This window comes from Cyclobacterium jeungdonense (genome assembly GCF_010994275.1).
GTDB classification, from domain to species: domain Bacteria; phylum Bacteroidota; class Bacteroidia; order Cytophagales; family Cyclobacteriaceae; genus Cyclobacterium; species Cyclobacterium jeungdonense.
Map to the genome: position 1 here is coordinate 115,343 of NZ_WMCD01000007.1, position 57,671 is coordinate 173,013.

Genomic DNA, 57,671 nt, shown 5'->3' on the forward strand with positions numbered 1-57,671 from the left:
TGCAGCTGTTCTTTCCGGTGCCGCGGCTTCCTTTTGGGGAGATTCTCCCACAGCCAGCAGATTCTTTGCTTCTTGTGGATCCTCCTTATAGTGTTCCGATTCTTCCTGAAAAAAGTTCAGGAGCGCAGTCCTTTCCTCGTCTTTGGGAAACCGACACAAAACACGGATGAAGGCTTCCTCTATGGCTTCTTCCGGGGAGCTGTGGGTTGTAATCAGGTTTTCCGCCATAACCCTGGAAGCTTCCAAAACCATAGGGTCGTTAAGCAAAGCCAGAGCTTGCAATGGAGTATTGGTTCGGTTACGGCTTACCTGACAAATATCCCGGTTGCTGCCATCAAAAATCAATAAGGAGGGTGGCGGAAGGGTTAATTTGATAAAGGTATAAATACCTCTCCGATAGAGTTTATCTCCCTTATCTTGACGATAAACGTTCAGTTCTCCCCTTCCAGAACTGGATGCTTCCCATAAACCTTCAGGCTGATAGGGTTTCACGCTGGGTCCCCCGATTTCCGGAACCAGCAGTCCACTGCTGGAGAGCATGTAATCGCGAATCAATTCAGCATGAAGGCGCAAACGGGGATAACGGGCCAGATAAACGTTATCTGGGTCCTTTTCCAGATGTTCAGGTTGAATAACAGCAGATTGCCGGTATGTAGCAGAGGTAACCAGAACTTTGATAAGTCGCTTGATATCCCAACCGTTTTCCCGAAAATCTACGGCCAGCCAATCCAGTAATTCAGGATGCGTAGGTAGTTTTCCCTGCATGCCAAAATCACCCGCCGACGGAACCAGCCCCTGACCGAAAATTTCCTGCCAAATCAAATTAACAAATACCCGCGAGGTAAGCGGATGGTCCTCTGCCAAAGCCCATTGAATCAAGCCCAATCGATTTGGGGGCAAATCGGAATCAAATGGTTTGATAACAGCAGGTGTAGCGGCAGTCAAGGGGTCACCTGTCGGTGCATCGTACACTCCCCGGTTCAGCACATGCGTGGGCCGGATGGAATCCTGCAAGTCTTTCATAATGGAAACGGCCACTTTGGCGGTGTCCGGATGATTGACAAAGGATAAAATCCCCTGGGTATCTTCTTCCTCTACCCAAATCAAAGGGGTTTTTGCCCTTACTGGAGAACCAGCTCCGCCTTCAAAACCTTTCTCCGGGGTATTATTAAAAAAAGCATACAGGCTAAAATAGTCCTGCTGAGAAACCGGGTCGTACTTATGATCGTGACACTGGGCGCATTCCATGGTTATGCCTAGCGTTACCTTACTGAAGGTATTGGTTTTGTCAAGCACATACTCTACCCGGTATTCCTCATCAATTACTCCTTCTTCTTCTGTAATTTTATGGTTGCGGTTAAAGGCGGTGGCCAGCAATTGTTCTTTGGTTGGCTCCGGAAGCAAATCACCAGCAAATTGCCAGGTCAAAAACGTGTCGTATGATAAATTTTGGTTGAAGGCATGAATAACCCAATCCCGATAGGGCCACTGGGTCCGGATGTTGTCATTTTGATAACCAAATGAATCTGCATATCGGGAAATATCCAGCCAGAGAAGTGCCATTTTTTCTCCATAAGCCGGCTTTTCCAGGTAATAATCAACCATTTCCTCCCAGGTCCGTTCCCCTCCAACGAAGCTTTTTACCTCATCGGTACTTGGAGGAAGCCCGGTGAGGTCCAAACTAAGACGTTTCAATTGGTAGGCCCTTTCTGCCTCCGGATTGGGTTGCAGTCCCATGGAACTCATATTATCAAACACAAATTTGTCGATGGGGTGCGAAGACCATCCGGGATGATTGTTTTCGGGTGGGGTATGTTTTTGGGGAGGGACAAAGGCCCAATGGGTTTCGTATTCCGCCCCTTGTTGAATCCACTTGCGGATGAGTTGTTTATCACGCTCGGAAAGCTTCAGGTTGGACTCGGGGGGAGGCATCATTTGATCTGGCTCCTCAGATGAGATTCGGCTAAAAACCATTGATTTCCTGAGACTTCCGGGTACAACGGCATGGTTTTCAGGGTTTTCTTTTAAGGCTGCGTAAGCGCCTTCTTCGTTGTCCAGCCGTAAACCTGCCTCTCTCTTATTCGCATCCGGACCATGGCAGGCAAAACAATTATCCGATAAGATGGGCCGGATATGAAAATTATAACTTACTTGTTCAGGGATTTTCTCGCTGATTTCCGCTTCCCCACAGGCGTAAACCAATACACCGGCGAAAAGTGGAAACAAAATGCCTGTAAGAAGGTAGGAATCCTTTTTTAACTTCATGGGAAGAATGAATTCATTATTCGTTCAAATTACAATCTATCCTGCAAATAACCAATTCCGTACATGTAAAATACGGCTCCTCATGTACTTTGGAAAATATTCGACAAGTGTATTAAATTCCCAGGAATTATAAAAGTGCCCTTTATTTAGAAACCTCACTCCCCCAAAGCCGAATACCTCCACCGGGAATTAGAAGAAGGGACATGCTCGGCCGCCACAATGGCTTCCATCTCTTGAAGGATACCGGGGTTTTCGTCGGCAACATCATTCATTTCCAGGGGATCAGTGGATAAGTCAAACAAGGCCCATTCCGAATTACCTTCATGAATGGATAGCCGCATTGCCTTCCAATTACCCATTCTCACCGCCATCTGTCCCCCGTAAGAAGGAAACTCCCAATACAGAAATGCATGTTCCTGCTGCTTTTCACCTTTCAGTGTCGGCAAAAAGCTGATCCCATCAGAATCAAAGGGAGCTTCAACTTCAGCAATTTCCGCCAGGGTAGGCATGACATCGTAAAATACGGAAACGTGATCCGTTTCTGTTCCTGCCTCAATTTCGGCTGGCCAGGAAGCAATCATGGGCACCCGAATACCTCCTTCGTAGAGAAATCCCTTTCCATACCCTCTTTCTTCCCTAAATTTTCCGGCACTGTTAAACCAGGGTGAATCCGTCCCTCCATTGAAGGTAGGGCCGTTATCCGAAGTGAAAATGATCAGGGTATTTTCATACACTCCCTGCTCTTTAAGTTGCTGAATAAGTGCCCCAACCTGTTCGTCCAGGTAGCTGACCATCGCTGCATAGGTAGCCCGGGGATGTTGGGTGGGAAAATAAGAATGTTCTCCCAGATAAGGTTCTTCCTCTCCAAACTTTTCCACATAATGGTCTATCCACCGTTTGGGTGCCTGCAGGGGCACGTGCGGAATAGGTGTAGCCCAATAAAGGAAAAACGGCTTTTTCCGCTTTTGGCCGACAAAATCCTGAATGCGCGAAAACATAAGCTCAGGGGCGTAATCCGTCAGGAAATAATTGTCATAACTTTCGGGATCACTTGGGTCAGCCCCTTCCGGTAGTTTGGTGTTTGGCGGAACCGTATCATTATCCAGGTAAACACGCCGGTCATTTTCCCAAAGGTGTACCGGATACAAAGTATGAGCCTGCCGCTGGCAATTGTAACCGTAGAAATAATCGAAACCCTGTTGATTGGGTACTCCTACTGTATGGGGAGCTCCCAGTCCCCATTTACCAACAATTGCCGTAGTATATCCAGCACTTTGCAATAAGGTTCCTATGGTGGTGGTGCCCTCGGCAATGGGACGCTGCCCCTCGAGGGTACTGTCTGCAAGCATGGCCCGATAGTCCCAGACCTCTCCCCTTTCCGCCCATTCATCGTTCCCCCTTACCTGTGCCCGACCACTGTGCTGCCCTGTCAGCAAAACGGCACGGGCAGGGGCACAAACTGGAGAACCCGAATAATGCTGGGTGAAAAGCATGCCGGAAGCGGCCAAGGCGTCGATATGGGGCGTCTCAATTTTTTCCTGCCCGTAACATCCCAAATCACCATAACCCAAATCATCTGCCAATATGTAAATAATATTGGGCGGAGATGCGGGACGTGACGTTTCAGAAGAACAAGCAATGGCCAGACTTACAAACAAGGTGGTGGTCAGGGAAGTAAAATTGATTTTCATCTGTTTATAATTTTTTTTCAACGGTCAGATGGAATCTCGCATGCTTGATAATCATCCCTCTGTGTGTCGATCTCGTCATGCTCGATTTTATCATCGTTTTCTGTTCGGTACGAAAATAGGGATTTTTTCAAGCTTTCAGAGGGAGGGGATTAACCCATAGTGATTTTTCTTTTTGAGCATCCAGTGCCAATCCAGAAAAAACCTGTTCCCGGTTTCCTTGATCTTCCCAAACGCGTACCAGGTAGTTGGATTTCTTGAATATTTTTGGCCGAAACCTGTTCTCCCCTACTCTTAATGAATAAACCAGTTCGCCCGAATTTTCATCTATTACCTGAACGATCGGGCGATGACACTCACTCAGGTCCAGTTCTGGCAGCGTACCTATCGATGCCTTGGCGTAATTGTCTTGTTGGGTAATCGTTACCGGCCACCCATTGTATTGCCCGTTGGGGTTCTTTTCGGGATCCACGTACCTTGGCCAGCATTCAATCCGAATATTTTTTTGGATTTTATCAAAGGTGACCATCCCATAGCCAGTAGCCCGGTCATAAATTAAAGCTGGTTCTCTCCCTGTAATATGTGGATTTGCCACTGCATGAACGGTTATTTTGTTTCCAAAACCATCTTCAAAATTACCGGTGTAATCCGGTCGTCCGGGCAATGGTGCATGTCCGGCAGGCACCTCCGGCCACCAACGCCTGGGGAAAAGGTTATTCAACGCAGGTCCGGCAAAGGCGAATCCGGCATCACCATGCTCCTCAACTCCATAATGAACCACGGATGCCAGGTGTTGATCACCTGCCACATGAAGGGCGAAGGCTTTTCGGATAATCCGTAGGGCTTCATCTCTCCCCTTTTGGGGCCAGCCGTTTGAATCCATATCCGTAGTAGGGGCATCGCCAGATACGTATTCTCCAGGTTTGGGTATAGGTAATTTGGGAACAATACTATCAATGATGCTGCCTTTGGGCAAAGTGGCCACGGTACAAAAATTGGTCTGAGATATCACTGCTTTCATTTCTGTACCCTGACTCCAATCCGAAGACCAATGTTTCAGAAATTTGAGCTGCCTTTCGCCCAGCAACTCCGCATCGATATCATAATGCGCCTTGATATCAAATTCCGGATTTTGAATGAAGCCATTGAGTACTTTGGCCTCTTCGGGCAACACATTTTTCGGAGCGGATTTAAATTTTCTATCTTCCAGAATCGCAAAGCTAACTCCTCCGTAGAGCCAATCGGTATAATAAGTCGTAATCCCTTGTTTTACCGGCGTAGGGTCGTACGGATCGGGCAAATGACCTGTTTGGGTAAGCTGCACCATATTCACCCATTCGGGAGGCATTTTATACCCTCCCTGATCCTGGGCCACATATCCCCATCCTTCGTCCGTAGGCGCTGACTTTCCGGCTTCGCCCCAGACGTTTCCGTGATACACGTCGTGGTCGTCCGGGATAAAGGCACTGGGGATGTGGCGGAAGATTTCCCGGTAGGACCAACCAAACATATACCATTTGCGCAAGTAATCCAGACTGGATTTTTTAAGCGGAGAAGTCTGGATACCAAAACCTCCGGTGCTTTCGTAAAACTGATCACCAAGAAAGACGGCCAGATCCGGTTGGTGTTTCGGTACATGAATACTGACCTCCTGATCGGGGAAGCCATAATCCGCATTACAGCTGAAAACCGCCATTTTCACCTTTTCTTCGGAAGCAGGTTCCCGGGCGATGGTACCTTCGTAAAAATAGGATTGCCTGCCTGATTTCAGCGGCAGGTCCAGTTTAACCCTGTAAGGAACGGCTTGTTCGGCATTCCAGTTTTCCTGCCGGAAATGTACCACCCGGCCAAGGGTATCCGGTTTGGCTTGTTGGAGCGAGGTCCATTGACCGTCCTTCTTTACTTGTAGGCGTACCTCCATGCCTGCTACCTGATCTACCGGCGCCAGCTGGGCGGCAAGTTTTAAAATACCACGGTGAAGCGTATACTGAGCAAAACAAATAGGTCCAAATACCTGTGTTTCATTTCCAACGATCTTGTCTCCAGAAATTTGCCAATCGGAAAAGGCGACTGAAGGCCTTTCGGTAGCATCCCCCGGAAAATGGGTAATTAAGGCAAGGTTGCCTTCCCAGTTCGCTCCGGGTTGGTTGAATGACAGAATGCCCAACAGTTTCCCATTTTCCGAATTCAAGGCTTTAAGTTGGATCTCGTTACCTGTTCCTTCCAGGTGAAGGGTAATTTCGGAGTCGAGGGAGATTTTTTGAGTACCGGTTTTTTCACCAATAAACAGGTGTCCCTGCCCGTTGATGCCTGCATCCAGCCCCTGGCCAAAAACCGCTGCAGAGCGGTAATCGGTAAATTTTCCTTTAGCTGCCATGCGAAAACCGGCATACGCTTCCTCAAGACCTTTGGCTTCTGGATTGAGCCATTCCATCTTCACCTGTAGGGAAAAGTTTCCGGATTCGGATCCTAATTGATGGGTAAGGCTATGCAAGGAACGGTTTTTGTCGGAGATCACGCAAACGGCACGTCCTTGCTGAATTTCCCAATCTTGAAGTCGGTTTCCCCAGTATTCCGGCCCCACCCATGGCATATCAGGCCATTGCTGCCAGGTACTTTGAAAAGTAGCCAAGGTTAAATTCCTATTGGATTTTGGAGCAATGGCGAAACTGGAGGATGCGCTTACGAGTAAATGGGGTGTAATGGATCCGAGTGCAATTGCTTTTACTACATGTCTTCTTTTCATCTGTTTATATTTTTTTTTCAGCGGTCAGATGGAATCTCGCATGCCCGATAATCATCCCTCTGTGTGTCGATCTCGTCATGCTCGATTTCATGTGTTTTTAGTTTGCTTTTCAAAGGTCACATGGAATCTCGCATGCTTTATAATCATCCCTCCGTGGGTCGCTTAGGTCATGCTCGATTTCATAATAATTACTCTGCCAAATTTGGGTTTATATTGGTTTCAGATTCAGGAATGGGCCATTGATCATCGATTCCCGGCCGGAAATTTTTAGTGGTGACATACCACCTGGACTGCGGGTCCAGTTTAATTGACGTGGTTGGATATCGTTCCGAATCCGGAAAGGGAGCTCCCCAAAAATCACCATTTAAAACTTCATTTCCAATTTCCCATCTAAAAATGTCCCATAATCGGGTACCTTCAAATGCCAATTCTATCCTTCGTTCTCTTCGTAAAATTTCACGAAGGACATTTGGATTCGTTTCTGTTATAGGAGGTAAATTTACTGATTCTCTTCCTCTGACCAGGTTAATTGTTTGATCCAGTAATTCCTGCGTTATGCCATTACCAGCTTCAAGTTCCGCCTCAAGATAGCTGAGTAAAACTTCAGCATAGCGAATGATCGGAATGTTTCCGCCATAGTCATTACGCAGGTTGCCACTAAACGATTCATCAAAATATTTTCTAAACCCAAATCCGGTACGGGTAGCTTGTTTGGAATAGGTTAATTGATCCACGGTTTGAGTTGAATCAGGATGGCATACATATCTCCTTCCTTGAAAAGTAGATTCATTCCAAATAAATGTGTCTTTAAAGCGCTGATCCCAGTTGGCACCCATGTCCTGCTGGATGAACTTGGATTTCTTTAAAGCGGGCAGGGTAAAATGTTTCATTTGGCGATGGGAATTTTATCCTGCTTTTTGTTTTTTTCTCATAGGCAATCAGAATTTTATAAGGACATTTTTTTGATTGATCTGGTATTCAAAACCAAGTGAGAAACTCAACCCGGTCAGTATGTCTTCCAGGCTTTCATTATTGAATAGACCCGTAACTTTTCTGTTAGCGAAGGCTTGCGTTTCGAAACGGACACCATACCAATTTTCAAGGGTTTGAAGGATCTCCTTAAATGGTTTACTTTGAAACCGGATCTTCCCTTCCTTCCATAGGGTCGTTACCATCGGATCGAATTTTTCTTTCGTTAAAGCACTAACATTGCCTTTGATAACAGAAGCCATCTCTCCAGGCACAAGAGAAAGAACCTGCTTTTCTTTGACTACATTGACCCTGCCCTCAGTAAGCGAAATTTTAACCTCTTCTTCTCTCGCATAGGTATTGAAAGCGGTACCTAAAGCGGTCATTTTTACCGTACCGGTCTTTACCATAAAAGGCTTCTCGTTGTCCGGAGCAATGGAGAAGAAAGCTTCCCCTTCCAGTTCAACTTCTCTTGTACTAATTCCGAAATCCGAATAAAAAGTAATGCTTGAAAGGGAATTGACGATCACCTTAGACTGATCCGGTAGCGTTAATTTTAATTTCTCTCCAGCCGACGTATGTTTTTGAATTTTTCTGGGTGCTACCTCAGTCAACGTTTCAACCGCTTTTGTCCGAAAAAAGGCCTCATAGAGATAAAAGGAACTAAAGGCAACCAGTAGAAATGTTGCTGCTATTCGGCCGAATCTAAGAAATAGACCAAAAATCTGTTTTCCTTCAGGCCCCTTTCGGCTTTTCAGCGTGGCTTGATGGATCCGCTCCAGCAGTTGGCGTTGCTTTAATTCTTTTACCTGACTCGACTTTCCGGATTTCCAATTCCTTTGGAGCATACCGATAAACGCATCTTCCGCGCCATCTTCTGCAAGCCATTCCATAACCTCCCTATTTTCTTCAGGTGAGGTTCGGTTATTTAAAAATCTGATTAGCTTTTCCTCTTTCAAAACGCCATTCCTTTCAAGCTATACACCTGGAACGAACCTTTTACTTAAAAACAGCACCGACAAATTCGAACAATTGTTAAAAAAATAAATTATTAATAATTAATTTTAAAAATCTGGAAAAAGGATATAAATAATTCGGAAGGTATGCTGATCAAAAGGAAATAAAAAAACCCATGATACTTAAAAAAAATGAACAATAGTGGTCCATATAGTGAAGCTTTATGGATCAATTCACCCTTTAGGAATTTCGTGGCTAAATAAATTTGGTGTTCAACCGTCCGCTTTGACAGGCTCAATCGGGAGGCTATTTCCTCTGAACTCAGTCCGTCGATTTTATTTAATACAAAAACCTTTTGCTGGGTTTTGGGTAAATTTCGAATTAGCTCTGTGGCTGCATCTTCCAGTTCTTTGTAGGTCAATTTTTAAAAAACGTTTTCCGTACTTACGCAATACTTTTCGGGAATCTCCTCTATGGTACAGTTTTTCTTTTGGTTTCTTAATTTATTAATCAGCTGATTTTTAACCGATTGGAACAAATAGGCTTTGAAATTTTTGTTTTCGTCCAGGGATTTCCGTCCCTCCCAAATTTTTATAAATATGACTTGTACGGTCTCCTCCGCCTCCATTTCATCGCTCAGGTAGTTGTAGGCAAAACCGAGTAGTTTGGGCAGGAAACGGTAGTACAATTCGTCAAAAGCCTTCATATCCCCTTGCCTAAGGGAACGTACCAACTCCTTCTCACTTTGGTTTATAAGCGGTCTCAATCTCAGGGTTTAAGTTAATTGATGGAAAACACTTCCAATAGGCTAGATCAGAAAGATAGTTATTTTACCCAAGTTGGCTGTATAAGATTCAATTACAATAATCCAATTTATAAAAAATAAATGAATAAAATAAAAACACCGCTAAAATCTACCCGGGACTGTTTCAGGTGCATCGGTAAAATGAATTCTGCCCCAATAACAAGAAAGAATCAATGACGGAATAAATCAGCCGGAAAAACTTCTTGAATTCAGGAGCTAAGTGTGACTTTCATATTGGTAAATTTTACGCTATAGAGCATTTTTAATCCATTAACCAAATGAAGGGATGTCTCACCGGAAGATTTCTTACTACTTCCATGTGAACAGGATAGATTTCCAGCGTATTCTATGTATTCCCCTTTATCATAAATTAGATCAGAAAACAATACCGAGGGGTGAACAACGGCCATTTATCTCGAATGTAGCTATCTTTACCGAAGTGATTTAAATTCATGATCATGGTCTGTGGCAGCCTTCCGCTCTTCACTTTTTGCTGACAAGTTTGCTATTACCTCTTGGTATTGCTCCTCATCGATGACATTCCTGGTTTCTCCGGGATCAGTCTGATGGTCATATAGTTCTTTTTCCAAAACCTCACCAGTGTTTAGTTTTACCCATTCCACATAGTTGAAGCGGCCATCTTTTACAGCATATCCCATTACGGTCTTATCGTAATTCCAGCGATTATGTGGCCAAATGGAAAACGCATATTCCTTTGAAGCTGGTTGGAGTTCAGGATTATTCAAAATAGGAATTAAACTTTTTCCTTCAAGATGGGAAGGTACTTCCATGCCGCACAATGCTGCCAGAGTAGGATAGATATCCAAAGCTTCGACCGGTGTATCAGCAACCTCCCCTTTTTTTCCACCCGGAACACTAAATATCAACGGAATACGGGTATCCATATCCATATTCGACCATTTGCACCAGTTGCCGTAATCTCCCAATTTATAGCCATGATCTCCCCATAGCACTACAATAGTATTTTCCCGCAATCCCAATTTGTCGAGTTGGTCCAGTAAATATCCTACCTGGGCATCTGCGTAAGAAACGCAGGCATAATAAGCCCTTCTTAAAATAAGGGTGGTATTGTCGTCAATGTCTTCGTACCTGCTGGGCATACCATAATAATTACCCAGTTCACCACCCAACCGCATGGTATGTTCGCTTGAATTCTCGGGCATTTCTCTGATTTCAGGCATGGCAATGGATGCCTCAGGATACATATCCCAATAGTTCGCGGGAGCTACGAAAGGTAGGTGAGGCTTGGAAAGGCCCACCGCCAAAAAGAATGGTTTGTCGGACTTATCCAATTCTTCCAGCTTTCTTACTGCATTAAGGGTATTTATTCCATCTTTATATATGGTATCATGCACATCCGCCCTTTCATAGGCAGGGCCACGATGATGCGTCGTATTGAGGGATATTTGATTGATCGCTTCCTTGGTCACATAGCCCCTTCCTGTCCAGGATTTTTTAGGAATGATATAGTCCTCCCCAAATTGCTTTTCATGGTCAATGGTATGGTGATAAATTTTTCCTGCTGCCGCTATATTATACCCGTTTTCTTTAAAAAACATATTCATGGTCAGTACATCGGGCATTAAATCCGCTACAGATTCCCCTGTATAAATACCCAGTTTCTCAGGCCTGATCCCTGACAGGATGGATGCACGTGAAGCCATACATATGGCTTGTTGCACATGAGCCTCCGTAAACCGAACTCCCTCAGACGCAAGTCGATCTATATTGGGCGAGCTTATATGTTTGGCACCAAAACAGTTCAATTCTGTACGCAAGTCGTCAACTGCAATAAAGAGCACGTTGTACTTTTGCTTCACTTCCTCCCCCTTTCTATCCTTTGGTTGACAGGAAATCATCCCCCCCATGACCATCAGAATGCCGATGAAGTACCTGGCTTTGGATAAAGTTTCTTCCACATCTTTTTTGGTATTAACCAGTAGAGGTATTTTTTCAGCAAAGGATGAAACATTTAAACTTTTCCTTAAAAGCCAGTTCAGGAATTCTTTCATAGTCTGAACAAGATATAGACAGTTTATTTTAAAACAAAATAACGATACCCTCGCTCAGGGATAGTGACTTTCACCGACAGGCTAAAATCGCGATTTACAGCCACTGTCTGTGAATTTCCCCATTGGTCTTCCAGCAATACCGCTTCATGCAGGCCCGTATAGTATACCGGGACCTGAATGGTCCGGGTGATTTCCTCGTTCAGGGGATTGTAGAGCATGAGCAAGCCCTTTTTCTCTCCCTTGGGATTTACGTGCAAAATACCATCCCAATCGCGGCCATCGGGCCGGCGAAGATGGATGATGTCTGCATCCAGCACCTCCCTGTGCACTTTGTAAAAACCGACCCATTTTTCGACCAATGCCTTTGTTTCAGGAGCATCGTACAACTGCGGTCCGCGATAACAAGCTTGTACCCCAGCACCAAAGAGGTTTGCCAACCGCTGCTCGTAATGGGGCAAATGCGCTTTTAGTGGTTCGATTGTGGCGGCTTCCCCTCCCCCATGGTATTGTACCAGCGGCACAAACATCCAGCCCATGGACGGTGTCTTGGTCCAGGTGCCGTCGTATATATTTTGACGTTCTATGATTTCCTGCTGGGCACGGGGCAATGACCAATTGGTTTCGCGGTAACCCATGCCGGTTTTATTGCTTCCGGCAAGAAAATAGTAATCAGGGACATTCAGGTAAATTCCCCTGGAACGAGCCCACTGGTAAAATTCAGCAATCCGCCTGTACTGGTTCCATTGGGAATCGGCCAATCCTTTGTGTCCGGGGTGATCAGTTGCTGCACACACATCGCCCGGATAAGAGCCGTCATGCTCCAGGATATCGAGTCCGGTTGTGCTGTATAAATTATAAAGGGTTTCAAAATAATCATGTCCCCATTCACTTTCCAGGCAGGGCGAGTTGCCAAACCGGGGTGTCATCCCCTCGGGCATTACCACGTCGTTTCCACCGCCAACCCGTCGACTTGCCAGCAAGGAGTAACCGCCCAGGGCGATTCCCTTTGAATGGGCGTAGTCGGCCAGGCCCTTCATGCGATCCAGGTTTTCCACGCTCGCATCTTCCGCATTGAATCCGCTTCCAAAGGTCATGATCACCATTTCAAAACCCACTTCGGAACTTTGGTCTATGGCTTTTTTTACTGCTTCCGTGTCCGCTGACCGGACATGCATCAAGATGGGGTTTTCGGTCACCCAGGGAGCCAGGGAACGCATCATACGCCGGTGCTCAAGCCCTTTTCGTTCCCGATCCCAACTATCGTGCAGCAATTCCCACACCCGATATGAGGAAAAGGAATTCCCTGGCTGCAGCTCCTGCTCCGGTCCGTACTTGGGAGAAACTTCCAGCAAAACCGGCATCGTTCGTTCGTAATTCACCTGGGTTTTATATTGCGGATCCGGTTTCCATTCAATGCTGGAACGCAAGACATTTTCGGAAGTCATTCCGCCAAAATTGTAATCGGTCTCAATCGTCAAATTTGGAAGCATCCACTGATCCCGGCTGTCGACTGTGCTTTCGGGTTCGGTGACCGCTAAAATTTCACTTGTAAACGAATTGACGGTTACCGGTTTTTCAGAGTTGTTTTCAAGGGTTATCCATTTGCTAAACACCGGAAGACCATCGTACAATTCGTAATGTACATGCACGGATATATCCAACAGGTATTGGTAGGACTCCAGGCCGGCAGCTTTTGCAGATGGAGCAATTTCTCCCAGCATGAAAAATTCTTCGATTTTGCTGCGCCCCAATTCTCCCTTTTCACTGTGGTCACTGTTGTTGCCTGTTGCATCCATCTTGCCAATCCGGACTCCTTGTGGGTCTTGTTGCAGCGGAGTCTCTCCAACCGGCTGCCAGTTGCTTTTGTCATAAGACCAGGAGGCCAACAGCTGCCCATCCCCTAATTCCATCCGCAGCCAGACCGGTTTCCCACTTTCCAGGCCAGACACCCGTAGTTCCTGCTGTCCGTCGAAAAACCCGATCTCATTGTTACCGGGACGAAGGTTGAGTTTGATCACCTTGTCGGAAAACACCAGTCCAAGCCCCGGCCCCCAACTACTCCCCTTGTCTGTGCCCGGATTTATCTTTGCCAGTAAAACCCTTGTTCCCGGAAGCACTGGCTGCTGGGCATAAACCGCCGTATTGGCCAATGCCATGATTTCTCCCGCTTTCCCCTCGTTAATAAAGGAATTTCGGGTGTGGGCCTCTGATTCTACCCGCTTCCAATTATTATGCATGGTATCAAAAGAGTCCCCAAATAGGGTTTCACGGCTTTGGTCGGCGATCGATCGCTCCAGGAGGATTCTTACTGCCTCCTCGTCCAATTGGTAGCTAAAAACAAGTTCCTTCCCGGGTGCTGGCCAGGGAATGTCTTTGGGCATCCATTCTTCTCGCTTCTTCCAGGCAAAACGGGCTTTGGTGTTTTCTACGGTATGGGCCACCAATTTGAAGGCACCCGGATTGGCTTTCATGGAGGCGACCCATTCCGGGAGCAAATAATTGTGAATGGGTTGCCCGATTAGGCCTCCTACCTCAAAAGGTATTCCGTTTAGCTGAATTTCGGCTTCAGGACGCACCGATCGCAAAAAGGACTCCCCGGTTTGCAGGTGTTCCAGTCCGATGGTCGCTCCGTTGGGAGCAGTTGCAAAGGTGCGGCTCACCAGGCCGTTGGTCAGCACAAGGTGTCCGTCTTTATCGGTCTGCACCCTGGCGGGCTGGTTTGACCGGTACAGGAGCCAGTCACTTTCTGCACTCGCCGGTAGTTTAGTAACGTGCGAAGTACCTACCTGTGCATGCCCCAACATACTACCTGCTAAGGAAATGAGGATAATAAAAAAGGTTCTGTTCATTTGTTGTCGGTTAATGGCGTAGGCAATTTCCCCTCAGTAATAAACCCGTTAAGCACCTTCCTTTTGCGGCGGTAGTTTTGAGTCCGAATCGAAGGCCTTATGTATTGCGATTGATTTCAAATCATGGATACCAGCAAAGGCACCTCGCTGAAATAAACACAAAACTGTCGCCAAGCGGCCACCGGCTCACCCGTGTACTGATCAGCATATGGATGATTGGCCTCTGTCAGTTTAGAGCTACATTTCGTTTATGGTTCCCAAGGGGTCATTTACCGCCTGCTGCTGTTGGGATAGCAAGACCAGCAACTGTTTTTTCACCCCCTGATACGCCGGGTCGGCCGAACGGTCCCTCAGTTCTTCCGGGTCTTTTTCCAGATCAAACAGCAAGGTTTTATTCAACTTTGGATAGAAAATCAATTTGTATCGATCCGTCCGTACCATCCGTTGAAGATCGAGGTAGCAACTGTAGATACTCGGGTATGCGCTTGGTACGTTCTCTTCAATATAAGGCATCAGGCTGTTAAAAACAGTAGTTTTGGGTTTTTCGATCCCGGCAAGATCCATGATGGTGGCACTGACATCCTGCAGGTATACCTGCTGGTGATATTGCTTTCCTTTCGGTATGCCCGGGCCTACCAAAAGCAGCGGAGCGCGGACACTGTGATCGAACATGTTCTGTTTTCCCATCAAGCCGTGGTGGCCAACCGCAAGACCGTGATCGGCAGTGAAAATAATGTAGGTGTTTTTCATTTTACCTGTTTCCTCCAGGGCATCCAGAATTTTACCAATCTGGGCATCCATATGGCTGATGATCGCATAGTATTCCTGAATGTTCTTCCGAACCGAATAAGCGGTACGGGGAAAGGGAGCCAAAGCTTCATCCCGTAGATTCTCACTGAGTCCTATACTATCTTTATACGGGTACATGTCCATATGGCTGGAAGGAAGCGCGATGCTTTCCACCGGGTAAAGATCTACGAATTCCTTTGGGGCCTGTCGGGGGTCGTGGGGAGCATTGAAGGCCAGGTACATCATAAAGGGGGATTCGCTTTTGCCCGCTTGATCCAGAAATCCTCGGGCATCATCTGCCAGTACCTCCGACCAGTGCTTTCCGCCTTTCCAAAACCCTTCAAAACTTTTGTCCCAGGGCTGCCAGGTGGTATCTGCCCTGCTTTTAGGGCGGTCATACCCTTCAGGAGTCTGATTAGGCATACCCGGTCGTACATGCACCACATTTTGAAAAATACTTTCTGCATCGGCTTTTACATGCCATTTGCCCGTCATATAGGTTTCGTAGCCCGATTTTTGGAGCAACTGCGGCCAAAACTGACCGGCATCCGCCATTTGTTGAAAATTTTTCTCCTGCTCCCTGGCATCCCAGACCGAAAGCCCGCTGATCATCATGGCACGGCTGGCCACGCAGACGGCCCCGTTCCAGGCACCCATGTTATAGGCATGCGTAAAAGTGGATCCCTCCTTTACCAACCGGTCCAGATTGGGGGTAAGCACCTCCGGGTGCCCAAGCGCACCGATCACGTCATAGCGCTGGTCGTCGGAAAAGATGAAGATAAAATTGGGTTGTTCATCGCTTGCATCCTGAGCCTGGGCAAACCCGGTTAGTAGCAGGAACATCTCAAGAAAGAGTAATTTGATTTTCATGTGTTGATGATTTGTTTTTCAAAGGTCACATGGAATCTTCGCATGATTGATAATCATCCCTCCGTGTGCGGATTGCCTCATGCTCGATTTCATAGTAAGTTTATTATTAATGCTAGTACATGTTCTATTGGTAATCCATTCCCCGATTGCTTTTTTCACAGGAGATCAGCCAATTTTCCAGCTCCCCGGACAGTGCGGCTACTTTTTCAGGGTTTGCTGCCGCAATATCAATCGTTTCACCCGGATCATTCTGCAAATCAAATAAAGCAAAACTTTCGCCATTGTCCGCCGAATATAATTTAAATCGGTTGTCCATGATGGCCTGTTGCTTCTGAAACTTAAAAGGGATAAATGTTTGCCTGGTTTCTGATTTGTTCTGAATTAAGGGGGAAATATTGGCACCGTCCAGGGGCGTCACACCTTTCTGATTATCAATACCCAATATACCCAATAGGCTGGGAAATATATCACTGGTAGAAACCGGTAAATTGGTTTTCTGTCCCGCTTCAATGTTTGCGGGCCATTCGATCAGGGCCGGAACGCGGATACCTCCTTCGTACAGGCTTCTTTTTCTTCCCCGAAACGGTCCGGATGAGCCCTGTGTACGGTTGATTTGCTCCGGCCCTTCCGGTCCATTGTCGCTGCAAAATAGGATCAGGGTATTTTCGGCAATCCCCTTCTCCCGGAGGAAATTTCGCAGGCGACCGATTTGATCGTCCATGGCGGTAATGCTGCCGTAGTAGTGCTGCTGATCTTCGGACAAACCGGCATACAAATTTCGATATTCGGGGCCTGCCACCACTGGTAAGTGGGGCGTATGAAACCAGATGACCGATAGAAAGGGTTTGGCCGCTTCCGCCGCCCGATCGATAAAGGGAATTACCCGGTCCATGATGATCCGGGAATCGTCTCCGGAGAGGTTATCGGTGACTTTTTGGTTTTCTCCCGACCAGTAGTAGGTGCCGAAATGCTCTCCCGGCACCCGATTTCCAATGTCCTGTGCCTGCGGATCCGGCGTAACCATGGGGTCCCAGGTGGGCACTTTGGATTCGGTCGAAAAACAAACGTCAAAGCCGTTTTCCCAAGGCGGTGCATAATGGGCCGTTCCCCGCGGTCCTCCCCGATTGGCATCTTTTTCTGTCACGGTCAAGGTGCCCAGATGCCATTTACCGAAGTGACCAGTGGCATATCCCTGGTCTTTTACCAGTTCGGCCAGGGTGAGCTCTTCTTTTTTCATGTGTCCGGTATTGGCATGGGTGATTCCGTACCTTTCCGGATGCCTGCCGGTAAGGAAGCTTCCCCGGGTGGGGGAGCAAACGGCAGAGGCAGCATAAAACCGACTCATTACCAGTCCATTTTGAGCCATGGCATCGAGTTCCGGTGTTTGGATCAGTTCGTTTCCATTAAACCCCACGTCCCCCCAACCCAGGTCATCAGCCATGATCAGGATGATGTTGGGAGGATTTGAGTTTGTAGGTTGAGAATAAGAATTTTTATTAATTGAAAAACATACCAAAACTGCATATATCAATCTAATTACATATCTCATAGAAGAAGAATTATTAAAGAAATTGGAGTCAGTATAACACCAACTCCTGGTTTAATAAATACTACCAACCTGGGTTCTGTTCCAAATTGGGGTTCAATTGGGTTTGCATATCCGGAATAGGAAAGGTTACCATAAAGTCTTCCACATTTTTTCCTTGAGCCCGCATTTTATCCAAAAACAAGTTTCTTCTTTTTAAATCCCATGCTCTTTGATTTTCAAAGGCCAACTCGAATCTCCTTTCTTCCAAAACAGCTGTTCTGAATTGATCTTGGGTGAGTGCATTGAGGTCCGGTAAATCGGATTCAACGCCATTTCTCGCTCTTTCCCTTACCCTATTTATCCATTCGTATTTCTTAGGATTGTTCGGGTCGGTTTCATTTAAAGCTTCAGCGGCAATTAATAAAATATCAGCATACCTGAATACCGTGTAATTTACGCCACTTTGCAATTCCCCTTCCCTGTCATTAAATTTACTAATATAATAGGGGAAACTTCCTCCATATACCTCCTGCATGGTAATGATACCGGTGACACCATCAATATGTTCATAATGGTCAGCTATAGTCATTGATCTCCTATAAGATACTGGATTTTCGGCTATGAATTCTGCTGAAGGTGCATAGGAACCTGGAACGGTCGTTCCCGCCCAAAATGAATTTCCATAAGGTCCTGAAGGAGCTCTGGGCCCATACCTGCCGGGTAAGGGGTTATTGCTTTCCCCACTCAGATATTGAATTTGATAGATATGTTCCGGGCTATTATCATTTTCGGGTTTAAAAAGGTCTGCGTAGTCGTCTAGCAATCTATACCTACCGGAATTGATTACCGTCTCCGCATGAGCAAGGGCATTTTGAAAATCATTTCTAAATAAATACACCCTTGCCAACAATGCGTTTGCAATATCTGAATTTAACCGTCCTGAAGGACTTGTAGGCTCCAATTCGTCCGCTGCAACTTGCAGATCCTGAATGATAAAATCAAAGACGGCATCCTCTGTAGATCTTGGTTCGTAAATATTATCAAAACCAACGGTGGGTGAATCATATAACGGAACTCCACCCATTGCCCGAGCCAGGTGAAAATAGTAAAATGCTCGCAAAGCCCTGGCTTCTGCTATGATATCCGCTTTTCTTCCACCTTCAAAATCAATTCCCTCTGTATAAAGGATCACTTCATTGGCGCGGTTAATTGCCGAATAGCATTGCGACCAAAGTCCGTTAGTGACTTCGCTATTGAACGTAAATTCATCCCATTCAAATGCATCCGGAACAATGGGAGATATGGTCATATCATCTGCAACCATCTCTCCATAATTGGGCGCTTGTGATACCAATCCATAAAGATTGCTATAGGCACCATAGAGTCCTACCAGCGCATCTTCTTCCGACTGATAAAAATTAGCCAGGCTAATATTACTTGGCGGGTCTTCTTGAAGGAGATTATTGCATCCCTTCAAGGGAAATATCGCCAAAATAATTATATAAATTCTATTTTTTAGTATGTTTTTCATGATTTGGTCCATCTTCAATTAAAATCCTAATTTCACGCCTATCCTGACACTTTTTGACATGGGGTAAGCTCCATTGTCAACACCCATTTGTACATTACTTGAGGCATATAAATCCACTTCCGGATCAAAACCTGTATAATTAGTGAAGGTGAACAGGTTATCTCCAGCAACGTATACTTGTGCATTTCTAATGCGGTTCATTCCCATAAAACTGGGAGGTAAATTATAGGACAAATTAATCGTCTTTACTCTTAAAAATGAGCCATCCAAAACATCTCTATCACTAAAATTTTTCCATTCACCAGCATTGGTTATCGGGGCTTCAATGGTATTGCTTGTACCAGGTCCGGTCCACCTCTCCTCGAAAAAGACTTTGTAAACATTGTGCTTCTGGGGTTGGGCCAATAACCCTATCCTGTTCATATCAGCTATATCGTTTCCATAGACACCATGGATAAAAACAGAAAGAGTAAGGTTTTTATAAGAGAAATCGTTTGAAAAACCATAGATAAAGTCCGGATTGGGGTCTCCTATAATCTCCCTATCGTCATCATTTCGTCGAAAACCATCCCCATTTAAATCGGCATATTTAGGTAAACCTGGTCTATTGATACCTCCAACGGTATTTCCTGCAGCAATGATTTCTTCTTCTGTCTGCCAGATTCCTGCAAACCTGTATCCATAAAATAAACCTAAGGGCCGTCCTGGTTGTGCAATGGTCTGGCCATGTGCGGACTCCCCTCTTCCTATTCCAAACAGAAGCCGATCTGTTCCATCAGCTAAAGAAAGTAACTTGTTTCTATTAAAAGACATATTAAAAGAGGAATTCCAAGTCACCTCTCCAAAAGTATTGTTTACACCAATTTGAAACTCAAAACCTTTATTTTCTACCGAACCGATATTTTGAACCGATGTTCCATACCCTGATTGATTTGGTATGGTTACATTAAGCAAAAGGTCATCTGTTTTCTTAATGTAGTAATCAGCGGAAAAATTAACCCTTCCTTCTGCAAACGCAGCATCCAATCCAATGTTGAATTGGGCCGTCTTTTCCCATTTTAAATCCGGGTTAGGTATTCTATTAGGAACCAAGCCAATTACTGGTGCTCCATTGATGATCGGTCTTACGGTATTATAAAGAGCCAATGAAGAGTAGGGACTAATATTTTCGTTTCCCGTTACACCATAGGAGGATCTTATTTTAAGATCCTCAATGGTATTTAACTGTTTGATGAAATTTTCATCACCCAACCTCCAGGCAAATGCTGCCGAAGGGAATACCCCCCATTTATTTTCATCTCCAAATTTTGATGAACCATCCCTCCTTACAGTACCAGTAAAAATATATTTGTCATTATAAATGTAATTCAACCTCCCTATGTAAGATAACAACGCAGTATTTATTGCATTACTTTCAGAAGGCCTGGGATTGGCGCCAATTCCTAAATTATTGAATTTAAGTTTATTGGTAAAGAATTCGTCTGTTCTACTCAATACGCTTTCGGTCTCTCTGGTTTGTATTGTATATCCCAAAAGACCATTTAACCTATGCTTTGACCCAAGCTCACGATTGTAGGACAAGGTATATTCCTGAAGCCAATTGTTACTTTGAATCGTGCCAATAGATGCCACTCCTAAATTGGGGAGGGCTTGTGTTTCGGCAGTATTGGGTATGTATACATCACGTTTGGAATTGATCACATCTGTTCCAAAATTAGTCTTGAAGTCAAGCCCATCCATAATATTGAAAACCACAAAAGCATTACTTAACACCCTGGTGGTTTCGGTTATATCTGTACGAGTTCTTGCAATGGAAACAGGGTTTTCGAGGATTTTAACTGTTTCGTCGTGATTATGCAGGTAATTCCCATCTTCGTCGTAGACTGGGATTACCGGTGTAGTCGTTAGCGCATTCCAAAGAGGTGAATCATGTTGAAACCCACTTCCGTCTGACGGTACTGCGTCATTGATGGACTTATTGACATTTAAATTAATCCCTGCTTTGACCCTTTCATTTATTTTTTGGTCTAAATTAAATTTTAATCCTCCTCTTTTGAAATTCGATTCGATGATAATTCCATCCTGATCCAAATAATTTCCTGAAACCAGGTATTTGGTATTTTCGGTGCCGCCGGAAAGAGAAAGATTATAGGTATGGGTAAGGGCAGTTCTGAAAATCTGATCTTGCCAATCAGTTCCTTCACCTAATTCTTCAGGAAGCGGTTTACTGATTCCATCATATATCAATGGTTGATTATTATTGACTGCCCACTCATTCGTAAGAATTGCCAGTTCTTCAGCATTGGCCAGATCTAGTTTTTTTCTAACGTTTGCGACATTCAATGAATAATCAAAATCAATTTTTGCACTTCCAAGTTTACCCCTTTTGGTAGTAATCAATACCACCCCATTGGCCCCGCGAGCTCCGTAAATGGCGGTTGCAGAAGCATCCTTTAGTATTTCAATGGATTCTATTTCACTGGGGCTGATAGAGGAAAGAGGATCTGCAGCCAGGGCATTGTTTCCTGCTCCACCTGGGGTTGTATTGATGTTATCGATCGGAAATCCGTCAATCACATACAAAGGATCGCTGGAAGCATTAATGGAGTTTGTACCCCTGATTCTTATTTTCATTCCTCCTCCCGGGGCATTTGAGGCTGCTCTTATATCCACCCCTGCGGCTCTTCCCTGCATGGATTGGATCAAGGTATTTGCAGGCGTCTTTTGCATGTCTTCACCTTTTACAGATGAAACGGCTCCGCTTAAATCAGACTTCTGCTGGGTTCCGTACCCAACTACCACTACTTCTTCCAGCGACGATTGATCCTCCATGAGCGTGATGGAAAGGTCCGTTTGATTTCCTACGGTAATGCGCTGGGACTGGTAGCCGATAAAGGAAATCAACAAAACAGAACCTTCTTCTGCTTCCAGAATGAATTTTCCATCAATGTCCGTGGCGGTGCCCGTAGTGGTGCCTTCAATCAATACCGTGGCCCCGGGAATGGGGTCCCCATTTTCATCGGTTACGGTTCCCCTTATTTCTACCGCTACTTTAGAAACCGACACAATGGGTTTCTCCTGTCCTTTCCGGTGCGCCTGTACATGGATGTTATGGTTAATTTGCTTGAAATCCAATCCGGATTGCCGGGCGATCTCCACCAATACCTCATAAAGGCTTTGGTTCTTGTCCTCAACGAAAATAGGAGGCAAATCTCTGACTTCCCTTGTAAGGTAAACAAAGGTGAAATCGGATACTCCTTCAATCCTATTGAATGCATCCTTAACTGAGACTCCTTCCAGGGGCAGCCTGACCACCACCTCTTCTATGCTTTTGATCTGAGCATTGCCATTCGAGGCAACTAAAAAGCCCATGGTCAAACACTGGAAAAGAAAAGCATAGGTAAATAATTTGCTCATGCGTATAACATGCCTAAGTATAAGATTTTTCATATCTTTACATGGTTTATTTTGGCTATTGTGTAAATGGTTGAATAAACTGGCATCGGGTACTGATTGGCGTCAAATGCCCCGATGTTTTACTACTTCCGAAGGTGTTACAGCACCTTCGGTTTTTTTTTGTTGTTAATCTGAATTAGTTTTTCATAGGCAGTAGTGTTTTGGGTTAATACCTGAATTTTATGCTGACCTGGTCCTTTTCAATCCTGAAATCAAGCCCAGCCGTATAGCTCAGGCCTTCCAGCACGTTTTCCAGTGTCTCATTATGGAATTTCCCCGAAAGGTGCATTCCTGGTTTAGGTTGGTTTTGAAAGTGAAATTTGACCCCGTACCAGTTTTCCAGGGCCCTGATGGCTTCCGCCAATTTCGTGTCATCAAACACGATGGTTTTTCTGGTCCAGGCCAGGATAACTTCTTCATCAAATGTATCCATTGAAACTGCCAATTTATCCGGGCTAATAATGACAGCCTTCTTTGGAGACAATATGATTTCCTCCGTTTCTGAATTAGGCAATTCAATGGCTACCTTGCCGGTCATTAATGAAACCATTTGCTTTTCATCCTTATAGGCCATGATATTAAAAGAAGTGCCCAATGCAGTGGTATGGATCCCTCCTGCATTTACCGTAAAGGGCCGAACTGCGTCATGTGCAACTTCAAAAAAAGCTTCACCCTCCAAAAAGACATCCCGAACCTCTTTGAACCTGCCCTCCTCATAGGATAAACTGCTTCCCGCATTAAGCATTACCCTTGTTCCATCAGCCAGGGAAATACTAGACTTTACACCGGGTGGGTTATTGAAAACAACCTTCTTCACGGGTTGAGGAATCTCTAAAGTTGGTTCAGGTAGCGTATAGCGGCTTGCAAAAAAACCTAAACCCAGTGATATCAGCAATATGGAGGCAATTCGCCAAAAATAGCCTATCTGAAAAGAATCCTGAGTACTGGAGGGCTTCTTTTTTACAATCCCTTGCCTGATAGGCACCACCTTTACAAATTGCTCTTGTTGGTCTTCTTTAGTGGTATTGGTCTCTATATTGTCCCAGATCTCCTTATATTCCTTATCCTGAAGCGGGTATTGGTTTGAAAACAACTCCAGAATAAGTTCCCTGGCCAGCTCCACGTCCTTCACAGATGTCGGGTTATCGGACAAATAGTGCTTCCAGGTTTTATTACGTTCTAAATTTGGATTTAATACCCAATTCCTAAACTCTGCATTTAGCACCAGGCCTTTGACTGTATCGTTGTAAATATCCATTTAGGCATGTTTTCATGGATAGGTGTCGGATAAATCAAAAATCTATCCTTTATTTTTTGGACTTTTTTCGAAAAAAATTAATCGCAGTTGCTTTACAGGGAAAAATAGAACGAAATAAAGAGAATGTACAGATTTCTTAACTTGCATATGGCTTTCCAGCTCAGTGTATATACCGACTGAATATTGATACCCATCAGCTTGGCAACCTGTTCATTGGGAAGGTTTTCGAAAAACACGTAGCGGATTACTTCCATCTGTCTGGGAGGAAGTTTGGAAAGGGCTTCTGACAATCTCCGGTTGTTGGCTTCTTCCTGATGGAGGTGAATAATCCCGGACTCAGCTTCATTTTGAAAATATAGCGCATTTGCACCCAGTTCCTGGTCATTGGCATTTCGCTTTTTTTCCCTGGCCAATTCCTTTTTGATTTTATTGGAAAGGGCTTTAAAAACATAGACTTTTACATTTTTGACGACTGCCCCGTTCTTTCTGTACCGCCAAATCTCGATAAAAAGTTCTTGAATGCAATCCTTGATCAGGGTCCGGTCAGGAACAATAGAAAGGCCAAAAGCCATCATTTCGAAGGCAAACAGGGCATAAAGACCCTCTAAACCCGTTTTATCATCCTGCTGAATTCGCATCCAGCAATCCTTGCTTTCAGCAACAGCCCTATCAGTAATATGGGAATGAGATTGGGTCACTTTTGGGCTAATTTGGGTTTACTATTCAATAATAAAAAAAAATTTCGCACCAAACCAATTTTATTGGTATTAAAGTTGTTTTCACAAAGAAGTGAAGTACTTTTGATTAATTCAATGGATTATAGAGAAGATACTACTATGGGTCAAAAATGCTTAAACCGGAAAACATAGATTATTGGGGAAGGGCAGGCACAAACAAGGTACACAGTTTTTACTTTTGAATTGAGTTGTACAGAATAAATCCTCAACCCCAGATCATCGGCCATGATTGGTAGGATGTTGTGGGGGGACCTGAATGTTTACCAAACGAATCAATACTATTAAGACAAAAAATGAAGAATGAATAAATTACCCGTTTTCCATTATTAAAATTGTTTAACCTAGGGTAATTCTCATTTACTGTTTTTCGGGATAACGGATCACTTCTACATCATTTTTCTGCCTTGGCCCGGGAGTACTTCTGCCATCAGTGATAAGTTTTTCCAACAGTTCCTCCATTTGTTTTACCCGGCCGGGTTCCAGGCTGGCCAGGTTTTGGGTTTCACCGGGGTCAGCAGCCATGTTGTAGAGTTGTACGGGCAATTCGCTTTCCCCGGGTGTCCAGCCACCTGACCCGGGACCTGCGATGTATTTCCAATTCCCTTGGCGCAAGCCAGGTAGGCCAGTTATCGAAGTGCTTACTGCATTTTGACGTACCTCCTGATTACCTCCCATTAGCAAAGGAAGCAGGCTGAAGCTATCTTCCCCTGCATCCTCAGAGATCTCGGCTCCTATGATCTCAGCAATAGTCGCCATTAGGTCTGCCTGATGAACCAACTGGTCACAGGAACTCCCGGCTTGCACTTTTTCAGGCCACCTGACTATAAACGGGACACGGTGCCCTCCTTCCCATACATCTGATTTATAGCCCCGAAAAGGTCCGCTGGGATAGTGGCCTTTCTCTTCCATAGCCGCAATAGGAGGGTGATTACGATCCCATGGCCATCCTTTCATGCTCAGGTCATTGGCTTCCTCCTGGGTGGTATTGCCCACATAAGGAGCACAACCGTTATCACTGGTGAAGACCACCAGGGTATTTTCCATTACCCCGCTTTTTTCAAGGGCTTCGAGCACCCTTCCGACGAGCGCATCAGTCTCCATCACCATATCTGCATAAAGTGACAGGTTGCTTTTGCCCCACCATTCATTATTTACTGAAAGTGGTGTATGAGGTGAGGTTAACGGCAAATAAAGGAAAAAGGGATGAGCAGATTTTGCCTCGCGCTCAATATAGGCCGTCGATCTGGCAGCCAAAGTAGGCAGAATATCTTCCAGTGCCCAGTGCTCCCTCGCCGGACCCTGAAGGCTGGCCTGATTCCGCCCAAATAGGCTGGGCGCTCCGAACTCAGTGGGAATACCCACCGTTCTGTCATTTTCAATAAAACAAAAAGGGGGATGATTGGGAACATCCGTACCAAAGTATTCATCAAAACCAACAGCAGTCGGCCCACCTGGAATGGGTAGGGAAAAGGCCTCTTTCCAGGCTTTGCGTTGCTCCTTAGAGGCATTAACATCTTTCTTCTCCGATCGAAATAAATTCACTTGATCATCCGGAATGGGCCAGTCCCAGCCCAAATGCCATTTACCAATACAAGCCGTTTGGTATTCATGCTGTTTTACCAGGCTGGCTAAGGTTAACCTTTCCTGGGTGATTAGTGGTTTTCCGTACAGCCCTACAATTCCCTTTTGCAGCCTACTGCGCCAGTGATACCGGCCGGTGAGCAGGGTATACCGCGAAGGAGAACAAACCCCTGATGAAGAATGAGCATCTGTAAAAGACATTCCTTCCGAAGCCAATCGGTCAATATTGGGAGTAGGTATTTTTCCTCTTTCCGGGTTAAAGGATTGAACATCCCCATAACCCAGGTCATCGGCATAAATAAACACAATATTTGGAAGTTGTTTATCTTTATTTTCCAGGTTACAAGACAGAAAACCTATAGCCACGAAAAGAAATGAAACGAAAATATTTTTTTTTAACATTTTTAACTCCTTAAGTTGGTGTCATTTTATATAAATCCTAATTTCTTTCCAATCAGATCAATCCGTCATCCAATGGAGTTGCTTCCAGATTTCCGGTCCATCATTTTTCTGCGGTGCCCCCGGAGTGCTTCTTCCCTTTTGTATATAAGCGGTAAGAAGGGACTTCAATTCCTCCACTTTGCCAGGGTAGTTACCGATTAAATTCTGCTCTTCTCCAGGATCACTGTCAAGATTATACAGCTGCATGGCTGGCAACCCTTCTAATTCTTCAGGGGTTCTTGGAAAGCTCCAACCTCCCGACCCGGGACAAAGTATCAGTTTCCATTCCTCTTTTCTGATAGCAAAACTCCCATCTATAGAATGATGTACAGTTGCTTCTCTCAATGGTTCAGGTTCATCAGTACTGGTCAATAGTGGTAAAAAACTAAAACTGTCTTCTCCTGCCTGGTCTGGTAATTTGTAATTAACAAGTTCTGCAACTGTAGCCATCAAATCGGTGGTACATATGGTGGTGGATTTGGTTTGGGCTTTTTGTGTTTTTTCAGGCCAATGAACAATAAAAGGAACCCGGTGTCCTCCTTCGTAGATGTCGGCTTTATGACCGCGATAGATATAACTGGGGTCATGATTAACGCTTTCGAGTTCCGGGAAACTGGCTTTAGGCGAACATCCGTTGTCACTTGTGAAAATAACAATTGTATTCTCTAGTTTTCTATTATCCGCTAACGCTTGCAATACCTGTCCTACAACATCATCTACCTGCAACATAAAATCTCCATACATATTGGTATTACTTTTTCCCATGAACTCAGTGGTGGGCAAAATCGGAGTATGTGGGGCAGGAAGGGCAAAATACAGAAAAAAGGGTTCTTCTGTATTGGACTGAGCATGGATATAATCCACCACTTTACGGGTCAGGTGGGGCAATACCTGGACATGATCAAAATTACTTCCAGTTGGGCCTTCTCTCCAAAACCCTTTATCATCTACATTGACAGTTACCCTATCCGGAACAGCGGTAATCTGATTGTCCTCCACATATACATAGGGCGGCATATCCAAGGATCCACTAAATCCATAGGAATAAGTAAACCCCATGTCTTTGGGTCCATTCTTTATCGGCTGTGAATAATCAATTTTAAAGTTATTGCCCAGGTTGTCGATATTGGGGGTATTTTCTTCAAATGTCCAATCCCATCCCAGATGCCATTTACCTACAAAAGCGGTATGGTATCCATTCTCCTGAAGTAACTTACCCACCGTTAATCGATCATTGGGTATGAGGGCTTTGGAATATCCACCTAGCACACCACTTTTTAAGGTGGACCGCCAATTGTACCTTCCGGTGAGGATACCATACCGAGTCGGAGTACATACCGCAGAACTGGTGTGGGCATCGGTAAATTTCAATCCACCATTAATCAACCGGTCAATGTTTGTTGTATGGATTTTTGAATCAGGATTATAGCCAGAAACATCCCCAATTCCCAAATCATCGGCTAATATGTATACAATATTGGGATGATCTGTCGAATTGGAAGTTTGGGCACGGATCTGAAAAGTAACAACCAATAAAACAAATAAAAACAAAATTTTGGGTTTTTCTATTATATGCATAGTTGATTAATTTAGTTTAAAGATTGTTGTTTTTAATTTTCCAGTTATTTCCTTTGCGATTGCAGGAAATCCAATTAATTAGATTTTTTTGATTTTAATGGGACACATGATCCATAAACAAAACCCAAATAAACGGGAACGGAAACATTGATTTTTTTTTTATACTTATTTAACTATCAGGGTTAAATTTTTCCCGATATAAAGACTTTTGTTAATGGTGGATATCATTCAACATAAATGATGGAATCAAACCACTCTCCAATCAGCTCCCCGTTTAAGGTGAGATCAAAACTTATTATTCCGACTCCGGTTTCAGCTGCTTCCGCTGCCTCAAGTTCAACCGGAAAAGATTTTTTTTCCGGGGCGGATATTTTTACCTCAATTACTTCAGGATCTGAAATGATTCCTTTTGGTGTCCTGATGTGCACCTTATAGATTTGGTCATGCTCCACGAAATTTCGGATGACCACATTTACTTTTCCTGGTTTTCCTTTGGTCAGTCTTTTCCTGTATGGTTCAGTTTTCACCCAAAAAGGGTCAAACCAAAACCTATAATCGGGGAAAGTACTCAGGCTTTGAAAAGCTTCACGTAACTCATAGGACCATTTTCGGTATCTCTCTATTAAATCCCGGGGATGATCGATTACCACCGAATGCCCCCCAACAATACGGTCGGGATTAAGTTTTGCTAAATATTCTGCTCCATGAATATATCCTTCTTCTAATACAGTACTGTTATGGGCCACCACGGCAGGATTCCCGCTGTTATTTGGGGCAGGACGGATATTGTCACCGGTGAAAGCCACAAGTTTGCCATCAATCATACCTTGCAGGCACATGGCGAATTCAGTTTGACCCGGCATCCAATCCACGGTAAAGTCAAAACCCTCCCAGTGGAATTGTTCACCTTCTGTGAATACCCGGTCAATTTCCAATGAGCTAAATTCTTTATTATAGCCTGGGATCATGGCGGAATAATTGAAATCAAGAGGTCTTTCTATTTGTGGAACCATCCTGTCCAATGCCCAAACCTCAGCGCCATACCTTTCCTTTAAAAAGGGAACCTGAAGGAAATGATCGCCATGCATGTGGGAAATTAATACTGCATCGATTTTTCTCAATCCCAAATGGGTTTTCATCTGGTCAAGTGCTTCCTCTAGAAAGGTTTCCTCCACAAGTCCGCAGTCTATTACTAAAGCATGGCCACTGTCTGCGATGATGATGCTGAAATTCGGGAAAAATCCGGAATGACCTTTAAACTTAAAAAGGTGTGGAGAAATTTGATTCACAAAAGGAATTGCTGTAGGTGTAGATACTTCATCTTCAATGGATGCTGCATATGTAAATAAAGGATACCCCTGAACCAATAAATCTGCCAAATTGGCTAATTTCGTTTGATAGGATTCTAATTGATTTACCGGATCATTAATAATACCACCATGAGAAGGAAGCAACATATTTGGATTAAATTGCCTGACCATGGCCGCCGAATTGTGCAGCTCGTATATTCCCGACGCAAACCCATAATCCCAATCGGTATCAAAAAAGTTATGCATTTTTCCACCGTCCATCATCAGGTCCCCGATGAATACATTCCACCCTTTGTCTGTATTCAAAAAATAGGACATTGACCCTGGGCTGTTCCCTTTGGTTTCCATACAACGAAACTCAAAATCACGCCATTTAAATGTATCCATTTTTGCAAATGCATGATCCACTTTGATAGGAAACAAAGCGGGACGAACATAACTGGATCCCACAACCGAATAGGTATCACCGTTTGAAGGATTCATCTTTCTAAAGGAAGCCGGCTCTTCAAATAGCAGCCGCTCTTCTTCAGGTACCGCAATCTTCGCATTCCAATTTAACAAAAGGGGATATCCCTGGCTTTGTTCTCTATGATGATGCGTAAACAATACCCATTCTACCTTTTCTATCCCAATTTCTTTTAGATGATTGAGTACAGATCCATTTCCCAGATCAATCAATATAGCCGTTTTCTTATCTTTTATAACATACACATTACTGACATCCCTCCAGAGGTAAATATGGGCATCCAATTGCTCAAACTTTCCTACTAACTGCGCATTATGGTAATTTTGAGCTTTCAATCCTGGTAGAAAAGCACGGAAAAGAAATATTATTGATAAATGAAATAATATGGCTTTTTTCATTCTCAGAGGCGATTTCAAAATTAAAGGGATCAGGTCAGGATCGTCTCTTCCTTTAAACCGAACTCCCATTCTTCATAGGCTCTATTTAATTCTTGAAATACATCTGGAAATTCTTCTTTTACATCAGCTGTTTCCTTTATATCTGTTGAAAGATTATATAGTTTCGCCTCTCCATCTATTTTCAACAGTTTCCAATTGCCTTTTCGAGCGGCACCCTGATTTTTAAATCTCCAGAATACAGTCCGCTCCTCAATATTTTTATCAGCCTTTGTTTGATCAAAAATCACAGACAAATCCTTGCCAGACAAATCCTTTGGTACCTCTAAATCCAGTAAGCTGGCTATGGTGGGGAATAAATCCATTGACAATACCAATTCCTCGGAGACCCCGGGTTGTATCTTATCCTTCCAATAGAAAATGGCTGGCACCCTATGCCCTCCCTCGTACACCTGACCTTTATGCCCGCTTAAAGGGGCATTTGAGCCCACATTTCTGGTACCTCCATTGTCTGAACAGAAAATAACAAGGGTATTATCTGTAAGCTTATTCTTATCCAGGTAGTCAATTACCTTTCCCACATTCTTATCTAGTGATTCTATCATCTCCTTGTAAGCTTTCTTTTTATCTTCACGGCTACCTTGTATTGGAAAACTCCCGCCAACGGTTCTATCTGCCGTATCATTGGGTCCCTGATAAGGATAATGGGGAGCTCCATGGGCCAAATACAAGAAAAAGGGTTTGTCGTCTTCCTTTTTCTCCAGAAACTCAATGGCATTTTTGGAAATCAGGTCAGTCAAATAACCAGCTTCGTTTTGAATCTGGTTATTGTTCCACCAATCCTCGAATCCCTCCTGGTCGATGTGGCTGAAATAATCCACATTCCCACTTACAAATCCCTTAAACTGGTCAAAGCCTTGTACATTTGGTCCAAATTCTGGCTGATAACCCAAATGCCATTTTCCAAATAATGCTGTGGTATGACCAGATTCTTTTAAATACTCCGCCAAAGTAAATTTACTTGGAGACATACCGCTGGCCCTATGACTTTTGGCAGTTACAACTCCTTCTACTCCAGCTTCCTGAGGGTAAAGGCCAGTTAAAAGTGCGGCCCGGGTGGGACTGCATACCACCCCATTGGTATGATAATCGGTAAGCCTCATCCCCAAAGCAGCCAAGCGGTCAATATTTGGGGTTTTTATCGTAGCATTGCCATAACAGCCCAGGTCATTGTATCCCATATCATCGGCCATAATAAGCACCACGTTGGGTGGGGTACTTCCAGCGTTGGTATATACCGTATTATTGGGCTGGGAATTGCATCCCCAACCCAATAATGCCAAAAGCCCCGTCACATAAATGAGTTTTTTCATATTACCTGTGATTAATATCCCGGGTTTTGTTCACCCAGTTGGGCATTATTAACAAATTCTATAGAAGGAAGCGGGTAAAGAAAATATTCCTTTCCTGTAATTGGATGGTCCACCAAGCGCTGTTGAGGAAAATTAAGTCCAGTAAATCCCATCTGGTTTTGAATGACTTCGCTAAGAATCCCATATCGGTTCAAATCAAAATACCTTTTGGTCTCGAAGGCGAGCTCTATTCTTCTTTCATCCCTCAATCTATCCCTAAAGGCCTCTTGATTGGGAAGGTCAACGCCACTGAGAGCGGGAAGACCAGCATTGATCCTGATTTCATTAAGCAGCTCAAAAGCCTCTCCATCAGACTGGTAACCTATTTCATTCAAAGCCTCAGCTCGATTTAATAAAACTTCGGCATACCTGATCAAAGGAAAATTCCAGGTACTCAAGGATCTGGGATCTTCCGTATTGTAATACTTATTGATATAATTGAGGCTTCCATCCGGCATGGAAGGATCTATAAAATTAGCCAAACCATAATCGTCAACGATTACATCTCTGCGCATATCCCCAACTTCGAATAACTGCATGATGCCGTTTCCCGAGGACAATCCTCCCCCTTCTCCATTCAAATTATCATCAGTTGGTAAAAGGAAAGCCAATCCACTGAGAAAATCAGGTGGAGCAAAGGCCACACTTTTGGAAGTAGTGGTCTGCCCGATTACCCCACCATACTGGACCTCAAAAAAAGAAGCTTCGCTATTTTCCTGCGATCCATTGAAATTATCCGCATAATTCTCTAACAAGGTACCAGCACCAATAAGGCTGCTGGTAACCTGTGATGCTTCATTCCACTCTTCCAATTCCAAATGTACGGCAGAAAGAAGGGCTCTCGCCGAATGTACGGTTGGCCTGCCGTGTTCCATTCCAATACCACCGGTATAATTTTCTGGTAAAAGGCTGATTGCATCACTTAAATCAGACTTTATTTGAGTATAAAGGGTCAATAAGCTTTCCCGGGGCAATTCAGCGTCCTCCCTTGTTTGGATCTCGTTGATAATTAAGGGTACCTCCCCAAATAACCTGACCAAATTAAAATAATACAAGGCCCTCATGAATTTAACCTGGCCTTCTACTGCTTTTTCCATGACCGGACCTGAAAAATCCTCTACCCTGGATATATTATCCAGGACAGTATTGGCTCGAGTAATTCCCGTATAGTGCAAACTCCAGGTTGTCTCAATATAGCCTAATGTTGGATCTACGTTAAAGATATCCGGCTCAGTTTCCTTTCTCCAAGTCCATCCATCATCACTAGCCAGATCAGTAAGTTGAAACATAACGTTTTGGTACAAAGGATTTAAAGGCTGATAAACTCCATTCACTGCGGTAATGATATTACTTTCGGTGGTAAATAGGTCGGCCATTGGAACAAGGCCCTCGGGTGCGGGTTCCAGAATAGATTCGCAGCTCATCGTTAAAGCAGTTAATACTATTCCTATATTTTTGAGAAATTTATTGTTTTTCATCGTATTTTTAATTTCTATTTTTATGAAAAATTAAAAAATTTAGAAGGTCATCTGGGCGGACAAGGATACCAATCTGGTTTGTGGATAAGGAGTATAATCTATTCCCGAAGATAACAAACTAGTCCTGCTGGAAGCCTCTGGATCCAGTCCGGTATAATTGGTGAACATTAATAAATTGGTACCTGTCAACGTTAATTTGGTGCTTTGAATGGATTTTCCAACAAACCATTCCATGGGAAAATTATAGGATAAACTAAGGTTTTTCAACCGGATAAAATCTCCAGTTTCCAAAAACCGATCCGACACCATGGTCACCAGGGTCGTGGTATTACCTCCTTGTGAAGGCCTGGGAATTGTGCTACTCGGGTTTTCTGGTGTCCAGAAACCATTTACCTCGGCAAAATTCTGAACAAAAGGCACTCCCCTGGCCAACAGGTTTCTTGCTGTATTATAAACCTGGTATCCGCCAGCAAAATCAAAAAACACCGAAAGATTAAAATTCTTATAATTGAAAGAGTTATCAATTCCTCCAAAATATTTTGGATGGGGATTACCCACAAAGGTTTTATCCCCTGCATCGAATACTCCATTTTCGTTATTGTCCTTGTACCTGGGGTCACCAGGTACTGCACCAGACCAGCTTTGCGCCTCATCTTCTTCTCCCAATTGCCAGACCCCATCATATTGCCACATGTAAAAGGCCCCAACCGGATGCCCTGCTCTGGATAAATTGGCAGGTTGGTTAGAAAGGGGTATATTTTGACCCGGAATTTCCAGTGATTCTCCAATAGAATTAGTGCCAATATCTAATACCTCATTTTTATTAAAAGAGACGTTGAAATTGGTGCTCCAAGCCATTTCTCCAACTGTGTTTCTCGAATTGACAGAAAACTCGAACCCTGAATTCAAAACCGAGCCCAAGTTAACAACAGGGTCCTGTGCAACCCCTGCCGTTAATGGAATAGGGGTGGATACCAATAAATCCTGAGAAACCCGGTTATAATAATCCGTAGTAGCATAAATCCTGCCCTCCAAGATGGAAATGTCAATTCCTGCATCAAATTGTTTGGTACTTTCCCATTGTAAAAATGGATTACCAATATTCTGTGGAGAATTTCCGATGACCAAACTGTTTCCAAATACATAGGGAGTGGATGCAGCCCGGGTAAGGAACGCAAAGTTTCCAATTTCCTGATTACCTGTAAGTCCATAACTGGTTCTTATTTTAAGATCATCAATAAAATTAGAAGATTTTAAAAATTCCTCTTCGGATAACCTCCATGCAATAGATCCGCTTGGGAATACACCAAACCTTGTGGAAGGACCAAATTTAGAGGAACCATCCCTCCTAACTGTTCCTGTCAATAGTAATTTTTCATTATAGGAATAGTTTGCCCTAAAAAACGAAGATATTAGGCCTGAACTTACCTTGGATCCGCCGCCATTGAAATTAATCTGGTTGGAGAGTTGATTTAAGGAATTATTGACCGTTCCTGAACCAGTTATTGAACTATTATTAAAAATAAACTGCTGGGCAGAAAACCCAGCCAATAGTTTGAAATCATGATTATCTATCCTTTTCTCATAATTGACAGTTACATCTGAAACCCAATTGATTTCCTGCCTGTTGGGCACAGTTACGCTTCCTTCCGGACGGGTAAATCTCCCAATTTGATAAACCGGCATGTATGTATAACCACTGCCTAATATGACATCCCCGCCAATATTGGCAGAAATGGTTAAATCATTCATGGGCTTGAAATCAAACTTGGTGTTTCCCATCAACCGGGTTACATCCTCTTCACGGGTAGGCAACAGAAGATCAATCAAAGGATTATCATTCGCACCAAAATAAGGAGCAGCGGTAGTATTGATGGCGGTCAAATTACCATTATCGTCATAAGCTGGTGTATAGGAATGTTGAAAAGCCAAACTTCTGTACCCCGTTGAACCCCAATTGTCGTTGTTCTGAACATTTTGTATCTGATGACTACCAGTCATATTGGTAGAAACTTTAAGCCATTTGTTGATTTCAGAACTTACATTCAATCTTAAAAACCAGGTTTTTAAATCAGAATTAATAAGCGTACCTTTTCTGTCCAGGTAAGAAACGGATCCGGAGAATTGAGTTTTTTCAGATCCTCCGCTAAAACCGAGATTGTAATTTTGCCTAACCCCTGTCTGAGTTCCCAGTTCCTGCCAGTCGTTATCTACTTGCCAGGAAGGATGATTGGGATCATCGTATACGGAAATATTCCGGTTTGAATTTTTAAAAGCTTCTACAAACAATGCCCTTTGCTCTTGTGAACTCATTACATCAAACCTACGAGTGATTTCTTCTACACCAATATCCGCATTGAAGGTGAATTGAGTTTTTCCTGCCTGTCCCTTTTTGGTCGTTATTATGACGACCCCATTGGCAGCCCTTGCTCCATATATTGCCGTTGCAGAAGCATCTTTTAGAATATCTATGGCCGTAATGTCTTTTGGATTTATTGTTGAAAAATCCGAACTGAAAAGCGGTACACCATCTACAACGATTAAAGGATCATTACTGCCTGTTACAGAACCTATCCCTCTTATGTTAATGGAAAATTTTCCATTGAGATCGCCCCCAGTTTGTCTTACCTGGACCCCACTTGCCCGTCCTTGCAATGCATCCTCAAAATTGGCCACAGGTCTGGATTGCAGAAGGTCTTCTGATACCGAGGCGACAGAACCAGTAATATCAGCTTTTTTCTGCGTTCCATAGCCTACCACCACTACTTCTTCCAGAGACGATTGATCCTCCAGAAGGGTGATGGAAAAATCCGTTTGGTTCCCCACCGTAATGCGCTGGGATTGGTACCCGATAAAGGAAATCAGCAATACCGCCCCTTCCTCTGCTTCCAGGCTGAATTTGCCATCGATGTCCGTGGCCGTTCCCGTAGTGGTGCCTTCTACCAATACCGTGGCCCCGGGAATTGGCTCGCCGTTTTCATCGGTAACCGTTCCGGTGACGGGTATCCAGTCCCTATCTACCATTGCCTGCACCTCAGGTTGGCCGTTGGAAACCACATCAATGGTGTGGTTCATCTGCCGAAAACTCAGGCTTAACTGTTGACCGGCATCTTTTAGCCGGTCTTCAACCGTTCCAGTTTCGTTCTTAAATTGGATGATTTGGGATTTATCCAACCCCTGGTTCTCGTAGGCAAACTTAAAAGGAGTGTTCCTTTCTACTTCTTTAAAAAATTGCCGGACACTCAGTGCCTGGGCCGACAAATTGATATTTACCTCTTCTATGCGCTTGTATTGGCCTTTTGCCTGCATTATACTGACAAAATTGACCAGCAACATTTGTAATATTAAGCCATATAGAAAGCCTTTGGACAACATGAGGATTGCCGTTAGTAATTTATTTTTCATAATTTTGAGTGTTTATTGGAAATTGATTTCAATAAGCCTGGTCTCTTGATGGCCCCATTCCCCAATGTACACCATCATCAGACCAGCCCTTAGCCGGTTGGTTTTTACCAGCCGGTTTTTTTTATGGAGCGTGTATCAATACCATACGTTTACAATTTTATATGAACAACTTTTTCCTCTATATTGAATTGAAAGCCCTTTATATACGCCATACTACGCAATACATCTTTTAGGCTCTGTTCCTTGTACTCCCCCGAAAACTGCCAAGATGCGGGCTCGGTACCTTGCACCTCTATCTCCACCCCGTACCCGTTTTCCAACGTTTGGATCACCTCTTCCAGTGAGGCCCGGTCAAATCGGATCCAGCCTTCCTTCCAGGCAAGCACCACATTCGAATCGAAATTACTTACTTTGTTTCTTCCCGTCCGTCCATCGTGATGCAGGGACTCGCCCGGCTCCAACCATACCGTATCGGTCAGTGCTTTTTCTGTTACTTTCACCGAACCGGAAACCAGGGAAATGTCAATGTTGTACCCCTCCAGGTTGCGGATATTGAAAGTCGTACCCAATACAGTGGTCAACAAACTATTGGTTTCTACATGAAATGGCCTTAAGCTGTCTTTCACCACCTCAAAATAGGCCTCACCTACCAGTCTTACATTTCGCTCCAGGGAGTCAAATCGCTCTGGAAAGAAAAGGCGACTATTGGCGTTCAGCCAAATCCTGCTACCGTCTCCCAAAGTCAACTGCAGTTTTTCTCCCGGTTGGGTGGTCTTTTCGATCCAAACGGTTTCATTAGCCCCTGCCCCTGGCGCGGTTTCGGTGGGCATTGGCGATAGCCACCAACCCAATCCAAAAGACAGGAGCAGTATGGCCGAAATGCGGTGAAATTGCCCTATTCGTTTCCAACCGGGAATTGGCTGCCTTTCCAAAGTGTTTTTTTTTATCGTCGCTTGCTGCTTCGGTTCCCGAAGCAAACCCTGAAGGATATCCTCCCGGGCTCCTTTGGGCGCTTTGTGCTCCGAATAGCGAACACGGAGCAGGATTTCCCTTGCCTCCTTTAATTCCCCCACATGTTCGGGATTTGCTGCCATCCATTTGGACCAATAGGCATCTAGCTGCTCGTTCGGCTGCTTCACCCAGTCGACAAATTCCGGATCAGTCAAAAAATCCTCTTTGGTTTTCATGCCGTATTAGTTCCTTCTTTACTGTAAATACAGGAAGTCACCAAAACAACACCTAAAAAATTTACTTTTTTTAATAAATATCGTCAGCATAAAAAAATGTCCTGCCGCATTCCAAAAATATTGGAAATAGAGACTTAGGGACTGAAAGACTAACAGACTGAGGAACCTAGTGACTGAGGGACTAAGAGAGAGGGAGACTGAGAGACTTAAGGACGAAGAGATGATGTGGTGATGTGATAATGTCTCGTCACTGCGAGTATTTAAAATTGGCATTTACAGAAAGGTAATGACATTTAAATCGGTAAAATGATAAACTAAGAATTGTTTAAAAAAATAGCACTTAACCAATAAATGATTAGACTTTAAGTAATATGTCAATGGTAGGGTGCAGATCTGATTCAATCGTATGGCGGTATCCGCTCCTGCACCCGCGGCAGTCTGTCGGTGTACGTTTGCGTTGGTCGTTTTCTATTTGCTTTCTACGGAGGATTTGCGATTTCGCTTCGAATCAGATTGCTGCGCTGCGCTCGCAATGACGAGTAAGGTAAATTTAAAAACTTAGTCCTCTGTGGCAAAGAATAACGCATCGTATTCCGAGGTTATTTGACACAAAGCACACGAAGGATGCACAAAGGACAGGAAGCATTTTAAAATAAGCCTCTGTGCGCTTTGTGGTTCATTTAGTCCTTCGTGACAAAAAGAATTGTGAAGCTAACCTAAACGGGTTTTTCAGTTATAGGAATCGTTTTTATGGACCTTAGGAAGGACGATTACCGCAGGGTTTTTCGCAAAAAAGCCAATGCTTTGTACATCAGGTTTCGGGTGGAATGATCGCTGTCCATTCCCATCAATTCCCGGATCTCGGCATAGGAAAGGCCCTCATAAAAAAAATAATAGATGATTTCCTTCTTTCTTGGACTTAAGACAGCAATCGCCCGGTTGAGTTGCTCGATCCGTTCCCCGTCCAGTTGCCGATCTATCAGGATCTGCTCATGGGACAATTCAAACCCAAATCCGTCCTTCTCCGACAAATCAGCCCGACGTTTCTCCCATCCGGAATGCTGCCGGAACAGCTTTCGTTTCAGGCATTTCAGCAAATAAAACCGGATATGATCCGTAGACCCCAACTTCGTGCGGAGATTTCTCAAATCGAAAAACACTTCCTGAATTCCGTCTTTGGTAAGGGACTCATCCCCAGTCAATCGCATGCCATAGGCAAAAAGCCTATCAAAATACTGCTCGTAAATCTCAATAAAGGCTGCATCGCTGCCTTTCCTGAATTGATCCCAAAGTGTTGCATCCGGAATTTTATCCGCAGACCGGGTTTTGTTTCTTTCAGCAGGGAACTGCTTCGAAACGTTGAAATGAGAGCGAGGCATGATAGGGTTTATTGGTAATTACCGGATAAATTTACCAATTAATAAGGCATTTCCTAATTAATACCAACGAATATAGCTTATTTTTATATTATAGTTACACAATCTGAACATGGTTATAGTTAACATATAACGATCACTTTCCGGAAATGACCTTCCGAAAAGCGATCGTCAACTTTTAGTATTGTATTACAGCAATTCTATTCTTCAGGCCTTTTCTGGAATTTCTTTACGGTCCAGGCAACGGAAAAAGAAACACATAATCCCGTAAATAGGGCCCAATAAAAACCAAAACTTGTCGGGTCCATAGATCCCAATGGATTAACTTTCATTAAAGTAAAAGCACCCAATAATCCTATAATAAGGGATATAACATGTTCTTTCCACTTATTGTTTTCATCATTTCAAAGTCTCCAACATGAATATAATAATGAACCAGCTATCCCAGCCATCGCTCCTTCTACAAAACCTGTTGCTCCACCCCTGACGGCTCATCAAAACTCCAGCACATGCCTGCCACTACCCACAAGTAGCCGGGCGTAAGGTCCTGATCTATCGGTATTACGGATTAGATCTGCAGCGGGTACCTGCTTTCCATTTAATAGTAGATCGCTTCCTACTCCCTCCGGCAACCGTACCTCTGCCTCGGAATTGGCAGGTACCTCCAGTTCCAATGAAATACGTTTCCCTTGCTTTTTCCAATGGGATCTGATCATCCCGTAGGGCGATTCATGACCAGCCTCCACCCATTCCAACTCATTGTCTGTAAGCGGCTGGATCAAAAAACGCTCGAATCCGGGATACGCTTCCAACGGTCGAATGCCGGCAAGCCCCTTGAAAAAATAATCTACTACTGTTCCAAACATGATGTGGTTTCTGGACTGGCTGCCATCCCAATTTTGAAACAAGGTATTCGCTCCGAGTTCATCTACCCAGTATCCCCATCCCGGAAAGGAGCGCTTGTTAACCATCCCGTAAAGCACTTCATCCTCCCCAAACTTCATCAGCACCTGCAATACTGCTTTGGTACCCACCACTCCGGCATCGATGTGACCCTTTTTTAACTCAATGACATCCAACAAACCTGCCAATACCCGCTCTTCTTCCGAACTGGACACCATACCGGTAAATAATGGAATGGCTTGCGAAGTCTGCCCGCCGTGATCGTAGGTGCCGGTTTCTGTATCGTAGTACCGGTGATGAAAGGCCTCGCGAATGGACTCAGCTAATTGCATGTAGGTGGAGCTATCCGTTTCATTTCCCAATACCTCAGCCATTCCGGAAAGCATGTCGCTGAAATAATAAAAAAACGCAGAAGCCAAAAAGGGACCCTGAGTCTTGTTTTCCAACTGCTTGTGGTCATCAATACCAAAATTCAGTAAATAGCCGTTCGCATTTGACTCCAGGTAATTCACGTATTTTTTTAGGGCAGGATAGTATTTCTGCATTATGGAAGTGTCTCCTGTAAACCGGAATACCTGCCAGGGGACTTCCAGGAAAGCCCCTTCCCACTGCGGACCGTAGCCGCGTTCCGGATCTTCACTCTGGTTATAGGTATAGCCCCAGCCGCTTGTGGGGATAATTCCAGGCAGATCGCCGGTCTCGCGTTGCTCGTCCACAAAGTCATCCAACCACTTCAGGTAAGCCCGGGTCAGGTCAAAATTATACAGTCCCGTTTCGGCTACCAACAGCGCATCGCCTGTCCATCCCATCTTCTCCCGGTGTGGGCAATCCGTCGGATAACCATGGTAATTCCCCAAAAAAGACCAGCGAAAATTATCCTGAAGCTGATTGAACATGTCATTCGAACTTCTGAAATAACCCCTTTCAGTAAGATCCGTGTGGACCACATCGGCCTGTATATCCAATAATTCCACCTCGGGATCACTTATTGTTACTTCTAAATACTGAAACCCCTGATAGGTAAAAAAGGGATGCCAGGATTCTTCCCCTTCACCTTTCAGGTAGTACCTGTCGGTCTGGGTATCTCCGGTCCAGATAAAGCGGCTGAGTTCCTCCACATCCAGGGTGCTGTCAGGATAAATTCGTTCGCCATACCGCATTTTCACGCGCGACCCTGCCGGTCCTTTTACCCGGATATTGGCCCAACCGGTAAGGTTTTGGCCAAAATCCAGCATTACCGTGCTGTCGTTTACGTCCCAACTAGTTTTCGGTTCCAGCTTGTCCGTAACCCGAATGGGCGGCATCACCTGAGCGGATAATTTGCCCTGGGGTCCTTCGATGGGTATCGCCGCTTGCCAGGATTCGTCCTCATAAGCTGCTTCGGACCAGTTGCCCAATTCTTTTCGGGCATCATAGGTCTCTCCATTATGCACCCCATCAAAAATGATGGGTCCGGATTGGGTAACCTTCCAGGTTGCGTCGGTCTTTATTAGTTGTTCCTTACCCTGCTGGTCTACGATCATTAGCTGGGCCTTTACAGCCGGTGAAGCTCTCCAGGGTGCCTTATCAAAATCCCAGGCTTCACGGGTGTGCTGGTTGTACCAGCCATTTCCCAACACAATCCCGATGGCATTGTCTCCGGGCATCAGCATATCCGTTACATCGTGTACTACGTACTTTACGCGCTTATCGTAGCGTGTTAGGGCCGGATCCAATTCATGATCCCCTACTTTCTTACCATTGAGGTGCACCTGATGATACCCCAACCCGGATATATAAAGTCTTGCCTGCTGAATTTCTTCGGTAATTTGAAACGTTTTGCGAAAATAAGGTGCGGGTAGCAAGGGAGGAACGGTATCCACCTCCGGTACGGAAGAAATCCACGAGGATTTCCAGCTTGAAGATTGGGTCAATCCCATTTCAAACCAGGTGCCTTTGCTGGAAGCAGGCTGGTTATCCTGGTCCCAAACGATCACCCTCCAGTAAACTCTTTGGCCGTCCTCTGGCATTTTCCCGGGGTAGTTTACTCCCTGGGACTGACTGGAGGAAACCTTCCCCGAGTCCCAGATATCCGCTTTCCCAGGTTCCAATTTATCCGGGTGAGAGGCTAGCAAAAGTTGATAAGCACGTTGTTTGAAACCGGCTAACGCCCGGATCTGCCAGCTAAATACCGGTCTTTCCTCCAAGCCCAATGGCCGATCGATATGGCTGGTCTTGAGGGAAAGGACTTTAAAATTTTGTTTTGGGCTGCAGGAAAAACATACGGAAATAACGATAAAAAGAAGGGAATAACAGCTTTTCATTGATTCGGGCTTTGGGTGGACATGACGTAACGGTGTTCTCCGGCAATATGTACAAAAGGCTCGTATTTATTCAGTCTCCACATGGCTTCATCGGGCATGGTCCTGATTTTATCTCCTGCTACCTGCGATTCCCCCGAATCCCGGATCCGTTTCAGATTGGTAAAATAAACACCAAAGCCTGGGCTATTTCCGTCATTGATATGCCAGGTGCCCAAATTGATCACCAAGCGGTTCAATCGCGATAGGTCCAGACCCTGACCCCCATAATCCTGCCGCCAGTTTAGTTGCGCCTCTTGCCAGCGCTCATCAGGGGCGGGCAATTCGTAATGCAACAAGGGAACTTCCTCACTATCTGTAAACCTATCTGATAACTGACTGTTGCCCTTACCGACCCAATATGCCAGATTGAGCAGTTTGACACTGCCCTGAAAACCCTCCAACCAAACGAAACCACCTGCCCAACGGTCCGTCGGCCTGGCGGTTTCCTTGTCCAGGCAGTAGTCTAACTGGATCAGAAAAGGATTATCTCCCGTATCTATGGTTTGACACAGATGGTTAATGGTCTGAGGCAGCCGGTCTTGTCCTGGAATATGGTATTTCCTTTTAGAGGAGAACAGGTATAATGTCTGATATCCCTGAAATGTCTGTACTTCCATCCGGTTGGAAGGATTTTCATCTTCGGGGTAAACGTATCGGGTATTCCAAAATTCCAGCCCCTGAGAAAAATCCCCGTTTCTGATTTCAGGTGTAGTTTCCAGTTGCCACTTATAATTTAACCATAGCGGGAATTTGGATTCACTAAATTCCGGCAAAGTCTCCGGGTAGGTATAGACTTCCTCCATCACGGTTTTGAAGTAGGCATTGCAGGCAGTGCCGTTGATATTCACTACCAAGGTTCCCTGAGAAGGGCCTCCATGCACCTCTTCCTCACCAAAAGCCCGGGGCCGGTACCCGGCAGCGGGTAAATTGATCATCCTCATTCCTTCGTACTGGGTAGCGGTTTTTAGTGAGGCCTTAATGGGAATGTGTACGTGGCCGCTAAAAACGTACTTAACATTGCCGTGTTTAGCCAAAATACCTAATACTAACCGCTTTACCGCCACCGATTCCGCATAATTGATTAGGGGATCAATTCCTATGGGATGTGATGGGACATGTTGAAAAAACAGGGTGGGTTTATCTTTGTTTTTCTCCAGGTCCTGTTCCAGCCAGTCAAAATAATGAGGATGGCTTTCAAAGAAACTGTCGCGCAAGGGATCCGGCCAGACAATAAAATGCCAGTCACCCAGATCAAAACTATACAGCAGCCATTCCATCCCGTTCATGGCCTTTTGGGCACTGAAATAGGCGTTGAAGTCATCCATCCGGTAGCCGGGTGTAAACTGTGCCTGATAGCGGGTTTCGTGATTGCCGATGGCGTATAGTACCGGAGAACGAATTCCTTTCAGGTAATCGTGCATGGCTTCAAAATGGGCTACCTCTCCCTGGTTGTCTACGATATCACCTAAAATAAGCGAAAAGGCAGGTTTGGGAGTCACCTCATTGACACGGTTGATACTGTCCCAAATAAAGGCATTGTGGATTTTCATTCGTGTTGGATGTGCCTTGGGAGTATCCGGATTTCCACCCTGTGGATCTGCTAGGATCACAAAGGAAAACTGTTTCTGACCCGTTGCTATTCCTAATTTTGCTGGATCCAAAACCCCAATTTCTTTATCCAACAGGTAATTACAGCTCAGCTGAATCCCATCTTCCTGATAGGAAAGCTGCTGCTGCTCTACCAATTCGCCTAGTGTAAAGGTCAGCGGTTTGCCATTCAGCGCCAGGTCTACCTTCGTCATGGGTTCCGGGCGATCGATCCAAACGGCAAACACGAAAGGAAACGCTTTTCCCACTTCAAACGTATAGCTACGATTAGCTTCCTCTACCCTTCCCGGCTTGTTTGCAAAGGGATAGGCTTTTACCCTATTAAGTTGAACTCCTGGTTCCCTTACTTCCAACCGGACTTCTTTGGGAGCAACCTGATATGCCGTCCGAATCTCCAGGCGCACCTGGAATTGCCCCTGCTGATTCAATACTTCTGAAAAACGAGTAGGTTGGGCATACTGAAAGGGAGGAAGCCCTTGGTTCTGCTTTTCCACTGCGGTCGATCCCAATAAAAAAAGAGAGGAACCTGCTCCTACTCTGGAAATAAATTTCCTACGCTTCATTATTTACCAATCCATATCGTAGCCATGATCCATGGGATCCACGTCCCATTTTGTCAAAAGCCCTTTGGCCGCTCTGAGGTCGTAATGACTCCGGTTAAATTCTCCCACCATACCGATCATATCCAGAACGGCCTGTTGCGTGGATTTAGCACTATCTTCTATACTATCGATCGCATTTAGGGCATGCGTTCTTGCAAACGAATTGGGGGTTTGAAGCACTTCATACAAGGCTTGGAGACCTTCTTCCTCATACCCTAACTGATACATGGCTTCTGCTGCCACTACCTTAACATTGGGTGAGGAATCTGAAAGGGCGCTTCGAAGCGCGTCTGCAGCTGCTTCTGCCTCTTTGCCCAGAATCAAAAAACCAGTTGCTCCCCAATACCGGATAGCTGCTTCTTCATCGTTCAGCATTTGCTTCAGGAAAGGAATGTCTCCCTTTCTGGGATTGGAAGCCAGATCGGCACCGTCTATCAGGGCATTCAGATCAATATCCGAGTTTCTCATGTAATCATAGGCAGTAGTACCTTCAGTACGATCGATCAACGCTGCTTCGGGGATAAAACCGGTATCCCTGATTTCCAGCATCCAGTCTTTGGTAGCGCCCCGCATGCGTTCCAATACGTCCTTGTATTCCGGGTCGTGGGCCAGGTTATTCACCTCCCAAGGATCATTTTCGGTGTCGTACAACTCTTCGGCAGGCTTGGTATTCCAGAATCTGGATTGAATGTCATTGCACTCTCCGGCCTTGTAGGCAGCTTCCCAGGATTGAATGGAAGGAGCCCGCCAGAGGTATTCCAGAAACTGGCCGTAAACCCGGTAAGGCATGTAATTTCGTATGTATCGGTACTTACTGTCTCGTGCAGACCGACTCATGTCGTACCGCTCGTCCATCCGACCACGAGCCATAAAAACATATTCCGGGTCCGCCGTTTTTTGCTCTCCCAAAAACGCCTTGCCTTGCAAATAATCCGGAATCTCCTGACCAACGATACTAAGCAGGGTAGGCACCAGATCAACAAAGCTTATCATTCGGTTTACATGGGTCCCGGGTTTTTCGGCGGGATACAAGTGTCGGTATTTCTCAGGAATTCTTACAATAAATGGTACCCGGGTTCCGGTCTCGTACACGTATCTTTTGCTTCTGGCAAGCACCCCGCCATGGTCGCCATAATAGAAAACGATGGTGTTTTCTGCTTCTCCGCTGTCTTCAAGTTCCTGCAGTAGCTCGCCGATTTTTTGGTCCATGTCCTCTATTTTGTCGTAATACTGAGCCCAGTCGTGTCGCATTTCGGGAGTGTCCGGATGGTAGGGAGGAAGGTTCACGTCCTCAGGCTTGTGCCGCAGCTCCGCTGTAGGAATGGACTTATGAATGGAACTTTCGTGGGAAATGGTGGTATTAAAAACAGCGAAAAAAGGCTTCCCTTCGGGCCTGTTTTTGTAGTGGGCCTTATTACTGGATTCATCCCAGATGTTCTCGTTTTGCTCCGAATTGATGTTATAATCTTCCTTGGAATTGTTGGTGGTATAATACCCTGCCTCGCGCATCATTCGGGGATAAAATCCAATTTCACCTGATTTATCGTAATAGCTGCGCATGTGTTGGTGTCCACCCGAATTGGCATATACTCCAGTTAAAATGGTGTTTCGGGCAGGCGCACAAACGGGAAAATTAGCGTAGGCATGGGTGTATAAAAAGCCCTCTGCGGCCAATGAATCCATATTAGGAGTGGTTGCAAACTCGTCTCCGTAACATCCGGCAAAGGGGCTATTGTCCTCACTGGTAATCCATAAGATATTGGGTGGTGGTAACTCTTCCTTAGGGGCTTGACAGGATATCAGGCAAATTAGAAAGAGGTAGTAGATAAGGTGCTTCATTTTGGGTTTCGATTGGTTTGAATGCGAATCCCTTAAATTAAATGAAATTTTATGGTTTTAGATAACAAAAATAAAAAAACCCGTCCGAATGTGAATTTCACGTTGATTTTGCGAGCGGGTTCTCTTTTTCAGATTTTCCAACCCAGGATTATTTAGTTTCTTTTGAAAAAAATATTCATGGAATAATTTCCAGTATCAACAAAGAATTTTACAGGTCCGGATTGCGAAACCTAATTTTAATTTTTTATATTGGATAAAAAATAGTTGCGTGCGTATGTCCACAGTACACAAAGGCCTTACCGTTACCGTCACGCTGGACGAACAAAAAATAACTTATGTCAACGGGCTCCTGATGGAATACCGGAAAGACCTGCGCCTTTACCAGGAAAAATACAGAAAATCCTTGCCTGGCACGTTCTTTATCAGCTGGCTTACCCTTCCGGCTCAGGTTTATGAAAACAAAGAAAATCTGCCTGCGCGAATACTATTATTGACCAGTTATGTAGGGAGCAAATCCCGGCACCTTAAAGAATTGGCTTCTTTTTTAGCTCCCCAACTCAGGCAGGTATTTAGTCAAAGTGCTGAATTCCCTTCTGGGGAGCCTAGCGAAGAGAAATTAATCCAGTTTTTAAATCAAAAAAGCGTCCCTAACACCTTTTACTCGGGTTTTAAATTCATCAGCACTTCTGATGTGGTTCAGGAGGCCCAGTTGAAATCCGAGGTACTCTCCTACATGCAAAATCAGGAAACGTTAGGTCCGGCAAGTGACCCCGCTGATGTCAAAAAAGCAATCGAATCCTTTGTCTCTAACCATCCCAAACTACATTGGGCTTCTCGTGGTATTCCTTATCGCAGCCGAAACAAAGTTCAGATGTTATGGCCTCTGGTCGTATTTGGCCTGCTAATGCTTGCTTCCATCGTTTCACTGATTGCCTTGATTTTTACCGACACCTTGGTTTTCCGGTGGCTGGCCTGGATTTTTCCTGTTTTTCTTGTGGTAACAGGCTCGCTTTTTTTGTTGCTTCGGCTTAATGAAAACAATCCCCATGAACCCTCTCCTGCGCTTTCCGATGATAAAGTACGCGAGATTGTGGCCTTGGAAACCAATCCGGTAATTAACGAAATGTCCGTAATCGCACCTTTAAAGAAAGGCTGGATCCGACGGGTTTTCCTCGCCCTTACCCTGAAGCTGGTTGGCCTGGTGTCCTATTTTGCCTACATTCCCACGGTTCATACCGCACGGTGGCTGCAAATAGATAAAGGTAAACGACTCGTTTTTATCGCCAATTTTGATAATTTATCTGAAGCCTATGCGCATGATTTTGTAGATAGTGAACGGAGGTCCATGAACATGGCCGTTATATTTAGCCATGCCTTTGGTTTTCCTGCCACCCGCTGGTTGGTGCACAAGCAATACAATCACCGGAGCGAATACATGAAAGGCGTCCGCGCCCATCAAAAAATCACGCAGTTTTGGTACAGCTACAATCGGGATTTGAGTGTGGAAAACTTAAAACGAAACAGGGCTTTCCGAGAAGGGCTTTTCAAAAAGATGGATGATCCGGCCATCGAAGACTGGTTGTTAACCATTTGACTATGAATAAACTGGAAAAAGAAGATATTCAAGGCTTGTTAATTCGCGGCTACGGGAACCTGCCTAGTGCCAAATACCTGCTGTATACCGGGACCCAGCGAGAGCAAACCCTGGAATTTATCCGGCAACTAACCCCGAAAATCACCCCTGCTTCCGAAAAACCAGCAAATGAAGCATTTCACCTGGCCTTTACCTATGAAGGTTTGGCCTTTTTGGAGCTACCAGCCGCTGTGCTGGATAGCTTTTGCCGGGAGTTTAAGGAAGGCATGGCTGAATTGCATCGGCAGTTCGTTCTGGGCGACACGGGTGAAAATGCACCCCAACATTGGGATTGGGGAAACGAGTCCCTGCATTTTATCCTGCTGGTCTACGGAAAGGACGAAAACCAATTGAACGAAACCCTGGCCGACATCCGGCAGCTTTCGGATGCTACAGGCATAACGGAATTGCATGCCCTACCTACCGGACTCCTGCAAGGTCAAAAAGAACATTTTGGATTTCGAGATGATATCTCCAGACCTATCATACGGGAATTGCTGCCCGATCTTCCCCAAGAGCCAGATACCACTTTTCCGGCCGGAGAGTTTATCATGGGGTACGATAACCTTTACAATGAACTTGCCCCCTCGCCGACGGTTCCACCCCAGATGGATCCCAAAAACAAGCTTCCTGAGCACAGGGATAATAATAACCTGAAAGATTTGGGAAAAAACGGCTCTTACCTAGTATTCAGGCAGATGAAACAAAATGTACCCACTTTTTGGGAGTACATGAAAGCCAACAGCAGCGATCCCTCGGCTGCGATTGGTTTGGCTAGTAAAATGGTCGGCCGATGGCCAGACGGTTCCCCATTGACGCTTTGCCCGTTCCAGCCGGATCCTTCCCTATCGGATGCCAATGACTTCGGATATTGGGAGGACGACAAAGCAGGATTGAAGTGCCCCATCGGTTCTCATATACGCCGAACCAATCCCCGGGACCACCTGGTCACCGAAAAAAGTAGAAAAGATTCTCAGGAAATGGCCGCTAAGCACCGGATGCTGCGAAAAGGAAGACCCTACGGACCGCCACTTAGCCCGGAGTTGGATCCGGAAATGATCATGCAAAGTCCCGATGACGGGCAGGAAAGGGGCCTGCATTTTATCTGTCTGGTTACCGATATCCGGAGGCAATTTGAATTTGTCCAAAACAACTGGGTGAATTTTCATAAATTCGGAGGATTGGAAAACGATGCGGATCCTGTTATTGGCAATCACTATCAAAACGAACGTCGAAAAACCGATTCATTCAGTATTCCGGAATATCCGGTAAGAAAAGTCCACCCTAATTTACCGAATTTTACCCACATCAAAGGCGGGGCCTATTTCTTCTTTCCCGGAATCCGGGCACTGCAATACCTGACTGACTATGAGTGATTTCTATACGCCGGCTGAAGAAAAAGACATTCAGGATTTGTTGGGAGATATGAAAGATTTCCTGAACAAGGAATATCCCGATGGCAACATCCTGAGAAATTTTCATCCCAAAATGCATGGCTTGCTGAAAGGGACCTTAACCATTAAGCCGGATATTCCCGAAGCCCTCCGGCAAGGGCTATTCAAGGCGACAAAAAGTTATGAAACCTGGATTCGTTTGTCCAATGCCCCACCTAAAGTGCAATCCGACAAACCGGCTTCCGGAAGAGGGCTGGCCATCAAGGTACTGGATGTGGAAGGAGAAATGCTGGAGGATGACCCTATTGGGGTACCAACCCAAAATTTTCTATTGACAACCAGTCCTATTCTTTCGGCCTGGAACATTCGGCTGTATCGAAAAGCCATTCGGGCCGTCCTGTTTGGTTTTTGGGAACAGCTGCGTTTTGCGATTCACCCAAAACATTGGCGAAGCATCTACCTTACCCTGAAATATTCAGCCAAACATGAAAACCTCCTTTCCCAAACTTATTTTTCCGGAGGAGCTTTTCGCTTTGGCCCGGATTTATTTGTCAAGTTTGTCTTAAGCCCCCATGATCCCTCACTGGGCTATACCCTGGATAAGGAGAAATCAGATTCCTTTCTAAAGGAGCAACTGGTGGAAGACTGCAAGAAAAGAATCCATGCCTTCACCCTTTCCATTCAACTTCACGAAAATGAAGATCGACATCCCTTGGGAAATACATCAAAGGCCTGGAAAGCAGATTTGATTCCATTGGCCACCCTGACCCTTCCTATACAGGAATTTGATACTCCCGAAAGGAACGCGCTGGGAGAAAAAATGGAATTTTCACCATGGATAGGACTGGCGGACCATGCGCCGGTCGGTGGCATCAACCGGGCCAGAAGAAGGGTTTACAAAGAATTGGCTGCTTTCCGGAATAGGTAGTGACTCGAAAAATCTCCCTGTCCGCCTTTAAAAAAGGGGGATTTCGATTACGTTGGGATTATTGGGTAGGTATCTTCTAGTGCGATTTGTTTCTGGACCTTATTGGAGCCTATGAACGATTCAGTCCTATTTTGTAGCATCAACCATTTGGTGTAGGGAAATCTGATTGGATATCTCCTAATTGGGCTGACATATTGATAAGGAATATCGTATCCAGTAAACCGATTGATTCCAATTCCCCCTTGACAAGGGGGCAAGGGAGATTTTTTCGTGCACATTCCGTTTTTGAGATTGTAATTTTCTGTGATTTCCGTCCCTAAATCCCCCAGCCCCCTTTGGAAAGGAGGATTTCGCAAACGAGCGGATTTCTAGGTACCTAAATTCCAGCCAGCTGCCGTACATTATGGGCAGTCCTGACCTTTTCCAATTCAGCCATTCCGTTTTTACGATTGTTTGATCCGCTCCAGAAAAGCATTCCGGAAGGTGGCCCCACCAAAAAATTCCTGTTCTTTTTCCCAGTCATTGAATCGCGGAAAGGCTTTTTCTACCATTTCCCTGTACCAGGGTTCTACTGACAGTCCCCAGTGAGGTATGGCTCCGGCGGCAAGTAGCTCCCGTTCCAGCCGCATGAACAAAGGCAGACTGCCCGTAACGCCTTTGACGCTTACCAACTCGATCATGCACATATCAGACTGCTGCATCATGGACAAATGCGCCGGGCATTGTTTTACAAAACGCAGGGAAAACGGGGCAGCCAGCAAGTGATCGTATTGCTGAGACTCCTCGCATACCCGAATAATCAGGTCTACTGCTTCAAAGACCCGATCAAGGGGAAATCCAAATTCGATGGCATATCCATAGAATTTCAGTTCACCCAAACCCTGATCCAGTACGTTTCTGGCCAGGTCTTCAAAGCCTCCCCCCTCATCTCCGGTATGGTCTACCAGTCTTTTTATGGAGTTGTTGGTCATCCTAGGTATGGACAGGTGGTTCTTATTAAACACCCAGGGAGAAAGCCTGCCCGAAATGGCGATACCTGAAATAAAGGATGAAATGTAATTACGCTCCCTTCCCGCATGGTGCTTTTCGTGTTGCTGCTGGCTATAGTTTCGGGTCGTTACCAGGCATTTTCGCTTTCGCTCTTCCTCCGTTGCTGCTTCCATGTCCCGGTAAGGGTTGATAAGTACCTCAAAATGCCGGTGTGCATTAATATATCGGTACATATCTTGTTTCATCTCCGCCTTTACATCCTCCCAATTTCTCATGATTCTTTCTTCCATAAGCCGGTATTCTGGCTGAGCCTCCAGGATCATGGAAAAAATAATCCCCACAGAACCGATCCCCACCATGACTGCATTGAATTTGTCATCGTCCTGAATCAACGTTATTTCGTGTTTGACGGCCATTTTATCCTTGGCGAATAGCTCCGGGTCGGTGACACCATTGGCAGGTTCTACGCGAAACACCTTCCCTCCTTTACCTACCAACGTTATCGATTTTACAAATGCTGAAACCGGACCAATGCCGATTCCTGATCCGTGGGTGGAAGTAGCAATGGCACCGGAAATGGATTGGATGCTGGACCCACCCTGATTGATCAGGGCGAATCCATGATAGGTAAGTGCCTGGATCAAATGCCTGATTTTGGTTCCGCCCCCGGTTTCAAACAGGAAATGTCTTTCCTTGCTCTCCTTATTTCCATAGGTTACCGTTACTTCAAATCCAACCCGGTACTCTTCTTTAATACAGTCCTCTGCGGGTCGTTGGGTCATGTTCATGTGCTGGGTACAAACCAGGTAATCCTCACATTGTGCTACAGCCGTCAGCGCGTGGCCTGAACCTACGGCCCGGATTTTTTTATCGTTTTTCTCGGCTAACTTAACCAATTCCACCACTTCTTCCAGGCCTTGGTAATCGTACCTGGTGCAGTCTGCATTTTTGGGTGAAAAATGTTTATATTCTCCATTTCCCGGTACAAAAAACCGAAGGGGTTCGGAACAATGATTCCCATACCAATTGCCCCATTTCTGCCGGACCATTTTATCTTTGGAAAAGATATCCTCTTGGGTCAATTCTTTATCCAGGGACAAAACCACCCGCTCATGTTTGGACATGTTTTTATTCAACCTGTTCTCCACCAACCTTCGGACAAACCGCGGTGTGACCAGAAAATTGATTGTCTTTACCCAGCGACTTCGCTTTTGTCGGGAGCAATGGTTGGTAAGGGTATCATCCAAAATTTCGATGTGTTTGGGTACATTGTCCCGGTTAAAAACTACCTGTATCACCAGGCGCAATAATTCCCAGGAAACAATGGTATTTCCTTTTTTCCAGGAAAGAAATCTCGATACAACGCTCATTGGTTAAGGGGTTTCTTTTCAATGCTTTAGGAATAATAAGTATTTTCTGAAAGGATAAAAAATTGTAGGGGAATGTTTTTTCATCTGTTTATAATTTTTTTCTCAAAGGTCAAAACTTGTCCCTTACCGAAGGTCGGGATAGCCTGTCCCGATCCTTAATCGAGAGAATCTCGCACCTGCCTACCGGCAGGCGGGTGTTTAATTATTCATCCTACTGCGTGACGTTTTCTTCATGCTCGATTTCAATGAAAAGAAAAAGAACAGGCCGATTGTTAAAAAAAAGCCGATTACTTGCTTAGCCGAATAAAATGAATACTTTTGAAATGTGAAATAATCGCACGGGGTGCTTGATGAACGTCAGGCTGAGATCAAACCCGAAACCTGATTTGGATAATGCCAACGTAGGGATGCAAGCCAGCCAAATTTCCATTGTGTTAGTTGCCGCTCCATTCCTTTGGCCTGTCCAATCGGATGGAATTTTTGTTTAAATGCAACTATGGAATTAAAACAGACAGGAGGAGTACTGATCCCCCAACAAAAGCAAAACTGGCAAAACCGGCCGGAATGGTTTTTTAACCGGAAACATACCGATACCTACGAACTTTGGTACGAAGGCAGGTACAAGCGGGCCGAAATCTGGCAAAAAAAGGTTATGGAGCAGTTGGTATCCAAAGACAAGCGGATCCAAACCCTGCTGGAGTTTGGCTGTGGTACCACCCGATTTACCCGTTGGTGGCAAGAAATCGGTATCGAAGCCTCTGGAGGCGACATTTCCCCATTGATGCTTTCTCAGGCCATCCACCTTTTTGACGGGGATCTGGTCATGGCCGATTCCCATCACATGCCCTTCAAGGACAATACCTTTGATGCCCTGGCCTTTATCACCACTTTCGAATATTACAAGGACCCGGTAAGGGTAATCCGGGAAGCGGCAAGGGTGGCCAGGCACGGCATCGCCATGGGCATGATGAACCGCAATTCTCCCAAGGTATTGAGGCGGCGGGTTCAGCAACTCTTTGGAAAAAACCCTTTTTACGTGACGGCAACCTTTTATACACCCGAAAAATTAATAGAAGTGATTCAGGAAGCCTTAAAAGATAGGTCTTATACCATCGAATGGAGCTGTACCGGTCTGCCCAAGTGGTTTCCAGTGCAGCAGTGGCGATTACCTTATGGGGACTTCTTTGGTTTATACGTACAACTTCAAGACTGATGGACAACACGATTGGAAAAATAGAAGAAGAATTTCTGGAGGCCTTTATCACCTCCCGATGCGGCGAAAAACGGCCGGAAGTCCTGGTAAAGCCGGGTTTTGGACTGGATGTATCGCTGGTAGCCTTGCCTGGAAATCGGGTCATGGCCCTTACCAGCGATCCGCTATCCCTGATCCCCAGTTTGGGATTGCAGGAATCCGCCTGGCTATCCGTGCAATTGATGGCCAATGACATGGCTACCACTGGCTTTGCCCCACAATACGGTCAATTTGTATTAAACCTTCCCGCTGAATTTTCCCAAGAGGATTTTAAAACCTACTGGGAGCATATCCACACTTTTTGCCAGAAAATGGGCATGGCCATCACCGGTGGTCATACCGGATTTGTTGCCGGACAAAATTCCACCATTGCCGGGGGGGGTACCTTTATCAGTATTCTTCCTGCAGATCAAGCACTGACTGCTGACAAAGCTCAGGCAGGTGAAGTGTTGTTGGTAACCAAAACTGCAGCCATTTCTTCTTCCGCTATTCTGGCAATGAGTTTTCCGGAAACCACTAAAAACCGGGTAGGCCGGGAACTATACCAAAAGGCATGTGCCGCTTTCTACGAAACTTCTTCCCTGCGAGACGGCCTGGTGGCAAAAGGAACAACAAACGATATTACCGCCATGCATGATGTAACCGAAGGCGGGCTTCTCGGTGCCATTTACGAATTGGCAACGGCCGCTGGCTGCGGGGTGCATCTTGACAAAAACAAACTTCCGGTTGGCCCTGCACAGGCTGCTGTTTGTGAAGTCTTTGATTTGGATCCCCTGCAATGCATTGGTGCGGGCTCCATGATCATTGCCTGCAAAAAGGAAAAAGCAGCATTGGTAGAAAACCGGCTACTATCAGCTGGCATTGCCTGCTCATTGGTGGGAGAACTTACTGATGCCAGCCATGGCATGGTGTTACATGAAAATGACCAACGAAAAGCGCTCGTCTATCAGAAAAAGGACCCGTATTGGGAAGCGTTTTTTCAGGCAAGCAAACAAGGATGGAAATGAAAACACTTAATCTAAGATCCGAAAAGGGAATCTATCTGGTACTTGATCCAAGGGCAAAATCCGAAAGGGAATTGTTTCAGGATTTAAAAAACGTGTTTCAGTATCCGCTTATTGCCTTGCAAATTTGGGATAATTTTGGTCCGGAACTGGACATACATAAATTCATTGGAAAGGTGTGTGAAATGGCCCGACCGTATTCTTTTCCGGTTTTGATTGCTAATTCCTGGGAATGGGTGGGTAAAACAGAGCTGGATGGGGTCCATTTTGATCAGATTCCTGAAAATTTCGCCCAAATTAGAAAGCGTTTGCCAGAAAATCTCATTCTGGGACTGACATGCACCAATGACCTTTCCTTGATTGCAAAAGCAGAAGAAAATGGTTTCGACTATATTTCATTCTGTTCGGTATTTCCTTCACCCAATGCGGAAGCCTGTGATTTGGTCAGCAAAGACACCCTTCGGAAAGCCGCTGAATGCTGCAATTTACCGTTTTTTTTGGCAGGAGGAATCCGTCCAGAAAACGTTAACGAATTGGACGGTATTCCCCACCGGGGCCTGGCCCTGATCTCCGGCATCATGGGACAGACCAATCCGGAAAAAGCCATGGAGCAGTTTACAAACTTACTACAAACCAATAAATAGTAATGAAGTTAGCAACCATAGAAAAATTATGTTGTCCCTTTGACCGATCGGATTTGGAATTGACCCGTATTACCGAAGACCTGGCTGGTAAAATAGAAGAGGGCTGGCTGCATTGTACACAATGCAAACGGATGTACCCCATAGTCAAAGGCATTCCCATCATGAATCCGGACGAATATCGGGAATTTAGCCTGGAACAGCCCCTCCTGGAGCGTTGGCAAAAACAATTGAAAGGAAAGCAGGTGAAAAATTTCAGGATATTGGATAAGGCGCAGGAAGAGGCGGATACAACGGATAACTCTGATTAGATTAGTCCTCAGAGATAAGACACCTTAAAAAGTCAATTACCCGCTATGGTTGGGAACGAATTCGAGTTAAAAAAAATGGAATTTGCTGTGGAACGAAATCTGGTGCTAAAAACCGATTCGTTTAATCTGATGAATTAGTTATATTGTGGCAGAAAAACCAACCGCCTTTAACTACCCCTATGCCACTCAAAAAACTCCGTATTCGCCAAAAGATTCTTTTCACACTTGAACGGCAATTGGTAAAAGGGGCCCAATTCCAGCTATTGCTGGTCGCAGCTTTTATTGGGTTGATATCCCTGGTCGGGGGGCTTCTGGTCATGCCATCCGGACCTCCCACTTCCACTTTTGGAGAATCGGTTTGGTGGGCCTTTTTACGCCTGTCCGATCCCGGTTACCTGGGAGATGATGAGGGAGGCTGGCGGCGATTTATTTCGACGCTGATCACCGTTGCGGGTTACGTGGTGTTTTTGGGTTCGCTGGTAGCCATTATTACTACCTGGATGAACCGAAAGATCCGGCATCTGGAGCAGGGACTGACTCCGGTCACGGCAAATAACCACCTATTGATTCTGGGTTGGTCCAACCGTACCATCCATATCGCGGCGGAAATTTTCCAGTCGGTAGGGAGAATCAAGCGATTTTTGATACGTTTTGGCGCCAGAAAGTTACAACTAATTATTCTTTCGGAAGAAGTCGGGCCCTTCCAATTGCAGGAACTTAAAGACCATCCCTTCATCGGAAAACGGGCGAATGAAATTGTTTTACGCACCGGTCTGGCAATAGACCGTGAGCACTTACGCCGGGTAGACAGCCTGAATGCCTCGGCCATCATCATTCCCAGTTTGGCTTATGGGAAAAGGGAGCTTATCAGTCCGGATATTGAAACCATCAAATGCCTGCTTTCCCTTAATGCAGAAGCCAACCTACATCGGAGACATAAATTACCCTATGTGGTAGCTGAAATTCAGGATGAATACAAGGTAAAGGCCGCCTACAGAGCCTACTCGGGTCCCCTGGAGGTGGTCGGTAGCAATACCATTATCAGCAGGTTAATGGCGCAGAATATCCGGCATCCGGGGCTCTCGGAAGTTTACAATGAAATCCTGTCCCAGATCGTAAACAACAACCTTTTTTGCCAAAACTTCCCCGATCTCATCGGGTATTCCCTGGGAAGTATAAAAAAAGCTTTTACCAAAGCCATCGTAATGGGGGTAGTAAGCAATTCAGCGGATCGATACATTCCGAAGTTAAATATTCCGGAAAGTCACATTCTGGAAAAGGGGGAAAGGCTAGTGGTAATGGCCCGGAATTCTGAGGACCTGGTTTGGAAATCCGCTTCCCTTTCCAAAGAGGCACCTACTTCATTCGTTCGATCCCCATTAGCTCCGGAGGAAACGAGCGAAACCATCCGGGTGTTGATTTTGGGGTGGAATGACCACGTCCCTTCCCTGATCAAGGAATTATGTTCTTACGAAGAGGAGACCTACTTCGTCCGCCTGGTGACCATGCGACCCGTCGTGGAAAGGGAAAAGGAACTTCAGTTTCTAAAAGAAAACCCAAATAGGGTTTCACTCGAACATGTGGTAGCCGATTATATCCGGGAGTCGGAGATACAAAAAACCGATGCTGCAAGCTTTGACCATATTCTGATGATCAGTAGCGACCGAATGGAAGAGGAGGAAGAGGCCGATGCCCGTACCATGGTAGGATATGTTTTATTGGAAGAAGTCTTGGAAAAAGCCAA

The 57,671-nt window shown here is 45.1% G+C and carries 35 protein-coding genes and 1 riboswitch (2 of these 36 running past the window's edge); of the genes, 8 read left to right on the forward strand and 27 right to left on the reverse strand.

All coding sequences use genetic code 11. The features are described from left to right. The 26 genes from GKS34_RS14920 to GKS34_RS15045 all read right to left on the reverse strand — a co-directional run. Positions 1-2,265 carry the 5' portion of a PSD1 and planctomycete cytochrome C domain-containing protein gene (locus tag GKS34_RS14920; RefSeq protein ID WP_163385784.1) on the reverse strand. It extends 57 nt beyond the left edge of the window, so the window shows 2,265 of its 2,322 coding nt (coding positions 1-2,265); it begins with the start codon at positions 2,263-2,265; its stop codon lies beyond the left edge, outside the window. Between the two features lie 155 nt (positions 2,266-2,420). Then, complete coding sequence (locus GKS34_RS14925) at positions 2,421-3,956, reverse strand: arylsulfatase (RefSeq protein ID WP_163385785.1); 1,536 nt, start codon at positions 3,954-3,956, stop codon at positions 2,421-2,423. Positions 3,957-4,083: 127 nt separating this feature from the next. Continuing rightward, a complete protein-coding gene (locus GKS34_RS14930; protein WP_163385786.1) occupies positions 4,084-6,699 on the reverse strand; it encodes an alkaline phosphatase D family protein in 2,616 nt (871 codons plus the stop codon). Positions 6,700-6,887: 188 nt separating this feature from the next. Continuing rightward, positions 6,888-7,589, reverse strand: a complete 702-nt coding sequence (locus GKS34_RS14935; RefSeq protein ID WP_163385787.1) for a RagB/SusD family nutrient uptake outer membrane protein — start codon at positions 7,587-7,589, stop codon at positions 6,888-6,890. Positions 7,590-7,637: 48 nt separating this feature from the next. Continuing rightward, positions 7,638-8,561, reverse strand: a complete 924-nt coding sequence (locus GKS34_RS14940) for a FecR family protein (RefSeq protein WP_163385788.1) — start codon at positions 8,559-8,561, stop codon at positions 7,638-7,640. A gap of 158 nt (positions 8,562-8,719) precedes the next feature. Continuing rightward, the gene (locus tag GKS34_RS23760) at positions 8,720-9,046 is read right to left on the reverse strand and encodes a sigma factor-like helix-turn-helix DNA-binding protein (protein ID WP_163385789.1); all 327 of its coding nucleotides are present in this window, start codon (positions 9,044-9,046) and stop codon (positions 8,720-8,722) included. Between the two features lie 3 nt (positions 9,047-9,049). Further along, complete coding sequence (locus GKS34_RS14950) at positions 9,050-9,391, reverse strand: RNA polymerase sigma factor (RefSeq protein ID WP_163385790.1); 342 nt, start codon at positions 9,389-9,391, stop codon at positions 9,050-9,052. Between the two features lie 470 nt (positions 9,392-9,861). Further along, complete coding sequence (locus tag GKS34_RS14955; RefSeq protein ID WP_163385791.1) at positions 9,862-11,463, reverse strand: sulfatase; 1,602 nt, start codon at positions 11,461-11,463, stop codon at positions 9,862-9,864. Positions 11,464-11,486: 23 nt separating this feature from the next. Further along, entirely contained in the window at positions 11,487-14,312 is a 2,826-nt protein-coding gene (locus tag GKS34_RS14960) for a hypothetical protein (RefSeq protein WP_163385792.1), read from the reverse strand. 237 nt (positions 14,313-14,549) lie between these two features. Then, positions 14,550-15,971, reverse strand: coding sequence for a sulfatase family protein (locus GKS34_RS14965; protein ID WP_163385793.1), 1,422 nt, complete (start codon positions 15,969-15,971; stop codon positions 14,550-14,552). A gap of 124 nt (positions 15,972-16,095) precedes the next feature. Continuing rightward, positions 16,096-17,520, reverse strand: a complete 1,425-nt coding sequence (locus GKS34_RS14970) for a sulfatase family protein (protein WP_163385794.1) — start codon at positions 17,518-17,520, stop codon at positions 16,096-16,098. A 61-nt stretch (positions 17,521-17,581) separates the two neighbouring features. Then, positions 17,582-19,030: a RagB/SusD family nutrient uptake outer membrane protein gene (locus GKS34_RS14975; protein WP_163385795.1), complete on the reverse strand. Its 1,449-nt coding sequence runs from the start codon at positions 19,028-19,030 to the stop codon at positions 17,582-17,584. 18 nt (positions 19,031-19,048) lie between these two features. Beyond that, positions 19,049-22,480: a SusC/RagA family TonB-linked outer membrane protein gene (locus tag GKS34_RS14980; protein WP_163385796.1), complete on the reverse strand. Its 3,432-nt coding sequence runs from the start codon at positions 22,478-22,480 to the stop codon at positions 19,049-19,051. A gap of 172 nt (positions 22,481-22,652) precedes the next feature. After that, entirely contained in the window at positions 22,653-23,744 is a 1,092-nt protein-coding gene (locus tag GKS34_RS14985; protein WP_163385797.1) for a FecR family protein, read from the reverse strand. 92 nt (positions 23,745-23,836) lie between these two features. Beyond that, positions 23,837-24,442: an RNA polymerase sigma factor gene (locus tag GKS34_RS14990; RefSeq protein ID WP_163385798.1), complete on the reverse strand. Its 606-nt coding sequence runs from the start codon at positions 24,440-24,442 to the stop codon at positions 23,837-23,839. A 396-nt stretch (positions 24,443-24,838) separates the two neighbouring features. Beyond that, positions 24,839-26,464: a sulfatase family protein gene (locus tag GKS34_RS14995; RefSeq protein ID WP_163385799.1), complete on the reverse strand. Its 1,626-nt coding sequence runs from the start codon at positions 26,462-26,464 to the stop codon at positions 24,839-24,841. 57 nt (positions 26,465-26,521) lie between these two features. After that, positions 26,522-28,081, reverse strand: a complete 1,560-nt coding sequence (locus GKS34_RS15000; RefSeq protein ID WP_163385800.1) for a sulfatase family protein — start codon at positions 28,079-28,081, stop codon at positions 26,522-26,524. 224 nt (positions 28,082-28,305) lie between these two features. Beyond that, a complete protein-coding gene (locus tag GKS34_RS15005; RefSeq protein WP_163385801.1) occupies positions 28,306-30,255 on the reverse strand; it encodes an MBL fold metallo-hydrolase in 1,950 nt (649 codons plus the stop codon). Between the two features lie 29 nt (positions 30,256-30,284). Further along, positions 30,285-31,625, reverse strand: a complete 1,341-nt coding sequence (locus GKS34_RS15010; RefSeq protein WP_163385802.1) for a sulfatase-like hydrolase/transferase — start codon at positions 31,623-31,625, stop codon at positions 30,285-30,287. Positions 31,626-31,636: 11 nt separating this feature from the next. Beyond that, on the reverse strand, positions 31,637-33,088 hold the full coding sequence (locus GKS34_RS15015) for a RagB/SusD family nutrient uptake outer membrane protein (protein ID WP_163385803.1): 1,452 nt from the start codon (positions 33,086-33,088) through the stop codon (positions 31,637-31,639). Between the two features lie 93 nt (positions 33,089-33,181). Then, a complete protein-coding gene (locus GKS34_RS15020) occupies positions 33,182-36,547 on the reverse strand; it encodes a SusC/RagA family TonB-linked outer membrane protein (RefSeq protein ID WP_163385804.1) in 3,366 nt (1,121 codons plus the stop codon). A 149-nt stretch (positions 36,548-36,696) separates the two neighbouring features. Then, positions 36,697-37,734, reverse strand: coding sequence for a FecR family protein (locus GKS34_RS15025; RefSeq protein WP_163385805.1), 1,038 nt, complete (start codon positions 37,732-37,734; stop codon positions 36,697-36,699). A gap of 770 nt (positions 37,735-38,504) precedes the next feature. After that, entirely contained in the window at positions 38,505-39,113 is a 609-nt protein-coding gene (locus GKS34_RS15030) for an RNA polymerase sigma factor (RefSeq protein ID WP_163385806.1), read from the reverse strand. Positions 39,114-39,604: 491 nt separating this feature from the next. Further along, positions 39,605-42,316 carry a family 78 glycoside hydrolase catalytic domain gene (locus tag GKS34_RS15035; protein ID WP_163385807.1) on the reverse strand — a complete coding sequence of 904 codons (2,712 nt, stop codon included), beginning with the start codon at positions 42,314-42,316 and terminating at the stop codon, positions 39,605-39,607. After that, a complete protein-coding gene (locus tag GKS34_RS15040) occupies positions 42,313-44,526 on the reverse strand; it encodes a metallophosphoesterase family protein (RefSeq protein ID WP_163385808.1) in 2,214 nt (737 codons plus the stop codon). Before GKS34_RS15040 ends, GKS34_RS15035 begins: the two co-directional genes overlap by 4 nt. Positions 44,527-44,529: 3 nt before the next feature. Then, positions 44,530-46,404, reverse strand: coding sequence for a sulfatase-like hydrolase/transferase (locus GKS34_RS15045; RefSeq protein WP_163385809.1), 1,875 nt, complete (start codon positions 46,402-46,404; stop codon positions 44,530-44,532). Positions 46,405-46,678: 274 nt separating this feature from the next. Between GKS34_RS15045 and GKS34_RS15050 the strand changes: the two genes are divergently transcribed. Genes GKS34_RS15050 through GKS34_RS15060 form a run of 3 tightly spaced genes read left to right on the forward strand, consistent with a single transcriptional unit; the run spans position 46,679 to position 50,359 of the window. Continuing rightward, entirely contained in the window at positions 46,679-47,998 is a 1,320-nt protein-coding gene (locus GKS34_RS15050; RefSeq protein ID WP_163385810.1) for a peroxidase, read from the forward strand. 2 nt (positions 47,999-48,000) lie between these two features. After that, positions 48,001-49,413 (forward strand): Dyp-type peroxidase, encoded by a 1,413-nt coding sequence (locus GKS34_RS15055; protein WP_163385811.1) that lies wholly within the window; start codon positions 48,001-48,003, stop codon positions 49,411-49,413. Beyond that, positions 49,406-50,359, forward strand: coding sequence for a catalase family protein (locus tag GKS34_RS15060; protein WP_163385812.1), 954 nt, complete (start codon positions 49,406-49,408; stop codon positions 50,357-50,359). The genes GKS34_RS15055 and GKS34_RS15060 overlap by 8 nt, the downstream gene beginning before the upstream one ends. A 443-nt stretch (positions 50,360-50,802) precedes the next feature. On the opposite strand, the gene GKS34_RS15065 is transcribed toward GKS34_RS15060, so the two are convergent. Beyond that, the gene (locus GKS34_RS15065) at positions 50,803-52,719 is read right to left on the reverse strand and encodes an FAD-binding protein (protein ID WP_163385813.1); all 1,917 of its coding nucleotides are present in this window, start codon (positions 52,717-52,719) and stop codon (positions 50,803-50,805) included. A 329-nt stretch (positions 52,720-53,048) separates the two neighbouring features. Continuing rightward, positions 53,049-53,144, forward strand: a riboswitch (TPP riboswitch). 71 nt (positions 53,145-53,215) lie between these two features. On the opposite strand from GKS34_RS15065, the gene GKS34_RS15070 reads away from it, so the two are divergent. The 5 genes from GKS34_RS15070 to GKS34_RS15090 form a co-directional block, all read left to right on the forward strand. Further along, positions 53,216-53,932 (forward strand): class I SAM-dependent methyltransferase, encoded by a 717-nt coding sequence (locus GKS34_RS15070; protein ID WP_163385814.1) that lies wholly within the window; start codon positions 53,216-53,218, stop codon positions 53,930-53,932. Beyond that, positions 53,932-54,978: an AIR synthase family protein gene (locus GKS34_RS15075; RefSeq protein ID WP_163385815.1), complete on the forward strand. Its 1,047-nt coding sequence runs from the start codon at positions 53,932-53,934 to the stop codon at positions 54,976-54,978. Before GKS34_RS15070 ends, GKS34_RS15075 begins: the two co-directional genes overlap by 1 nt. Beyond that, positions 54,975-55,619, forward strand: coding sequence for a thiamine phosphate synthase (locus GKS34_RS15080; RefSeq protein WP_163385816.1), 645 nt, complete (start codon positions 54,975-54,977; stop codon positions 55,617-55,619). The genes GKS34_RS15075 and GKS34_RS15080 overlap by 4 nt, the downstream gene beginning before the upstream one ends. Positions 55,620-55,621: 2 nt before the next feature. Continuing rightward, positions 55,622-55,927 (forward strand): Trm112 family protein, encoded by a 306-nt coding sequence (locus tag GKS34_RS15085; protein ID WP_163385817.1) that lies wholly within the window; start codon positions 55,622-55,624, stop codon positions 55,925-55,927. Between the two features lie 179 nt (positions 55,928-56,106). Next, on the forward strand, positions 56,107-57,671 hold the 5' portion of the coding sequence (locus tag GKS34_RS15090; protein WP_163385818.1) for a CASTOR/POLLUX-related putative ion channel. The gene runs 397 nt beyond the window's last position; only the first 1,565 of its 1,962 coding nucleotides appear in the window; it begins with the start codon at positions 56,107-56,109; its stop codon lies off the right edge, out of view.

What these genes read in the sequence shown, in the direction of transcription:
- GKS34_RS14925 (WP_163385785.1), bottom strand. Translation starts at nt 3,956, where the DNA reads ATGAAAATCAATTTTACTTCCCTGACCACCACCTTGTTTGTAAGTCTG.
- GKS34_RS14930 (WP_163385786.1), bottom strand. Translation starts at nt 6,699, where the DNA reads ATGAAAAGAAGACATGTAGTAAAAGCAATTGCACTCGGATCCATTACA.
- GKS34_RS14935 (WP_163385787.1), bottom strand. Translation starts at nt 7,589, where the DNA reads ATGAAACATTTTACCCTGCCCGCTTTAAAGAAATCCAAGTTCATCCAG.
- GKS34_RS14940 (WP_163385788.1), bottom strand. Translation starts at nt 8,561, where the DNA reads ATGGAATGGCTTGCAGAAGATGGCGCGGAAGATGCGTTTATCGGTATG.
- GKS34_RS14955 (WP_163385791.1), bottom strand. Translation starts at nt 11,463, where the DNA reads ATGAAAGAATTCCTGAACTGGCTTTTAAGGAAAAGTTTAAATGTTTCA.
- GKS34_RS14960 (WP_163385792.1), bottom strand. Translation starts at nt 14,312, where the DNA reads ATGAACAGAACCTTTTTTATTATCCTCATTTCCTTAGCAGGTAGTATG.
- GKS34_RS14965 (WP_163385793.1), bottom strand. Translation starts at nt 15,971, where the DNA reads ATGAAAATCAAATTACTCTTTCTTGAGATGTTCCTGCTACTAACCGGG.
- GKS34_RS14970 (WP_163385794.1), bottom strand. Translation starts at nt 17,520, where the DNA reads ATGAGATATGTAATTAGATTGATATATGCAGTTTTGGTATGTTTTTCA.
- GKS34_RS14975 (WP_163385795.1), bottom strand. Translation starts at nt 19,030, where the DNA reads ATGAAAAACATACTAAAAAATAGAATTTATATAATTATTTTGGCGATA.
- GKS34_RS14980 (WP_163385796.1), bottom strand. Translation starts at nt 22,480, where the DNA reads ATGAAAAATCTTATACTTAGGCATGTTATACGCATGAGCAAATTATTT.
- GKS34_RS14985 (WP_163385797.1), bottom strand. Translation starts at nt 23,744, where the DNA reads ATGGATATTTACAACGATACAGTCAAAGGCCTGGTGCTAAATGCAGAG.
- GKS34_RS14995 (WP_163385799.1), bottom strand. Translation starts at nt 26,464, where the DNA reads ATGTTAAAAAAAAATATTTTCGTTTCATTTCTTTTCGTGGCTATAGGT.
- GKS34_RS15000 (WP_163385800.1), bottom strand. Translation starts at nt 28,081, where the DNA reads ATGCATATAATAGAAAAACCCAAAATTTTGTTTTTATTTGTTTTATTG.
- GKS34_RS15005 (WP_163385801.1), bottom strand. Translation starts at nt 30,255, where the DNA reads ATGAAAAAAGCCATATTATTTCATTTATCAATAATATTTCTTTTCCGT.
- GKS34_RS15010 (WP_163385802.1), bottom strand. Translation starts at nt 31,625, where the DNA reads ATGAAAAAACTCATTTATGTGACGGGGCTTTTGGCATTATTGGGTTGG.
- GKS34_RS15015 (WP_163385803.1), bottom strand. Translation starts at nt 33,088, where the DNA reads ATGAGCTGCGAATCTATTCTGGAACCCGCACCCGAGGGCCTTGTTCCA.
- GKS34_RS15020 (WP_163385804.1), bottom strand. Translation starts at nt 36,547, where the DNA reads ATGAAAAATAAATTACTAACGGCAATCCTCATGTTGTCCAAAGGCTTT.
- GKS34_RS15025 (WP_163385805.1), bottom strand. Translation starts at nt 37,734, where the DNA reads ATGAAAACCAAAGAGGATTTTTTGACTGATCCGGAATTTGTCGACTGG.
- GKS34_RS15030 (WP_163385806.1), bottom strand. Translation starts at nt 39,113, where the DNA reads ATGCCTCGCTCTCATTTCAACGTTTCGAAGCAGTTCCCTGCTGAAAGA.
- GKS34_RS15035 (WP_163385807.1), bottom strand. Translation starts at nt 42,316, where the DNA reads ATGAAAAGCTGTTATTCCCTTCTTTTTATCGTTATTTCCGTATGTTTT.
- GKS34_RS15040 (WP_163385808.1), bottom strand. Translation starts at nt 44,526, where the DNA reads ATGAAGCGTAGGAAATTTATTTCCAGAGTAGGAGCAGGTTCCTCTCTT.
- GKS34_RS15045 (WP_163385809.1), bottom strand. Translation starts at nt 46,404, where the DNA reads ATGAAGCACCTTATCTACTACCTCTTTCTAATTTGCCTGATATCCTGT.
- GKS34_RS15050 (WP_163385810.1), top strand. Translation starts at nt 46,679, where the DNA reads ATGTCCACAGTACACAAAGGCCTTACCGTTACCGTCACGCTGGACGAA.
- GKS34_RS15055 (WP_163385811.1), top strand. Translation starts at nt 48,001, where the DNA reads ATGAATAAACTGGAAAAAGAAGATATTCAAGGCTTGTTAATTCGCGGC.
- GKS34_RS15060 (WP_163385812.1), top strand. Translation starts at nt 49,406, where the DNA reads ATGAGTGATTTCTATACGCCGGCTGAAGAAAAAGACATTCAGGATTTG.
- GKS34_RS15065 (WP_163385813.1), bottom strand. Translation starts at nt 52,719, where the DNA reads ATGAGCGTTGTATCGAGATTTCTTTCCTGGAAAAAAGGAAATACCATT.
- GKS34_RS15070 (WP_163385814.1), top strand. Translation starts at nt 53,216, where the DNA reads ATGGAATTAAAACAGACAGGAGGAGTACTGATCCCCCAACAAAAGCAA.
- GKS34_RS15075 (WP_163385815.1), top strand. Translation starts at nt 53,932, where the DNA reads ATGGACAACACGATTGGAAAAATAGAAGAAGAATTTCTGGAGGCCTTT.
- GKS34_RS15080 (WP_163385816.1), top strand. Translation starts at nt 54,975, where the DNA reads ATGAAAACACTTAATCTAAGATCCGAAAAGGGAATCTATCTGGTACTT.
- GKS34_RS15085 (WP_163385817.1), top strand. Translation starts at nt 55,622, where the DNA reads ATGAAGTTAGCAACCATAGAAAAATTATGTTGTCCCTTTGACCGATCG.